At 67.1% G+C, this 57,671-nt stretch carries 53 protein-coding genes and 2 pseudogenes (1 of these 55 running past the window's edge); 22 read left to right on the top strand and 33 right to left on the bottom strand.

Annotated features, from left to right (window positions below; translation table 11 throughout):
- The 9 genes and pseudogenes from QZ588_RS06440 to QZ588_RS06400 form a co-directional block, all read left to right on the top strand.
- Nucleotides 1-958 carry the 3' portion of a hypothetical protein gene (locus QZ588_RS06440; protein WP_295541009.1) on the top strand. The gene continues 29 nt to the left of window position 1, outside the view, so 958 of the gene's 987 nt are visible here — the last part of the coding sequence; the start codon falls outside the window, past its left edge; the stop codon is at nt 956-958.
- Between the two features lie 23 nt (nt 959-981).
- Nucleotides 982-2,256, top strand: a complete 1,275-nt coding sequence (locus tag QZ588_RS06435; RefSeq protein ID WP_295541007.1) for a glycosyltransferase family 4 protein — start codon at nt 982-984, stop codon at nt 2,254-2,256.
- 96 nt (nt 2,257-2,352) lie between these two features.
- Nucleotides 2,353-4,281, top strand: coding sequence for an asparagine synthase (glutamine-hydrolyzing) (gene asnB / locus QZ588_RS06430; RefSeq protein ID WP_295541006.1), 1,929 nt, complete (start codon nt 2,353-2,355; stop codon nt 4,279-4,281).
- 161 nt (nt 4,282-4,442) lie between these two features.
- Nucleotides 4,443-4,715 (top strand): BrnT family toxin, encoded by a 273-nt coding sequence (locus tag QZ588_RS06425; RefSeq protein WP_295541004.1) that lies wholly within the window; start codon nt 4,443-4,445, stop codon nt 4,713-4,715.
- Nucleotides 4,702-4,929: a hypothetical protein gene (locus tag QZ588_RS06420; RefSeq protein WP_295541002.1), complete on the top strand. Its 228-nt coding sequence runs from the start codon at nt 4,702-4,704 to the stop codon at nt 4,927-4,929. Before QZ588_RS06425 ends, QZ588_RS06420 begins: the two co-directional genes overlap by 14 nt.
- A gap of 75 nt (nt 4,930-5,004) precedes the next feature.
- Nucleotides 5,005-5,163 (top strand): annotated as a pseudogene (locus QZ588_RS06415) (transposase); the annotation flags it as partial.
- Between the two features lie 193 nt (nt 5,164-5,356).
- Nucleotides 5,357-5,485: pseudogene (locus QZ588_RS06410) on the top strand (type II toxin-antitoxin system HicA family toxin); the annotation flags it as partial.
- 12 nt (nt 5,486-5,497) lie between these two features.
- Complete coding sequence (locus QZ588_RS06405; protein WP_295541000.1) at nt 5,498-5,638, top strand: type II toxin-antitoxin system HicB family antitoxin; 141 nt, start codon at nt 5,498-5,500, stop codon at nt 5,636-5,638.
- Nucleotides 5,628-5,957 (top strand): hypothetical protein, encoded by a 330-nt coding sequence (locus QZ588_RS06400; RefSeq protein ID WP_295540998.1) that lies wholly within the window; start codon nt 5,628-5,630, stop codon nt 5,955-5,957. Before QZ588_RS06405 ends, QZ588_RS06400 begins: the two co-directional genes overlap by 11 nt.
- Nucleotides 5,958-6,041: 84 nt before the next feature.
- Here QZ588_RS06400 and QZ588_RS06395 read toward each other — a convergent pair whose 3' ends face one another.
- The 5 genes from QZ588_RS06395 to QZ588_RS06375 form a co-directional block, all read right to left on the bottom strand.
- Nucleotides 6,042-7,076 (bottom strand): glycosyltransferase family 4 protein, encoded by a 1,035-nt coding sequence (locus QZ588_RS06395; RefSeq protein ID WP_295540997.1) that lies wholly within the window; start codon nt 7,074-7,076, stop codon nt 6,042-6,044.
- A complete protein-coding gene (locus tag QZ588_RS06390) occupies nt 7,076-8,080 on the bottom strand; it encodes a hypothetical protein (protein ID WP_295540995.1) in 1,005 nt (334 codons plus the stop codon). Before QZ588_RS06390 ends, QZ588_RS06395 begins: the two co-directional genes overlap by 1 nt.
- A 162-nt stretch (nt 8,081-8,242) precedes the next feature.
- Nucleotides 8,243-9,493 (bottom strand): glycosyltransferase family 4 protein, encoded by a 1,251-nt coding sequence (locus QZ588_RS06385; protein ID WP_295540993.1) that lies wholly within the window; start codon nt 9,491-9,493, stop codon nt 8,243-8,245.
- Nucleotides 9,494-9,545: 52 nt separating this feature from the next.
- Entirely contained in the window at nt 9,546-10,262 is a 717-nt protein-coding gene (locus QZ588_RS06380; protein ID WP_295540991.1) for a CpsD/CapB family tyrosine-protein kinase, read from the bottom strand.
- Between the two features lie 422 nt (nt 10,263-10,684).
- The gene (locus QZ588_RS06375; protein WP_295540989.1) at nt 10,685-12,025 is read right to left on the bottom strand and encodes a right-handed parallel beta-helix repeat-containing protein; all 1,341 of its coding nucleotides are present in this window, start codon (nt 12,023-12,025) and stop codon (nt 10,685-10,687) included.
- A gap of 381 nt (nt 12,026-12,406) precedes the next feature.
- Here QZ588_RS06375 and QZ588_RS06370 point away from each other — a divergent pair, with 381 nt between their 5' ends.
- Both QZ588_RS06370 and QZ588_RS06365 read left to right on the top strand, forming a co-directional pair.
- Nucleotides 12,407-12,595 carry a hypothetical protein gene (locus QZ588_RS06370; RefSeq protein ID WP_295540987.1) on the top strand — a complete coding sequence of 63 codons (189 nt, stop codon included), beginning with the start codon at nt 12,407-12,409 and terminating at the stop codon, nt 12,593-12,595.
- 408 nt (nt 12,596-13,003) lie between these two features.
- Entirely contained in the window at nt 13,004-14,692 is a 1,689-nt protein-coding gene (locus QZ588_RS06365) for a SulP family inorganic anion transporter (protein WP_295540985.1), read from the top strand.
- A gap of 145 nt (nt 14,693-14,837) precedes the next feature.
- Here the strand turns inward: QZ588_RS06365 and QZ588_RS06360 are convergent, their stop codons facing one another.
- The 13 genes from QZ588_RS06360 to QZ588_RS06300 all read right to left on the bottom strand — a co-directional run bounded on the left by QZ588_RS06360 (nt 14,838) and on the right by QZ588_RS06300 (nt 32,144).
- The gene (locus tag QZ588_RS06360; protein ID WP_295540983.1) at nt 14,838-15,173 is read right to left on the bottom strand and encodes a P-II family nitrogen regulator; all 336 of its coding nucleotides are present in this window, start codon (nt 15,171-15,173) and stop codon (nt 14,838-14,840) included.
- A 73-nt stretch (nt 15,174-15,246) separates the two neighbouring features.
- The gene (locus QZ588_RS06355; protein ID WP_295540981.1) at nt 15,247-18,006 is read right to left on the bottom strand and encodes a DUF2309 domain-containing protein; all 2,760 of its coding nucleotides are present in this window, start codon (nt 18,004-18,006) and stop codon (nt 15,247-15,249) included.
- A 37-nt stretch (nt 18,007-18,043) separates the two neighbouring features.
- Nucleotides 18,044-18,598, bottom strand: a complete 555-nt coding sequence (locus QZ588_RS06350) for a putative inorganic carbon transporter subunit DabA (RefSeq protein ID WP_295540979.1) — start codon at nt 18,596-18,598, stop codon at nt 18,044-18,046.
- Complete coding sequence (locus tag QZ588_RS06345; protein ID WP_295540977.1) at nt 18,595-19,419, bottom strand: hypothetical protein; 825 nt, start codon at nt 19,417-19,419, stop codon at nt 18,595-18,597. The genes QZ588_RS06350 and QZ588_RS06345 overlap by 4 nt, the downstream gene beginning before the upstream one ends.
- Before the next feature lie 3 nt (nt 19,420-19,422).
- Nucleotides 19,423-21,102, bottom strand: coding sequence for a proton-conducting transporter membrane subunit (locus QZ588_RS06340; RefSeq protein WP_295540975.1), 1,680 nt, complete (start codon nt 21,100-21,102; stop codon nt 19,423-19,425).
- 259 nt (nt 21,103-21,361) lie between these two features.
- Nucleotides 21,362-24,571 (bottom strand): efflux RND transporter permease subunit, encoded by a 3,210-nt coding sequence (locus QZ588_RS06335; protein WP_295540973.1) that lies wholly within the window; start codon nt 24,569-24,571, stop codon nt 21,362-21,364.
- Entirely contained in the window at nt 24,568-25,893 is a 1,326-nt protein-coding gene (locus QZ588_RS06330; RefSeq protein WP_295540971.1) for a biotin/lipoyl-binding protein, read from the bottom strand. Before QZ588_RS06330 ends, QZ588_RS06335 begins: the two co-directional genes overlap by 4 nt.
- Nucleotides 25,894-26,053: 160 nt before the next feature.
- Nucleotides 26,054-26,404 carry a Na+/H+ antiporter subunit G gene (locus QZ588_RS06325; RefSeq protein ID WP_295540969.1) on the bottom strand — a complete coding sequence of 117 codons (351 nt, stop codon included), beginning with the start codon at nt 26,402-26,404 and terminating at the stop codon, nt 26,054-26,056.
- Between the two features lie 7 nt (nt 26,405-26,411).
- Complete coding sequence (locus QZ588_RS06320) at nt 26,412-26,681, bottom strand: K+/H+ antiporter subunit F (protein ID WP_295540967.1); 270 nt, start codon at nt 26,679-26,681, stop codon at nt 26,412-26,414.
- Between the two features lie 29 nt (nt 26,682-26,710).
- Nucleotides 26,711-27,208: a Na+/H+ antiporter subunit E gene (locus QZ588_RS06315; protein ID WP_295540965.1), complete on the bottom strand. Its 498-nt coding sequence runs from the start codon at nt 27,206-27,208 to the stop codon at nt 26,711-26,713.
- A 2-nt stretch (nt 27,209-27,210) separates the two neighbouring features.
- Nucleotides 27,211-28,830, bottom strand: coding sequence for a monovalent cation/H+ antiporter subunit D (locus tag QZ588_RS06310; protein WP_295540963.1), 1,620 nt, complete (start codon nt 28,828-28,830; stop codon nt 27,211-27,213).
- Nucleotides 28,827-29,210 (bottom strand): Na+/H+ antiporter subunit C, encoded by a 384-nt coding sequence (locus tag QZ588_RS06305; protein WP_295540962.1) that lies wholly within the window; start codon nt 29,208-29,210, stop codon nt 28,827-28,829. The genes QZ588_RS06310 and QZ588_RS06305 overlap by 4 nt, the downstream gene beginning before the upstream one ends.
- Before the next feature lie 15 nt (nt 29,211-29,225).
- Nucleotides 29,226-32,144 (bottom strand): monovalent cation/H+ antiporter subunit A, encoded by a 2,919-nt coding sequence (locus QZ588_RS06300; protein ID WP_295540960.1) that lies wholly within the window; start codon nt 32,142-32,144, stop codon nt 29,226-29,228.
- Between the two features lie 365 nt (nt 32,145-32,509).
- Here QZ588_RS06300 and QZ588_RS06295 point away from each other — a divergent pair, with 365 nt between their 5' ends.
- From QZ588_RS06295 to QZ588_RS06285, 3 genes are all read left to right on the top strand, one after another.
- Nucleotides 32,510-32,812: a DUF5132 domain-containing protein gene (locus QZ588_RS06295; RefSeq protein ID WP_295540959.1), complete on the top strand. Its 303-nt coding sequence runs from the start codon at nt 32,510-32,512 to the stop codon at nt 32,810-32,812.
- 10 nt (nt 32,813-32,822) lie between these two features.
- Nucleotides 32,823-33,314, top strand: coding sequence for a hypothetical protein (locus tag QZ588_RS06290; RefSeq protein ID WP_295540957.1), 492 nt, complete (start codon nt 32,823-32,825; stop codon nt 33,312-33,314).
- An 84-nt stretch (nt 33,315-33,398) separates the two neighbouring features.
- Nucleotides 33,399-33,617 carry a hypothetical protein gene (locus QZ588_RS06285; protein WP_295540955.1) on the top strand — a complete coding sequence of 73 codons (219 nt, stop codon included), beginning with the start codon at nt 33,399-33,401 and terminating at the stop codon, nt 33,615-33,617.
- 72 nt (nt 33,618-33,689) lie between these two features.
- Here the strand turns inward: QZ588_RS06285 and QZ588_RS06280 are convergent, their stop codons facing one another.
- From QZ588_RS06280 to rimP, 9 genes are all read right to left on the bottom strand, one after another.
- On the bottom strand, nt 33,690-34,241 hold the full coding sequence (locus tag QZ588_RS06280) for a 2OG-Fe(II) oxygenase (RefSeq protein ID WP_295540953.1): 552 nt from the start codon (nt 34,239-34,241) through the stop codon (nt 33,690-33,692).
- Nucleotides 34,242-34,469: 228 nt separating this feature from the next.
- The gene (locus QZ588_RS06275; protein WP_295541034.1) at nt 34,470-35,330 is read right to left on the bottom strand and encodes a DMT family transporter; all 861 of its coding nucleotides are present in this window, start codon (nt 35,328-35,330) and stop codon (nt 34,470-34,472) included.
- 86 nt (nt 35,331-35,416) lie between these two features.
- A complete protein-coding gene (gene pnp, locus QZ588_RS06270; RefSeq protein ID WP_295540951.1) occupies nt 35,417-37,522 on the bottom strand; it encodes a polyribonucleotide nucleotidyltransferase in 2,106 nt (701 codons plus the stop codon).
- Between the two features lie 169 nt (nt 37,523-37,691).
- Complete coding sequence (gene rpsO, locus QZ588_RS06265; RefSeq protein WP_295540949.1) at nt 37,692-37,961, bottom strand: 30S ribosomal protein S15; 270 nt, start codon at nt 37,959-37,961, stop codon at nt 37,692-37,694.
- Between the two features lie 239 nt (nt 37,962-38,200).
- Nucleotides 38,201-39,115 carry a tRNA pseudouridine(55) synthase TruB gene (gene truB / locus QZ588_RS06260; protein WP_295540948.1) on the bottom strand — a complete coding sequence of 305 codons (915 nt, stop codon included), beginning with the start codon at nt 39,113-39,115 and terminating at the stop codon, nt 38,201-38,203.
- A 79-nt stretch (nt 39,116-39,194) separates the two neighbouring features.
- Entirely contained in the window at nt 39,195-39,569 is a 375-nt protein-coding gene (rbfA, locus tag QZ588_RS06255; protein ID WP_295540946.1) for a 30S ribosome-binding factor RbfA, read from the bottom strand.
- Nucleotides 39,566-42,367 carry a translation initiation factor IF-2 gene (gene infB, locus QZ588_RS06250; RefSeq protein ID WP_295540944.1) on the bottom strand — a complete coding sequence of 934 codons (2,802 nt, stop codon included), beginning with the start codon at nt 42,365-42,367 and terminating at the stop codon, nt 39,566-39,568. The genes rbfA and infB overlap by 4 nt, the downstream gene beginning before the upstream one ends.
- Before the next feature lie 15 nt (nt 42,368-42,382).
- Complete coding sequence (nusA, locus tag QZ588_RS06245; RefSeq protein WP_295540942.1) at nt 42,383-43,885, bottom strand: transcription termination factor NusA; 1,503 nt, start codon at nt 43,883-43,885, stop codon at nt 42,383-42,385.
- Nucleotides 43,886-43,900: 15 nt separating this feature from the next.
- Nucleotides 43,901-44,350: a ribosome maturation factor RimP gene (gene rimP, locus QZ588_RS06240; protein ID WP_295540940.1), complete on the bottom strand. Its 450-nt coding sequence runs from the start codon at nt 44,348-44,350 to the stop codon at nt 43,901-43,903.
- Nucleotides 44,351-44,862: 512 nt separating this feature from the next.
- Here rimP and QZ588_RS06235 point away from each other — a divergent pair.
- The 8 genes from QZ588_RS06235 to QZ588_RS06200 all read left to right on the top strand — a co-directional run bounded on the left by QZ588_RS06235 (nt 44,863) and on the right by QZ588_RS06200 (nt 53,128).
- A complete protein-coding gene (locus QZ588_RS06235) occupies nt 44,863-45,453 on the top strand; it encodes a SprT-like domain-containing protein (protein WP_295540938.1) in 591 nt (196 codons plus the stop codon).
- 89 nt (nt 45,454-45,542) lie between these two features.
- Nucleotides 45,543-46,016, top strand: a complete 474-nt coding sequence (locus tag QZ588_RS06230) for a TerB family tellurite resistance protein (protein ID WP_295540936.1) — start codon at nt 45,543-45,545, stop codon at nt 46,014-46,016.
- 76 nt (nt 46,017-46,092) lie between these two features.
- Nucleotides 46,093-46,698, top strand: a complete 606-nt coding sequence (locus tag QZ588_RS06225) for an HdeD family acid-resistance protein (RefSeq protein ID WP_295540934.1) — start codon at nt 46,093-46,095, stop codon at nt 46,696-46,698.
- Between the two features lie 58 nt (nt 46,699-46,756).
- Nucleotides 46,757-47,863 (top strand): agmatine/peptidylarginine deiminase, encoded by a 1,107-nt coding sequence (locus QZ588_RS06220; RefSeq protein ID WP_295540932.1) that lies wholly within the window; start codon nt 46,757-46,759, stop codon nt 47,861-47,863.
- A 456-nt stretch (nt 47,864-48,319) separates the two neighbouring features.
- Nucleotides 48,320-49,813 carry a BCCT family transporter gene (locus tag QZ588_RS06215; RefSeq protein WP_295540930.1) on the top strand — a complete coding sequence of 498 codons (1,494 nt, stop codon included), beginning with the start codon at nt 48,320-48,322 and terminating at the stop codon, nt 49,811-49,813.
- 200 nt (nt 49,814-50,013) lie between these two features.
- Complete coding sequence (locus QZ588_RS06210; RefSeq protein ID WP_295540928.1) at nt 50,014-51,162, top strand: methyltransferase domain-containing protein; 1,149 nt, start codon at nt 50,014-50,016, stop codon at nt 51,160-51,162.
- Between the two features lie 204 nt (nt 51,163-51,366).
- Nucleotides 51,367-52,824 carry an FAD-dependent oxidoreductase gene (locus tag QZ588_RS06205; protein WP_295540926.1) on the top strand — a complete coding sequence of 486 codons (1,458 nt, stop codon included), beginning with the start codon at nt 51,367-51,369 and terminating at the stop codon, nt 52,822-52,824.
- 124 nt (nt 52,825-52,948) lie between these two features.
- Nucleotides 52,949-53,128 (top strand): hypothetical protein, encoded by a 180-nt coding sequence (locus tag QZ588_RS06200; protein ID WP_295540924.1) that lies wholly within the window; start codon nt 52,949-52,951, stop codon nt 53,126-53,128.
- Between the two features lie 40 nt (nt 53,129-53,168).
- Here the strand turns inward: QZ588_RS06200 and QZ588_RS06195 are convergent, their stop codons facing one another.
- The 6 genes from QZ588_RS06195 to QZ588_RS06170 all read right to left on the bottom strand — a co-directional run.
- On the bottom strand, nt 53,169-54,341 hold the full coding sequence (locus tag QZ588_RS06195; protein WP_295540922.1) for an AI-2E family transporter: 1,173 nt from the start codon (nt 54,339-54,341) through the stop codon (nt 53,169-53,171).
- Nucleotides 54,342-54,395: 54 nt separating this feature from the next.
- Nucleotides 54,396-54,737, bottom strand: a complete 342-nt coding sequence (yidD, locus tag QZ588_RS06190) for a membrane protein insertion efficiency factor YidD (protein WP_295540920.1) — start codon at nt 54,735-54,737, stop codon at nt 54,396-54,398.
- A 7-nt stretch (nt 54,738-54,744) separates the two neighbouring features.
- Nucleotides 54,745-55,368 (bottom strand): urease accessory protein UreG, encoded by a 624-nt coding sequence (gene ureG, locus QZ588_RS06185; protein ID WP_295540919.1) that lies wholly within the window; start codon nt 55,366-55,368, stop codon nt 54,745-54,747.
- A gap of 44 nt (nt 55,369-55,412) precedes the next feature.
- Entirely contained in the window at nt 55,413-56,102 is a 690-nt protein-coding gene (locus tag QZ588_RS06180; protein ID WP_295540918.1) for an urease accessory UreF family protein, read from the bottom strand.
- A gap of 7 nt (nt 56,103-56,109) precedes the next feature.
- On the bottom strand, nt 56,110-56,559 hold the full coding sequence (gene ureE, locus QZ588_RS06175; RefSeq protein WP_295541032.1) for an urease accessory protein UreE: 450 nt from the start codon (nt 56,557-56,559) through the stop codon (nt 56,110-56,112).
- Between the two features lie 47 nt (nt 56,560-56,606).
- On the bottom strand, nt 56,607-57,671 hold a 1,065-nt coding region (locus QZ588_RS06170), incomplete at its 5' end, for an urease subunit alpha (protein ID WP_295540917.1).

The raw sequence follows: 57,671 nt of genomic DNA, 5'->3' as shown, positions 1-57,671 counted from the left end.
GGGCTACCTGGTGTTCTCGCTGGACACCGAGCTGGCCTGGGGCTACTACGACCTCGATGCCATGCGCGCGCGGCTGTTCTCGGCCGACGGCAGTCGGGAACGGCGTGCCATCACCTGGCTGCTCGACTTGTGCGACGGCCACGGCATCCGTGCCACCTGGGCCCTGGTGGGGCATCTGTTGTTCGACCGCTGCGAGGACTGCCAGCCCTGCCCGGTGGCGGCTTGGCAACGCAGTCATCGCGGCTTCAGCGAGGTGTACGCGCCGGCCCGACCGGCACCGGCGCTCTGGTACGCACCAGATGTGCGTGACCGCTTGCTCGGCGCCGGCGATCACCATGAAATCGCCTTCCACGGCTTCACGCATCGGCCCTTCCCGCACATGGACGGCGACGCTGCCCGGCGCGAGATCGATGCCTGGCTGGCGCTCGGCGCACGCTTTGGCATCCGCCCACGGAGCATCGTCTTCCCGCGCAACCGGGCAGCGCATCTGGACGCCTTCGCCGCCGCCGGATTTCGCTGCTTTCGCAGCCCGGATCGCAGCCCGCGCTGGCATCTGCGTCGCTTCGGCCCGGCCTTGAAGTGTACCGACGACGTGCTGGCCCTGAGCCGGCTCGAGGTGTTCACACTGGACGCTCTGCGCCCCGAGCACGGCCTGCTGCGGATACCGGCCAGCGCCCACCTGTTCGACTTTCCGCGCACGCTGGAGCAGGCGCTCGACGTACGAGGCCTGTCCCAGCTGCGGTTCCGCCGCATCGGACAAGCCATTGAGCACGCCGCCGCTCATGGTGGTGTGGTGCATCTGTGGGCGCACCCCTGGGAGCTGCGCACCGAGGCCGATCGGGACAAGCTGCAACAACTCTTCGGCATCGCCGCCCACCACATGCAGCGAGGCCAGTTGCGCAGCATCACCATGGACGAGCTCACGACCCTGGCGCTGCAGAGGCACAACCCGGCATGAACAAGACTCGACCCGATCCTGCTATGGGCCCAACCATCCACACGCACCCTACCCGAGCCGCCGGTCGGCTCGTCTGGATCTACAGCGGGGATCTGCGCAGCGATCTGGATGCGGCCACCTGGCTGCAGGCGACCCACTGCTTGCGCCGGCTCGGCTGGGCGGTGACGCTCGTCACCGCCACGCCGGACCCGGCACTGGCCGGTCCCGACCAGATCGATGATGTGGCGATCGACGCCATTGCGGCACCGCGGTTGTGGTTTCTGGGGCAGACCCTGTTTCACCTGCGGGCGCTTGCCCTGATCCTGGCCAGGCGCAAGGCCCTCGATGCGGTGCTCTTTCACGAGATGTCGGCACTCTGGCTGCTGCCACTGCGGCTGCTCGGACGACGGCGGCCGCGGCTGGTGATGGACACCCGCACCCTGTTCATGGCGCCGGCGCGTGGCCTCTCGCTCAAGGCCCGCCTGCGCGCGGGTTACCTCCATGTGATGCGGCGACTGGGCAACAGGCTGGCGGACGGGCGCCTTTGCATCACACCCGCCATGGCGGAGGCATGCCAGGTGCCAGCCCACAAGCTGTGGGGCATCTGGCCGTCGGCGGTGTCGGCGGCGGATTTCGCCGTGGCAGCGCACGCCCGCCGGTGGCCGCAGGGGGAGGCGCCGGTGATGCTCTGTTATGTGGGAGTGCTGCATACGGAGCGCTGTCTGCAAAGTCTGTGCGCCGCGGTGCTGCGTGCGAATGCGGCGGGGGTGCGCTTTCATCTGACGCTGGTCGGTGACGGCTCGGCACGCGATGAGCTGGCACGGATCGCGGCCCATTCCGATGGCACCATTCGGGTCCTGCCGCCGGTGGCGCACGCACGCGTGCCGCAACTACTGCAGCAGGCGCACCTGGGTGCGCTGCCGTTTCCGGACGAACAAAAGTTCCGGGTCAGCAGCCCGATCAAGTTATTCGAATACGCCGCCGCCGGGCTGCCGATCCTGGCCACACGCATCCGTTGTCACACCGACGTGCTCGGCGCGCGCCCCTTCGTCTACTGGGCCGAGAGCAACAGCGTCGCGGATCTGACCCGTGCCCTGGAGCGGATCTGGCAGACCCGCAGCGGCTTGCGGCGGCTCGGCGCCCAAGCCGCCGGGGACGCCAACGCATGGACCTGGGCGGCCTCCGCCAAACGCCTGAGCGACGCCTTGCGCAGCCATCTCGGCACGCCTCTCGGCGCCGGCGATCCGAGCCTGAGCCAGACCGGCGCCGCCCGAGCGTCACAGACCACCCCACAACCCGCCGCGACACCGCCGGACTAAGGCGCGGATCGCGCCGGCGCGCGCGGACCCGATCACGACAGTTTTGCAGCGACCCCAGTTTGCAGCGACCCCAGCAGCGCAGGAGACGTTCATCCCATGTGTGGCATTTGTGGCAGCGTTCATTATGCAACCCCCACCGCCGCTGATCCCGGCATCCTCGATGCCATGCTGCAGGCCATCGGCCACCGCGGCCCCGATGATGATGGTCGCTACCTGCAGGGACCGGTGGCGCTCGGCATGCGCCGGCTCAGCATCATCGACCTGGCCACCGGGCAGCAGCCGATCAGCAATGAAGACCGGTCGCTGATCCTGGTCTTCAACGGCGAGATCTACAACTACCGGGAACTGCGCCGACGCCTGCGCGCCGCCGGCCATCGCTTTCGCAGCGAGGGCGACGGCGAGGTCATCGTCCACCTCTACGAAGAACATGGCGAGGACTGCGTGCAGCACCTGCGTGGCATGTTCGGTTTCGCCCTCTGGGATCAGCGCCGCCAGCGCCTGTTGCTGGCCCGCGACCGCATGGGCATCAAGCCGCTGTACTACGCCGACACCGGCGATCGGCTGCTGTTCGGCTCCGAGATCAAGTCGCTGCTGCAAGACCCCAAGGTGCCGCGCCAGCCCGACTATCGGGCGATGAGCGAGTACTTGTCGTTACGGTATGTCCCGGCGCCGCTGACGCTGTTCGAGGGTATCCGTGCCCTCCCGCCCGGCTTCACGGCGACGGTCGATGCCAAGGGCTTGCACCTGCGTCGCTACTGGGATCTGTCCTATCGTGCGCACCCCGAGCTGACCACCGAGGCGGCGGCGCTGGAGGCCTTGGAGCCCCTGTTTCGCGAGTCGGTGCGCCTGCGTCTGATGAGCGACGTCCCCTTCGGTGCTTTCCTCAGCGGCGGCGTCGACTCGAGCGCCGTGGTTGCGGTGATGACCGAGTACCTGGATGCACCGGTGAAGACCTTCGCCGTCGGTTATGCCGATCAGGGCGCCGAGCGCTTCAGCGAGCTACCCTATGCCCGCCAGGTGGCGCGCCAGTTCGGTACCGACCACCAGGAGGTGATGCTGCGCGCCGACGACTTCGTCGACCTCAGCGAGCGGGTCATCTGGCATCTGGACCAGCCCATCGCCGACGCCGCCCTGGTGGCCTATCACCGCGTCTGCGAGGCCGCCGGCCGGGAGGTGAAGATGGTGCTCACCGGCGAGGGCGGCGACGAGCTGTTCGCCGGCTACGGCCGCTACGCCGGCGAGCGGTTGGCGCCGCTGTGCAACGCCCTGCCGCCGGCCCTGACCCGGCTGAGCGCATCCGCCAGCCGCCTGCTGCCGGGGCTGCGGCGCCCGAAGCTGATGCTGCAGGCGCTCAGCTACCGCGATGAGGCGCAACGGCTGCGGAACTGGTTTCCGCTGTTCGATGACCGTCGCAAGCCGGGCCTGTTGAGCGCCGACTTCCTGGATCTGGTGGCCGGTGAGCTCACCGGCCCGGCGTTCCACGAGCACCTGGCGCGCACCGACGCCGACGGCGCCCTGCACCGCATGCTCTATGTCGACAACAAGGTGTATTTGCCCGACTGCCTGCTCGCACGGGGCGACAAACTGAGCATGGCCAGTTCGCTGGAGGCGCGGGTGCCCTTCCTGGATCACCAGTTGGTGGAGTTGGCCGCCTCCCTGCCGGCGCACTTCAAGCTCAAGGGATGGACACGCAAGCACCTGCTCAAGCAGCTGTGCGCGAAATGGCTGCCGGACAGCATCCTGCACCGCAAGAAGGAAGGCTTTCCGGTCCCGGTCGGCGTCTGGCTGCGTGGCCCGGCACGTGACTTCGCCCACGATCTCCTCGGCCCCGAGACCATCGCCCGCCGCGGGCTCTTCGATGCCGGCTTCGTCGCCCGACTGCTCGACGAGCACGCGCGCGGCAGCGAGGACCACACCTCCATGATCGTCGGCCTGATCAATCTGGAGCTCTGGCACCGCCTGTACATCGACGCCGCACCCACCGTCGCCGCCAACGCGCCGCTGGGGCAGTCGCGGGCTGCCTGAGGGCGGCTCGCCGGCCACGGGTGGGGCCCGCGCCGGCCGCCACCCAGCCCGCTCAAGCTTGCGCCGGCAATTTGCACTGCTTCAGCTCCGGGATCAGCGCCTCGGGCAACGGCACGAACCGATCCTGTTGGGCGAGGATAGCCGCCCTCTGATCAAGTCACGTGAAACTCGACTGGGATTCAAGCAAAGCCGCTGCTAATCTTCGGAAGCACGGCGTGTCGTTCCACGAGGCTGGCACGGTCTTCGGAGATCCGATGGCTTTGACCTTCGATGATCCCGACCACTCCTCCGGGGAGGCGCGCTTCTTAACCTTCGGCGTATCGCGAGCGCACCGATTTCTGATCGTCTCCTACACCGAGCGGGGCGATTTGACCAGAATCATTAGCGCGCGAAAGATGAGCCGCCAAGAGCGTGACATATATGAAAACGGATAACGCCCACGACGACGACGAAATGCGCCCTGAGTATCGACGCGAGGATCTCGGTACCGGTGTTCGAGGCAAGCACTACGAAGCATATATGGAGTCAAACAACCTCGTGCTTCTAAGGCCCGAAGTTGCTGAGGTATTCCCGACGGAGGAGGCCGTCAACGAGGCGTTGTTGTCGCTCATACGCATCGCCAAAGCATCAACACGCCCAATCGGGTAAAGGCCATCTCGTCGCACACAACTCCGGATTCCTCCGGTAACATGCTGGAAAGCATGCTGATCAGTGAGGGTAAACATGGGTTGGGCAGCCGAGGAATGTCGGAATCTGGATCTGGGCGACAAGCGCCGGAAGGCACGCAGCGTGCTGCTGGCGTAACGCTTGGCCGATCGTCCCACGGCGAGCCTGCCGGGTGCCTGTGCGGGCTGGGCGGAGACGCAAGGGGCCTATCGGTTGTTTCGCCAAGAGACCTTCGACTGGACGGATCTGTTGGAGCCGCACCACGCGTGCACGACGCAACGCATGGCGCCTCACCCGGTGGTGCTGTGCCTGCAGGACACCACCGAGCTGGACGTCAATGGTCAGCAAATCAAGGGCTTGGGGCCGCTGAGCGATGAAGCACAGCGTGGCCTGTACCTGCCAAGCAACTCGCGGGAGCCACAGACAGTTTCACCATCCCACCAAGTCTGGCACGGTAACCGTAGCCGGAAAACTCAGCGTAAACATTCCACCAGGAACGCTGAAGAATGTTCTCAAACAAGCCGGCATGACAGATTGAGGTATCTCTTAAGTGCAATACACCGTCATCTTTGAGCACGGCGCGACGAGTGTCGGGGCCTATGTGCCGGACATCCCGGGATGCATTGCCGCTGCGGAAACCAAAGCTGAAGCATTTCAGCTCATCGCAGAAGCTATTCCCCATGACCATTGATGAACTCCTGCCTTCCGTCGGCGCGCTCTCGCATGCCGACAAGCTCCGCTTAGCGCAGATCGTCCTGCAGCAACTCGCCCAGGAAGCGCCGGCATCGGCACCGCAGCAGCCCGCGGCCGAGCCCTTCGACCCTCAGCGCTTCTATGGCGCGGCGCACCATTCGCGGCAGGAGATCGACCAGTACCTCGCCTCGGCGCGCGAAGGCTGGCCGATGGCGGTGCGCGAGGCCCTGGTCAACGACCTGACCGTCATCACCCATAACACCAGCGACTTCATGCGCCTGGGTCTTGACACACGCACCGTCACCATGAAGCCTTGACCGATGCCACAAAAACAACTCAGCCAACTCGGCAAAACCCTCTGGGCCATCGCCGACGACCTGCGCGGCGTCTTGAAGTCACCGCTATCGCCCTTTCCCAAGCCAGTCCGGGCACTCCGGGTGGCTTGGATTACCGATCCATCGTCCCGCTGGCGCCAGGCGCCGATAGAGCGCATGCACCTGCCGGGCCGCCGCGGCGGCATCCAGCCTGCGTGCGTGCACGACCGCCGGCAGCCGTTGATCGCGCGCCAGCACCAGGCGGATCTGGCGTGCCAGATCGGCTGGATCCTGACGCGCCAGGGCACAGCCGTCGACGCCGTGCAACAGCTCGGCGACGTCACCGACATCCACCGAGACCACGGGCAGGCCGCAGACCAGGGCCTCGCGCACCGCCATCGGTGAGCCTTCGCGGTCGGAGGTGAGCACCATCAGGTCGGCGGCATTCATGAAGTCGCGCATGCGCTCGCGCGACTGGCCGTGCACCGTCAGGATCTCCACCGGTTCACCCTGCGCGGCGAGCCGCTCGACCGTCGCCGTCAACACATCGAAGCGTTTCACCGGACGCTGCGGATCGTAGGGAAACAGCACATAACGCTGATCCTGCGCCAACCCCAGCCGTGATCGCGCCGCCGCTTTGGCGACCGGATAGAAGCTGCCGGTGTCGACGCCGAAGGGAATCACCTCGGCATCGCTGCGACCGGACACCCGCTTCATCTGCTCGCTCATGACGATCACGCCCGCGACCCGCCGCGCCAGCCAGCGTCCCAGGGCACCCTCGCGCGGGCTCAGCAGATCGCAGCCATGGAAGGTGACCACCAGGGGCACGCGCCGCTGCAACCAGGCGACGAAGCCGGAGTGGCCATAATGGGCATGCACCAGGTCATAGCGTCGCTGGCCCAGGTTCATGCGCAACAGCCTGAGTGCGGCCCACAGGTAATTCGATTTGCGCCGGCGGTCGATGTGGAGGACATCGACCTGCACGCCACAGGCTGCGCGCAGCGCATCCACCTGATCGCGCACGCAGGGCGTCGCCCCCGGCTCATCGGCGGTGGGAAAGGTATTGGTCACCAGCAGCACCGACAGCGGCACCGGGTGACCATCACTGATCAGTTCGTCCATCACGGCTCACCCCCCTGAGATGCCGCCTGCCGAGCGCCGGTACTGAGCGCGGCGAGCTCCGACATGGTCACCGAGCGCATCCGACCGGCCATGCGCTGCTCGGCGAAGGCCGCGAGCACATGCGCCAATTTGTCGAAGTCGGCCTCGGTGCGAAACTCCCAGGGGTGCGCCCAAAGGTGGATCACCCGCCCGGTGGCGGCCGCCTGCCGGATGCCGGCGACGATGCCGCGCAACCGCAGGCGCTGCAGTCCAAGCCCGTCGAGCAGGCATTCCACCGAACGGCGGATGTCGAACAGGTACGCCGAGGGCGGTAACTCCACGAGGCCGTCGCGCAACCCGATGGCCGCCACGGCGCAGGTCTCGGGGGGCGGCCAGCCCGCCATCTGTGACAACAACTTCAGCGGCGCACCGAGGGTGGAGCGCCAGCCCCGTGGGCGCACGGCGTCGGCGCTGCGAAAGCTGCGAAACCCGAACTGACGCAGCACCGCCAGATGCGCCACCGCATTGCGCGGAAACACCACCGCGCCGGGCTCGATGCCATGGCGCGCCGCCACCGCCTGCCAAAGCCGCGCCTCCTGCGCCGCTTCGGCAGCGCTCAGGGCCGTGAACGGACGATGCGTATAGCCGTGAAAACCGATCTCCAGGCGATCGCGGTGCGCCAGCAGCCATTGCAGCACATCGGCGCCATACCACAGCGGATGATCGCGCTCGTAGATCTGCGCATAGCTGCTGTAACGACCCTGCCAGGCCTCAATGGGACATTCCGGGCAATGCTCGCAGCCGGCATGGAACAGGTGCCCCACCACGGCCCAGGTGGCGCGCACTCCGAACGCCTCACACAGTTCCAGCAGCCGTTGGATGGCTGCGCGCTCGCGGCTGCCGTCAGGGCTGAACAGCCGCGGCCACTGCGCATCACGGTCGAAATGTCCAAAGGCCAGCTCAGTGTCGAGCGAGAGCACGAAATAACCCGGTTGAGTGTCCGATCCACTCACGCGCATGTCCATGGCTGTCCCCTGCAGTCGCGTCCGCAATCCAACCACGATGGCGGTTGCATCCGCTTCGCCCCCGGACGATCGTCCCGCCAGTCATGCCAGGGTGTGCCAGACGGTCGCCGGTACGTGCCGTCGTCGTGCAAACGCCGACGCCAGTAGGGCCACCGCCGCTGCTCAGCCCGGACGCGAGGGTGCCGATACGCTCGTTGCGGCGTCATGCTGCGCCCCCAGCATTCGCTCCACCAGCGTCGTGTAGCGCTCGGCCATGACCTCGCCGCTGAGCTGTTGCTGTGCGGCATAGGCGGCGCGGCTCTGGTGGGCCTGGCGCGCCGGGTCGGCGGCCAGCTGCAACACGCCCCGCGCCAGCGCCTCGCTGTCGTTCGGTGCCACATAGGTGATGCTATCCTCCGGAAAGATCGAGGTCATCGCTTGCAACCGGGTCGCCACCACTGGCAGGCCGGCCGCTGCATACTCGAAAGTCTTCGTCGATACGGCGAGATCCATGAATGCATCATGCAGATAGGGCACCACCGCCAGATCCGCCTCCCGAAAGCAATCCATCAGGGCCGCCGCCGGCCGCCAGCCGGCGAATTCCACATGCTGACTCAATCCAAACTCACGCACGATCTGCGTAAGTCTGCGCTGATAGCTCGGATCGATCTTGCCGTACAGTCGTAAGCTAACGTCGCGGTGTCTGGAGCGGATCAGCGGCAAGGCCTCCAATAACAGATGCAGGCCGAAGCGCTCGGCGATGGTGCCATGATAGAGCAACCGCAGCCGATGGCCGATGGGGCGAAATTGTCGGCTGTCATCGAGCCAAAACAACGATGGGTCTGCGGAATTGAACACCAGCGTGATCTTCGCCTCCGGGTTGCCACGCTGAAGCAGTCGCGCCTTGAATCCCCAGGAGGTTGTGATCAGATGATCAGCAAACCGGCAGGCGAGGCGTTCCTGCAGCGCCACCAATGCAAGCAGGTGTCGCCTGGCGCCTTGCAGCTTGGCAGCGAACAATTCCACCGAGAGGTCATGCAGGTCCAGAATGATCGGCTTGCCTTGCCATTTGGCCGCAAGACAGGCAAAGATCAGGAAATCCGGCATGGTATGGACCTGGTACAGCGCATAGCTCCGGGCACCCGCCTGGTTACCCACCCGCACCAATGCCCGCCAGGTGAAGCGGAGCGTATGCCACAGGTAGCGTGTCAGAGCTTCCTTGCTCCGCGGTGTGTCCATGATCCGATAGACAGTGACGCCATCACACACCTCTTCGCTCAATTCGTGCGGCTGCCGCAGGCAATAGACATCGACATCCAAACCTTTTCTGACCAGGGCTGCGGCTTCGCGCCGCACCCTGGGGTCATTCGGATAGTTGCTGAAGACGAGCATGCAGACGCGCGTCTTGCCTGGCAAAGCCTCTGCGTTGATCATCGCGTCCTCCTGTGCGTGTGCCTCACGAAACTATCGCTGCGCGCGACAGACCTTACAGATAACGCTCGAGCCACTCGGGCGTATGCGCGCGCCGCCGGTTCAGGATCGATCCGAGCAACTGCCCACCCCCGCGCAGAATGGCCTGCTGGGCGCCCGCGACTGCTTCGGCCCGTGTCTTTTCCGCGTGCACCGTCAGAATCACACCGTCGGCGAGGCGACCCACCGCGCCGGCATCGGGGTACAGCCCAACGGGCGGCATATCCAGCAGCACCCACCGGTAGCTTCTGCGCAATTTCTGCACCAGTCGGCGCAGCACGCCCGAGGCCAATAGCGCCGACGCCTTCGGCGTGCCGCCGCCGGCCCCGAGCAGATGCAGCTGCGTCACCATGTCCACCTGCACGGCGTTTTCCAGCGGCACGCCGTTGACCAGCACCTCGGTCAAGCCGGGGTGCCGGCGGCCACCCTGCCCCGATCTGGCATCGCGCCATCTGCCCTCGCGGATGTTGGTATCGATGATGATGGTATCGCCCAAATGACCGCAGAGCCCTTGTCCCAGTCGTCGCGCCAGCGTCGTGACCCCCTCGCCATGCTCGGCGGCGGTGATCGCCAGCACATGCCCTGTCATGACGGGCTCGTCGACGGCTTGCGCTTCCGAGGTCGACACCCGCTCCAATTGGGTCGAAATTGAATCCGCCTCGTATTTCATGCTCCACCTGATTTGCTGCTCACAGCGGGTTAGCCGGTTGGATGGCGACGGATAAGCGCGCACTGGCCGATAACTGACCATTCCCGGCGGAATCCGGATGACGGCTTTAGGACCTTGGCCGGTCTGGTGTGCGCGTCAGCCGGTCTTACCACACGTTGATGTGCCTGCTGTCATGAATCGACGTTCTTGCAACCAGGCTTCAGGCACAAGGTTTCGCGCGGTGCATGATGCAGCATCATAGTCAGCGCACAGGGGCGAACAACCGGCCCTAGGGCATGATCAGCATTTGCCTGAGGTTCGCGTCGGGGGTGACGATGGGGCGGGCCCACCAGGCCGATGACATGACCACGGCCCGGCGGCAGAACCGGGAAGGCGGGTTAGCGGTTTTGGGCATCCCTGCCCGGCATGGCGCTGGTCATTTCCTTGACCTGTTTGCGGGTACAGGCCCGCAAATGCGCTCGGCGCAGCCCCGCGTCAGACAGGGGCTAGAACTCGATCCGCAGGCCCTCAGGTGTGGCTGGTGGAGTGCTCCCACCAGCATCGTCGGCAAGCTCGAACGCGCCCCGATCCGGCGCCGCTCCCTGTGGCACGGCGACGCCCGCCAAGTCCCGGCTGTAGCCCAGGGACGTGCCGGAGTCAACCGCCGGAGAGCCGGATGAGAGCTGGAAATCCGACGCTGCTCGATCGGCGAAGGCCGGATCGGCGCTGAGACCATTGGCTTCATTGCCGGTACCCTCCCGGTAGCTGGCAAGGCCTTGGTATTCGCGACCGGCCCACACGAACGCCAAGGTGCTCGTACGCGTCGAGAAGAACAGATTGAAGTCGACGCGCTGGCCGCTGATCGCTTCGACATTCTCGAAGGCGGGACCGCGGGCGGCGTCGTGCACACAGATATTGTTGACGAACGTGCTGAAGGTTGGCGTCCCCAGGGAGGACGAGTTCGAGAAACAGGTGGCCCAGCCGCCACCCGAAGTGACGATGGTGTTGTTCGCATAGACGCCATTGATTGCGCCCCGACTGCAGCCGCTGTCCGCACCATCACAGCCATTGTAGATCGCAGGCATGGCACCATGGAAAAGATTGTGATGCGCGAGCAGACCATCCGCGCCGATATTATTCAGGCCGCCGGCGCCGCAGTTCTCGAGTCGGTTGTAACGCAGGACCAAATTCCTCAGGCGGTTTTGGCCATTGGAGTTGAACTGCACGCACATATCGGGGTTGCCATAGATATGGTTGTCCTCGATCAAGGCGTTATCCGCCCCCAGCGAGCCGTCCAGATAAATGCCGTGCTGCAGCTCGGCGTTGCGCAGCGTATTGCCCCGGATCACCAGTCCGTCGATGCCGGACATATAGATGTTCCAGGTCTGGGCATTCTCGATCAGTGAATTCTCCACGGTAATGTCGCGTGACGTGCCAGCATTGCTGTAGACATTGATACCCCCGCGATTGCCACCGCTCGGCTGACCACAGTCCCTGAGGTGGAGATTACGAAACACCAGGTGACTGCGGGCGCTGGTCCAGCCGATGCAATCGTTGTTGGATGCACCGGTGATCACGGGCGCTGCGCCACTGCCGTAGTCGGCATAGGTAATGGGATTGCCCTGCGCACCCGATGCGCCGGGGCGAAGGGTCTCAGCCCAGGCATCACCACGGCGAAACAGCACACGGTCACCGGGTGCGAGCGAGGTGGCATTGACCTTGGCGATGGTACGCCAGGGCGCGGACGCCGTCCCCGGATTGCCGTCAGCGCCCGCCGCAGACACATAATAATCGGTGGCGAGCGCCGACGAAGCGGCAAACACGCCAGCCAGGCCAATGGCGAACATGCGCAATACACGCACAGCCCGTGCCGGGCGCACTAATATTAAATTAAGTGTATATGACAGAATCGGATTGTTCATAGTGACGATGCTCGCAGGCAAAGGACGACCCATGGCAAGCGCAATGGCGCGAGCCGAGTGGAAATGGGAGATAATCGAGGGCAGTCGGCCCACCGGGCTTCGCAACGGACGGCGAGCCCGGTTGGGTACTAGGGATACGCGCCTGTGAACTCGCAGGCACGTCGGGCGATTGGGGGCGGTAGGGCTAGGGCTGATGGCCGGCCACATGGCCATTGAATGCCGGGCGACGTGCGCACGCATTGCCGGCCGTCGGGCCTGGTCCGAGCAGACACCTGATTGCCAAGACCGCCCTCGGATTGCCGTGTGATGATCAAGACCGTCGGTTTGGCCGTGTGCCCAATCGATCGGCGCGGCGTCAACCGAGACCAGCCGCCGAGCAAGGCCGCCCGCCGACGATCGCCGAGACGCGAGCGCTCGCAGCGAGAGCTGCAATTCGGCATATCGATGGCTAGCGCAGTGCAACGGCTCATGAAGGATTTTGGCCTCGGCGAGTGACGACACGCACGCTTAAGTATCGACATCTGAGCCCAATGTCGCCATTGGCATCCGCCGAACGGTTGCGAATCTCGCCTAACCCGCGTCGGCCGTGCTTGGACATCGCAATCGAACGGCTCAGTTGTGGACGAAGATGCTGGCGATTTCGCATCACCGGACACGTATGCAGGGTGGCCGGCATCGGTTGGCAACGGCTGGCCGACCTCAGCAGTCCCCGCAAACGCCATTTATGCAGACATTTCTCGTCGTTACTGGTGACGCTGTCACACCTGCGTAGAATGTGGCTGCAGGTATAAACCAACCTCTATTTTCTCGATTCGATTTATCGATTTCCCTTAGGGTGCGGACATCGCGACACTGCGTGGCCGATTTGCGCACGGCACCCGCGCCCCGGCGGAGGACTACGGCATGCGGATCTTCAACGACATCAGACTCGACAACGCCAAGGGCGATCTCTTCGGCGGCGTCACGGCGGCGGTCATCGCGCTGCCCATGGCGCTGGCCTTCGGGGTGGCCTCCGGTGCCGGTGCGGAGGCGGGACTCTACGGCGCCGTGCTCGTGGGGCTGTTCGCGGCGCTCTTCGGCGGCACGCCAACGCTGATCTCCGAGCCGACGGGGCCCATGACCGTCATCTTCACGGCGGTCATCACCACCATGGTGGCCACGAACCCCGAGAACGGCCTGGCCATGGCCTTCACCACGGTGATGATGACGGGGCTGTTCCAGATGCTGTTCAGCGTGCTCAAGCTGGGCCGCTACGTGACCATGATGCCTTACACGGTCATCTCCGGCTTCATGTCCGGCATCGGCTTCATCCTGATCATCATCCAGCTACCACCGCTGCTCGGCTTCGCGTCCCCCGCCGGCGGCGTGCTAGGGTCGCTCACGGCGCTGCCGGAGCTGGTCGCCAATGTGAACCCGGGCGAGGCGGCCCTCGGCGGCTTGGCGCTGGCCATTTTGTTTCTCATGCCGCGGGGCTGGCGGCGGTTCATGCCACCGCAGCTCCTCGCCCTGGTGGTCGGCACACTGCTGGCCGTCTTCTTGCTGGGCAGCGGGTCCTATCGGGCCATCGGCGCGGTGCCCGGCGGCCTGCCGAGCATCCAGATGCCCGTATTCAGCACCGCCGAGTGGCAGACCATGGTCATCGATGCCGTGGTGCTGGCGCTGCTCGGCTCCATCGACGCCCTCTTGACGTCGGTGATCGCCGACAGCCTGACCCGCACCCAGCACGACTCCGACAAGGAGCTCATGGGCCAGGGCCTCGGTAATCTCGTCTCGGGCTTGTGTGGTGGCCTGCCCGGGGCCGGCGCCACCATGGGCACGGTGGTGAATATCCAGACCGGTGCGCGTACGGCGCTATCGGGCCTGACACGCGCCGTCATCCTGGCTGTGGTGGTGTTCGGCGCCAGTTCCCTCGTGGAGCCCATTCCCAAAGCGGTGCTCGCCGGCATCGCCATCAAAGTGGGCATCGACATCATCGACTGGGGCTTTCTGAGGCGTGCACAGCGGGTCTCCAAGCGCGGTGCGCTCATCATGTACGGCGTCATCCTGATGACGGTCTTCGTGGATCTCATCACCGCCGTCGGCATTGGGCTGTTCGTCGCCAATGTGCTCACTATCCGCCGACTCGCCGACCTGCAATCGGAGGGCGTCAAGCTGCTCGGCCTGCCAGGTCAGGAACCGGGCGTTCGCTGTGCCGAGGGCGTGGAGGCGACCGAAGAGGAAAAGAAAATTCTCGATGACCCGAGCAACGGTATTGCCCTGCTCTGCCTCAGCGGGCCACTGATCTTCGGCGCCGCCAAGGCCATCACCCGCCAGCAGCACGAGATGGCCGAGGCCAAAAGCCTTGTGGTCGACCTCACCGACGTGCCCCACCTGGGCGTGACCACGGCGCTCGCCATCGAAGGCGCGGTCCGCGATGCCGTGCATCACGGCTGCCGCGTCTACTTCGCGGGCCTCAATCCCCAGCCCCGCAAGCGCCTGCTCAGCCTGCGTCTGGAACGCGTGGTGCGCATGGAGAACTGGATCGACAAGCGCGCCGATGCGCTGAAGCGCGCGGTGGCGGAGCGCGCCGGGCAGGTGGTGACGTCGGGCTAGGCGGGTGTGGTCAGCGCCGCGGGGCACGAGGATCGCATGACGCGGCGTACACTCGGCATGCCATCCTCGGCGTCGGTCACAGACGGCTTACGCGTGCGGCATTTGCCCGGCGACACCCGATCCAATCCACGCCTCGCAAAGGCGGTCATCCCCCCACCGGCTGAAACTTTGCGAGTCGACTCACCTGAATATCGGTGCTGAAAACGACGCCCATGTGGCGGTTGAAGAAGGGCGTGAGGCCTTCGAGGATCGCATCGGCGATGTCCGCCGGCACGGCGGTGATGATCATCACCAGCACGTCGTCCTCGTTGAACATGAGATGGGCATCGTGGGCGCCGTGGCTGCCCTTGCCGGAGAGATGATGGAACACGGTCCAGCCGCTGACGCCGGCACGCTCCAGCAGATCGAGCACGAACTCCTGCTGCTCCCCCTGAACGATGATCTCCAGCTTTTTCAACTGACTGTGCTTGAGCGCGTGCATGAGGGGTCTCCGGGTTATGGCGTTAGAAGGTCCGACTGACACCGCCTCACCGCAACCCCGGTTGCGGCAAAGTCTATGACGGCGCCTGCATGTTATGGCGCTCTGCCCACGCCGGGAGCCGGATGGGCTGCGGCCGCCAGGCACCGCCCTCGCGGTGCTCCGGATCGTACACCTGCGCTCGGCCGGTCTCGGGGTCCAGCACCACCAGGCGGATCCAGCCGTTGTGAACCAGCTCCCGCGGTTTATAGAGCTTGGCCAGTAACGCCTCCACCAACGCGAGCGGCGCCTCGATGACGGTGATGAGCCGCATGGGCTGGTGATAGGGCGCGTGGCCGCGGAGCATGGTCTGGGCCGGCAGTCCGGTGCGCAGATCGCTCAGGTTCCCGGTGACCACGCCGAAGCGACCGACAACGTTGTGATAGACCTTGCTGCCGCTGCCGAACGCCTCGTTATCCACCACCGAGAAGAAATGCTCCAGGTTGATCCACTGGGCAACGATGAGCGGCCCCGTCAGGATGGTCTCGAGCAGACGCCCCTTGGGATCGACGCGGTAGTCGTAGCTGTGCAGAAAGGCGCGGCCGTCCAGATTCACCCGCTGGGTCAGTTCGCGGCGGCCGATCACGAAGGACGCGTTCTTCGACAGGCCCCACTCCGGGCGCACCTGGGTCCAGTCCAGTGCATGGCGCTTGACCCGGCGGGCGGCGGCGTCCGGGCCGCTGATGCCGGTTTCGCCGAGCGCCTGGCAGCGCTCTGCGGCGGTGAGGCGGCCTGCGGCGGTGAGGTCTTCGCAAATCCGGTCGATGCGTCTGAGCAGCGCCGGCGGCAGCTCGTCGAGGTCCGCCAGGCGGATCTCGTCGGTGGTGGTGTCGTGCAGGGCCGGAATGAACCGGGTCGCGGCGGGGATGTCCACGCCCTGCTCTTTCAGCAGTTTGCGTACCTCCGGGCGGTTGGCCATGGCTGCGAAGATGCGGGCATTCACCAGCCCGTGATCGCCACCGCAGGCGCCGCAGTCGAGGGCCGATTCGTAGGGGTTGTTCTCCGACGTGCTGCCATGGCCCACCACCAGCACCGTCCGCCCGAATCCGCCCGTCAGCCCGATGCCGCGCAAGGCCGCGCCGACGAGCTGGGCCTGGCGCTGTGGGCGGAAGCCGATCTTGGCGAGGTGCTCCAGCTGGATACGCGCCTGATCCGGATTGACCCGGTATTCAACCTGGAGCGAGCGGATGAACACCGCCTCACCGGCGGCATCCAGCCCGAAGCGGCGGGCGAGCTCGGTCTGGCCCTTGCGGTTTTCCAGTGCCGTCTCCCGCAGCTCGCGGATCATGGGGCTGGTGAGTTGCTCGCGCTTGACCGCGAAGTGCCGCTCCACGGCGCGCAGCACCATCTCGTCTTGCAGATTGGCCACCAACTCCAAGGCGTCGGCCTCGGACAGCTTGTCGAACAGCAGGCGCGCCGGCGGTTTCCGCGTCTCCAGACGCTGCCGCCAGGTGTTGTAGGCACGCGGGGCAAAGGTCTTGCCCACCATGTCGAAGCCGAACAACAGCCCCACCGCCTCCACGGTGACATAGGGCGCGAGCACCGTGTTCTTGAGGTCATGCACCACCTCGTGCGCCAGCTCGAAGAGCGATTCGGCGTGCTTGGCATGGCTGTGGGGCATCTCCACGGCGACGTGCTTCGGCGTCACCACCGCAGGACACAGGGCGGTCTCGTGCCCCTTGCCGAACTCGACGAAAGCGATGGGTATGCCAAAGAAGCCGGCGATGCCGAAGGTCTCGTAGTCGCCCACCGCCTCCAGATGCCGGCGCAGGCGCTCGGAACGAACATCAATACAAAACAACGCCTGTACCGCATCGCCCGGGCCCTGCGGCATGCCGCCGGCCATGGGGCCAGCCGGCGCCGCGCCGGGCGCATCCGCCGCCGCGGCCGCATCGATCTGCGCCAGCAGCCAGCGAAGATGCGCCCGCTCCAGCGACCGGGTCCAGAGCATGCCCTCATGGGCCTTGGCGGCGTAGACACCGTCGATGACCTGGTGCAGCGTCTCATCGTCGCGACCGAGCAAGGCGTCCCGGCCCATCCCCGCGGCGGCGGCCATGGTCTCCACCCGCCGTGCTCGGGTGCGGGCCTCGCGGGTGATCTTCTCGCGCTCGTAGTCCAGGTACAGGGCGTCGAGGCCCGCCGGCTCGCCCGCATCCAGCGCCACTTCGATGCGGTGCGCAAAGTCCGGCAGGACGGTGCCGGCGTTGAGCTCCCGACGCAGCAGGCACTCGCGCGGATGGGCAGCCGCAAAATCGAGCAGCGCCGGCCAGCGCAGGTCGCGCCTGAGGCGCCGGCCGGCGTCCTCCAGCAGCGCCAGCGCCAGCACCAGGCGCACCGCCAGGTAATCCGTCAGGTCCGCAGGATTGCGCTGCTGCCAGTAATAGTGGACCGCCTGCGCCCGCCAGCGCACGAAGCCGGCCCAGCCGTGCAGGCGGGAGAGCTCCACGGTGACATAGCGCATCCAGTGCTGTTCCGGCACGCCGAGACGCGTCATCACCAGGTCGATCATGGCCTCGGGCTCGTCCGCCCGATCGAGGATGGCGGCGACATCCAGGCCGCGCATGCGCAGGCGACGGTTGCGTCGGGCGATGTTGGCCCAGGCGCGAAACAGGCCCTGTTGGCGCCCGGGCATGCGCCAGACGGACTGGCCCTCGTCGAAGAAGTCCATCAGGCCCTTGATGAGCAGCTCGTTCAGCGTCTCGCCGATGCGGGTGCCGAACAGCTGATCGGCGGCATCGTAGAGCGTGAGGTCGCGCCCGAGCTGCTCGGCGAGTGGCTTGGCGGAGGCGGTGGTCATGATGGACAGCGTACGCAGAACGACTCGCCGCTGCGGCTCAGCCGCGCCCGCCGCGGCGCAGACAGGCGAGGACGTCCTCGGCGCAGGGCTCGCGGTCGCCGGGACCCGGCTGGCTGGTGGCGGTCATCATGGCGAGCAGTATCTCCCGGAGCATTGCGGCGACCTCGCCGTCCGTCGCGGCGGCGTCGCCCTGGCTCCGGTCGCCGAGCCAGGCGGTCACGAAGGCGTCAACCTCCGCGCTGATATCATCTCGGTTCAATGCGCCCTCGGCGAGCATACGCTGATACGCCGAGCGCGGCAGCCAACCCCGGGCATGGAAGAGTCGCGCGGCCTCGGTGACGGCGTCCTCGAACGGCAGATGCTCCAACCCGTGCAGTGGATTGTGGTGGATGAACTGACGCATGGGCCAGAAGAACGGCAGTACCTCCCCGGCCACGGTCACCATGCTGCGGATCTTGAGCTGCTTGCCGAGCGCCAGACGATGCTTACCGCCATCCCCCGGGCGCTGCCCCGAAGCCGCTTCGTCGGCGGGGGCTTGTCCATGGACGTCTGTGGTCATCCCTGCTGCCTCGTCGTACACCGCTTTGGTCATAGCATGCGCTCCACCAGCACCAGGCCGAATAGCGCCAGACACATCATGCCGCCCGCATGCCCCAACACGGCGCGGCCGTCCAAGTCCGCATAGTCCAGGTCGACCCGCGGCTCACCGAAGACGATACCGGCGAGGAGATTGATGCCGGCCCAGGTCCACAGCAGCCAGGCCAGGCTCAGCGGCAGCAGGGTCAGCAGCGCATTGGCGCCGACGCCGCCGAAGGCGAGGTCGGCGATGGCGAAGAAGCCCGGCGAGAAAGGCACGGCCACGGCCACCAGCACGGCGACGATGAACAGCGCCGCAAATCGCGGCATGCGCAGCGCGAGCCCTGGATAGAGCCCGGTGCGGGCGATGCCGAAGCGCCGCGTCAGGCCGTCCAGCAGGAACCATAGCGGCAGCAGCGACAGCGCCAGTCCCAGCGCCGGCAGCAATGGCGGCACGTCGTGGGCGACACCCACCCATACCAGCGCCAGGGCGGAGGTGTAGAGCTGACCGATCCAGATCTGCCCATCCCGCGCGCTGAGCAGCCGAAAGGCGTACAGCAGCGAGGTCAGCCCGCCCCAGAGCGCGAAGCCGCGCACCAGCCAACCGCCATCATCGGCCGCGAGCCAGCGCCCGGCCGCCAGCAGCGTAACGCCCACCAGCGGCAGGGTCACCAGCACCAAGGCCTTGGTGCCCGGCTGCGCCAGCCGATCGCCGGCGCGCGTTGGCTGGCGCTGCAACAAGCGATTGACGCCAACGCTCAGCGGAAACAGCGGCAGACAGAGTCCCGCCAGTACAAAGCAGGGCAGCGCCAGCATCGAGCCCAATAACCCGCCCATCGGTCAGACCCACCGCAGCCAGGCGTTCAACCGTCGGGACGCCGCAAGCATTTGCTCGGCCAGGCGACTGTAGAAGTCCGCCACATAGAACTCCCGCGACAGCAGCGCATACAGGCGCAGATGCAGCTCCCGGAAGCGCCGGGTCAACGGCTGCTGCGCCGCCTCGGAGCGGAACACCACCAGCCAGCCGGCGGAAATCAGCACCATCAGCAGCACCAGCACCAGCGCGAAGGTGGTGGCATTCACCGAAGCCGCCCGATACAGCGCCTCGCGCAAGGCCGGATCGGGATAGAGCAGCGCATCGAAGGCGTGACCGACCAGGACATAGGTCAGAATCACGGCGGCGAAGGAGAGTGCCACATAGAGCAGCACCGAGAACGGCCGCTCGCCGCCGATCTTGTAGACGAAAAACAGCGTCTGCGCCCCGGTGATCCAGCCGAACAGAAGCAAGATCAAGGCGCCCTGGTGGTGCAGGAAGCCCTCATCCACCAACTGGTGCGCCGCGAGCACGATCAGCAGCGGGACGGTGATGGTAATACCCGCGAACACCACCCAGGACAGGGGCGGATGCGGCACCTTGCGCTCCACCATGAACTTGTAGATTTCTCCTTCGGGGATATTCGGATCCTTGCGGGCATTGGCGATGATGGCGCCGGAGCCGAGGAACAGCGTCGCCTTGAAGACGCCATGGGCGATGAGGTGGTAGATGGCGAGGGAAAAGGCCCCGACCCCACACTCCATCACCATATAGCCCATCTGGCCCATGGTGGAGTAGCCCAGCGCCTTCTTGATATCGCTCTGCATCAGCATCATCAGCGCGCCCATGATGGTCGTGATGAGCCCCACCGCAAAGGCCAGCAGCAACACCGACTGGGTTTCGGCGAACACCGGCGCGAAGCGATTGATGAGAAAGCCCCCCGCATTGACGATGCCCGCGTGCATCAGCGCCGACACCGGCGTCGGACCATCCATGGTGTAGGGCAGCCAGGTGTGCAGCGGGAACTGGGCGGATTTGGCGAAGGCCGCCAGCAGCACCAGCAGGCCCAGGGTCTCCGCCAGCGGTAGCCCCAGCAGCGTCGCCTTGTCGGGCTCGGCGGCGACGGCCTCGAACACCGCCGGCAGACTCAGCGTGCCATAGGCATGGTAAATCAGCGCGATGGCCGCCAGCAGCGGCAGATCCCCCACCCGATGCGTGAACAGTGTCCAGAAGGCGAAGCGATTCGCCGCCGGACGGCGCGTGTCGTGGTTGAGCAAGAAATACAGGCAGACACCCAACAGGTGCCAGCCGAGCAGCAGCGTCAGCAGGTCTCCCGCCAGCACCATCAGCAGGATCACCCCAATGATGACATCCAGGAGCACGAAGAACCGGGTGTAAGCCGGATCATCCTGCATGTAGCGCACGCTGAACACATGCACCACCAGCCCCACCGCGCTCACCAGCACGGCCATCAGGGTGCTGAGGGCGTCCACATAGAGCGAGAACAGCCCGAGCCCGATGCTGAGCAGCGGGGTGTCGCCGGTGCCGAGCCGCCAGCTGAACAACACCACGGCGAGCGCAAAGGTGATGGCGCTGGCAGCGACGCTGATGCGCGCAATGCCCTCGCCGAGCCGCGGTGCGCTCAGCTGCACCGCCAGCGCGGAGCACAGCATCAGCAACACCAGTGCATAGGTGAGCAGGGCCATGGGGCGAAATCAGACCTCGATGATGATGGCTGCCGCGCGCCGCGCGCGACGCCGGCCTTGCTGCGACATGCACCGCAGAGACACCGACCACGGGCCGCAGTCTAGCAGTAAGTCCGCGGCCATTGACGCGTCGTTAGCCTCCGACGCCGGCCCGGGCGCCCGCCGTCGTCCGCGCTCGCCGCGAATCCCCGCCCGCGGTTGCGATGGCCACCGGCTGCTATCGCCACATGGACCAATGCACTCCGTCGCCGGTGCGCTCTCAGGTGCTGGGTGCCGGCTCGGGCTTGCCGCCGAGGCGCTGAAGCAGCCCGTGGACGCTCTCGTGCATGGACAACAGCGATGGGATCACCAGCAGCACCAGCACCGTCGCAAAAGCGAGACCGAAGGCGATGGAGGTGGCCATGGGGATCAGGAACTGGGCCTGGTAGGACTGCTCGAAGAGCAATGGCATCAGTCCTGCGATGGTGGTGAGCGAGGTCAGCAGCACGGCGCGCAGGCGCTGGCAGGCGGCCTCCACCAGGGCCTCGTGGATGGACATGCCGCTGGCGCGCAGGTGCTTGTAGAAGGTCACCAGAATGATGCTGTCGTTGACCACGATGCCGGAGAGACCGAACATGCCGAACAGCGACAAAATGGTGAGGTCGATGCCCATGGCCCAGTGCCCGATGAGGGCGCCGGTGAGACCAAAGGGAATCACGGCCATGACCACCAGCGGCCAGCCGTAGGACGAGAACACCCAGGCCAGGATCAGGTAGATCAGGATCAGGCCCAGCACCAGGCCCTTGCGCATATCGGAGAGCGTATCGCGCTGATCCGCCGAGCGTCCCTCGAAGGAGTAATCGATGCCGTACTCGCGCGCCAGCGTCGGCAGCGGCCCCTGCTCCAGCGCCTCGATGATGCGGTTGGCATTGTTGACCTGGGCATTGACATCGGCCGTCACCTCCACCGCCAGCTGCCCATCGGCGTGGCGCAGCACCTCGAAGCCGCGGCGTGAGTCAAACGTAGCAACCGCCGTCAGTGGCACCGACTCGCCGGCGGGTGTGCGGATATTGAGCCGATAGAGGCTCGCCAGGCTCGCGCGCTCGGCGTCCGGCAGGCGCACGCGCACTTCGACCTCGTCCGGGCCGTCCTGGAAAATCTGCACCAGCTGGCCGTCGAAGGCGTTGCGCAGCTGCCGCCCGAGATCCGCCACCGTGAGCCCCAGGGCCTCGCCGGCGGGCGTCAGGGAATAGATGAGCTGCTCGCGACCGTAGGGCATGTCATCTTCCACCTCACGCGCACCTTCGATGCCGGCGATGGTCTCGGAGAGATCCACCGCCGCCGCCTTGAGCCGCTCCGCATCGCGGCCGGTGAGACGGATGGTGAGGTCCCGCCCCGGCGGGCCGACGCGGCGCGAGCCGATGTTCAGATTCTCGAGCCCCGCCGGCAGCGCGATACGCTCGCGCCAGGCGCGGATGAGCTCGGTGTTGCGCACGGTACGGAGATCGCCGTCGATAAGCTCCACCGTCAGGCCGCCGAGCTGGTCGGCGTTGCCGCCATCGCCGGTCTTGGTGCCATGGTAGGCGACGACGGCGTTGATGAGCTGACCGTCGGTGGGCTGGTGATCCAACGCCGCCTCGGTGGCGTAGAGGGTCTCCTCCAGATGGCGCAGAAAGCGGTCGACCGTGGACTGCGGCGTGCCGGCGACGAAGGTGACGTTGGCGTTGATGATCTGGGACTCGGGCGTCGGGAAGAAGGTAAAGCCGATGCGTCCTCCGGCCATGAGCCCGAGGGCGAACAGCAGCAAGCTGACCGCCGCCGCCGTCGTTGTGAAGCGATTGGCGATGGCGGCACTGGCAAAGGGTCGGAACACCCGGTCGCGGAAGGCCTCGAAGCCCCGGTCCAGGCGGGCGCGCATGGAGTTGGGCTTGAGCTTGTGCGTGTGCACGAAGGCATTGCGCAGATGCCCCGGCAGCACCAGGAAGCTCTCCACCAGGGAGGCGAGGATGACGCAGATGATCACCAGCGGGATGGCGCCGAGGATGTTGCCGATGCGCCCGCCCACCAGCATCAGCGGCAGAAAGGCGGCGATGGTGGTGAGGGAGGAGGCGATGACGGGCGCCAGCATCCGCCGGGCACCGCCTTCCGCCGCCAACAGCGGGGCCTCGCCCATCTGGTAGTGGGCCATGGCGTCCTCGCCGACGACGATGGCGTCGTCGACGATGATGCCCAGGGCCATGATCAACGCAAACAGCGTGATCATGTTGATGCTGCCGCCGGTGAGGTAGAGGATGAACAGGGTCGCGGCGAAGGACACGGGAATGCCCCAGGCCACCCAAAAGGCCACCCGCCCGGTGAGGAAGAGGTACAGGATCAGCACCACCAGCACCAGGCCGCCCAAGCCGTTTCGCACCAGCAGCATGATGCGCTCGCGCACCAGTTCCCAGGAGGCATCGTAGACGGTGATCTCCACGCCGGGCGGCAGCGTGGGCCGGGTTTCGGCGAGCCAGTCCGCCAGCACAAGGGCGGATTCCAGGGTGTCGCCGCTCTCTGCACGCTGAACGACCATTTCCACCGCCGGTTTGCCGTCGACGGTCACGTCCACCGTGTTGTCACTGGGGCCGCGGTCGATGTCGGCGACATCACCCAGGTCGATGCGCAGTGCGTCGCCGGTCTTCACCGGCAGATCGCCGAAGGCCAGCGGGTCGCGGCGCTTGTCCAGGCTGCGCAGCTCGCGGGCGCCCTCGCCCCGACCCACGGCGCCCGCGGGCAGGTCGCGGCTGAAGGCACCGACGCGATCGCCGAGCGTCTGCAAGCCGAGCTCCAGCTGCTCGAGGTGCTCGGTGGGCACCTCGATCGCGATCTCTTCGTCCGGCAGACCGTTGATGTTGACTTTGTCGAGGCCGCGGTCGAGAAGCTCGGACTCGAAGCGGCGCGCAAGCTTGCGCATCTCATCCGGGTCCTCGAGACCGGTCACCAACAGGCGCGCCACCTGCTCGTAACGCGTGAGCAGGGACACTTCGGGCTTCTCGGCGTCCTGCGGCAGGTTACGGAACTCATCGACGAAACGACGCACCTGATCCAGCGCCAGCAGCGGATCTATCCCCTCGTCGAACTCCAGCGTGATGGCCGCAATGCCCTGACTGGAGGTGCTGGTCATCTTGTCCAGGTTATCGACGCTGCGCAGCCGCTGTTCCAGCGGCTCGGTGATGCCGTCCTCAATGTCCTCTGCGCTGGCGCCGGTCCAGACCACCCGCACCTGCACGATGTCGAGCTCGAACGTGGGGAAGAACTGCACGTTGAGCCGGTCCAGCGCGAACACACCGGTGAGGATCATGATGATCATCAGCAGATTGGCGGCGACCTTGTGATGGGCAAAGAGCCCGATCAGGTCACCGCGGTGGTGCATTTGCGGCTGCTGTCGTGCCGGGGTGCGCGAGTCGCCGCTGCGCTCTGCGCCACCCGTCGACGCGGAGGTGGGCTCGCTCATTGGACCGCCTGCGGTTGAACAGAGCCATCCGCGCCGGATGCGCCCACCTGCCGGGCACGGCCCGGGGGCGCCTTCGCCACCCGACCTTCGGCGAGGGTTTCGACCCGCAGACCGTCGACTGCGTTGGGCATGTGCGTGGTGACGATGAGATCGCCGGCCTGGATCTGCGGTGAGCGCACCAGCAGACGCTCATCGTCGTCCCCACCGCCGCTGCGCTCGCCGAGCGTCTCCACGTCCACGCCTACCATGCGGCCGCCTTCGAGCTTATAGATGCGCCCGCCACCGTAGACCGCCCGGAAGGGCACGGCGATGACGTTGTCGCGGGCCGGACGCGCCAGGCGCAGCGTCAGCATCTGACCGAGCCGCAGCGCCGCCGGATCGCTGTCCACATGAAACAGTCCATCGACGCCACTCGGCCCCGCCTCACCGGCGATGCGCTCCAGCGTCAGTGCCAGGCGGACATCGCCGATCTCGGCCTCCGCCGGCAGGACGCCGGCCTCGCTGAGGGCCGTCAGCAGCTCCGCCTGGTAGGGGGCCGGGATGCGCGCGCGAACCTGCAGGCTGGCAAGCGCGAACATACGCGCCAGCACCTGCCCTTTCGTCACCTGATCGCCCTCGGTCGCGTCCACGGCGGTGACGATGCCGTCGTAGGGGGCGCGCAGCGTGGCACGCTCGTACTCCAGCTGCAGCTCTTGCAGGCGCGCCTGGCTGCTCGCGAGACGCGCCTGCAGCGCGCGCACGCGGATGGGATGATCCGCCAGGCTCATCTCACGGTTGGAGACCGCCAGCGCCTGTTGTACCGCGGCCTGCTCCGCCTCATCCAGGGCCTGCTCAGCGCCCACCCGCTGGGTCTTGAGGCGTTCCTGACGGGCAACGGCGTCACGGGCGAGCTGCAGCAGACGCTGCTCCTTCTCGAGCGCCAGCCGGTCGGTCTCGTAGCGGTTACGCTCGCTCTCGATCTCCGCTTCAAGCTCGGCGACCTGCGCCTCGGCCTGCGCGATGCGCGGCAGGAAATCCCGCTCGTCGAGGCGCACCAGCACGTCGCCCGCCGCCACACGCTGGCCGTCTTCCACCGCCACCTCGGTGACCCAGGCCGCTGCGGAGGCCGTTGCACGCAGCAAGTCGGGCGTCTCCACCCGGCCATACAGCGTCAGCTCGGGTGCCAGGCGCTGGGGCACGGCGCGCTCCACTGCCACGCGCCAGACCCGTTCTTGCACCTGCGGCGGTGTCTGCGCGGGCTTGGTGGACTTGAGCACCTGGAAGGCGCCGACGCCGATGGTCAGCACCAGGATGGGCAACAGGAATTTGACGGCGGTACGCACGGACTGGCTGCAATCGTTGGCTGGTCTGTATTCGAGGCGCGCGCTGCTCGGGCGGCTCATGGGCACAGCGCGCGCCTGCATTCTCGTGGTCAGGGAAAGTCGGGGTGAGGCCGCGCAAGAACAACGCGGCGGCTCGACATCCGACGGATCGGCCCCGGTGTCAGTCGTCGCGCTGCGCTTTCGCCGCGGCGGCCGCCTCGGCCCGGGGTGGCGTCGGCGCCAGCGAGCCAACGCGCAGATGGAGCGCGGTCTTGGCCAGCAAATGGGCACTGACGGGTGCGGTGATGAACAGGAAGATCGTCACCAGCACTTCGTGCAGGCTCACACCCTGACCGGTGGTGCTGAAGTGAATCACCGACGCGATCAGCAGGGCGCCAACGCCGAGCGTGGTGGCCTTGGTGGGCCCGTGCAGGCGGGTGTAGAAATCCCCGAGCCGCGCGAGCCCCAGTGAGCCGATGAAGGTGAAGGCGGCGCCGATGATGATCAGTACCGAGATGGCAATCTCGAGCATGCTGCACCTATTCGATAATGTCGCCGCGCAGCAGGTACTTGCACAGCGCGACGGTTCCCACGAAGCCCATCATCGCAATCAGCAGCGCCGCCTCGAAATAGAGGGCGCTGCCGAGCAGGATACCGAGCAGCACCAGCAACGCGATGGTGTTCACGTACAGGGTGTCCAGCGCCAGGATGCGGTCCGGGTGATCCGGCCCCACCAGCAGGCGCCACAGGCTCAGAATCAGCGCGGCGCAGACGAGCGTGAAGGCGATGATCAGGGCGATGCTCAACATGGGGCTCAACAAGTGGCTCAATCGGGGACTCAGCAGGGCGGCTCGAAGATGTCGACCAGCGGTCGCTCGTAGCGGGTCTTGATCTCCTGCACCAGGGCGTCGGGATCATTCACCCGCAGGCCATGCACCATCAAGAGCTTGCGGTCCGGGCTCAGCCACGCCGAGACGGTTCCGGGCGTCAGCGAGATGGTGTTCGCCAGGATGCCGATGGCAAGCTCCGTGCGCAGTTCCAACGGCACGGCCACGAACGCCGGCCGCGCGAAGCGCTGCCCGCCCACGATCAGCACCGCGACGGCCACATTGGCGACGAGGATGTCCCACAGGACCTTGATCAGGAAGAACACCAGCCACCAGGGCCGGGCGATACGCACCCGCTCCGGCCAAAACCGCCGGGTGAACACCGGAATGGCCCAGCCCAGGATGAGCCCGATCAGCGCCTGACCGGGCGTGAGACTGTTCACCAGCAAGAGCCATGTCAGCGCCAGCGTAACGGTCAGCAGCGGATGTGGCAGCAGACGGTGCAGCATGCTCAGGGCTCTCCGGCGGCGCCGCCGAGCACGGCCTCGATGTAGCGCTCGGGCGTCAGCAGCGCTTCCGCCGTGGCGGCGCTGAAAGCCGTCACCGGGGCGGCGGCGGCCACCAGCCCCAGGCAGAGCCCCGCCAGGACCATGACGGGGATCAGCCGCTTCCAGTCCGGCCCGGCAGCAACCGCCGGCGCCTCGATGTCACAGCGCCGACCGTCACCGTGCCCACCGCCAGCATCGTGCTCGACGGCGGCGGCGAGTCCTGAGGCCCAGGCCACGGCGCTGGCGTCTCCGCCGCCCTGCGCGCCCCGGTAGAACAGCAAGCTGCCGCTGCGGGCCAGTGCCACGATGGTCAGCAGGCCGGCGGTCAGCACCACCGCGAAGATCCAGGCCATCGCCGGCTGCGCCAGGGCCGCCTGCAGCAGCATCCATTTACCAAGGAAACCGGACAGCGGCGGCAGCCCGGCGATGAGCACCGCCAGCAGGAAGAACACGCCGCCCACCAGCGGCGCCGCCGGCACGGCCGGGCCCGGCTCCAGGCGCTCGCCCATGGCGCCGCGGCCGCGGGCGACGATGCCCGCCAACAGGAACAGGGCCGCGGCGGCAAAGGTGCTGTGCGGCAGATAGTAGAGACCGGCGGCGATACCCGCTCGGGTGCCGAGCGCAAAGGCGGTGAGCAGGGTGCCGATGGACAGCACCACCAGGTAGGCCGCCTGCCGGCGCAGGCCCTGGGCCGCCAGCACGCCCAGCACGGCGACGGCCATGGTGATCAGGGCGAGGGGCAGCAGCACGGGCTCGATGAGATGGGCCAAGGGCCCCGCCGCATCGCCGAAGATGAGCGTCTCCACCCGCAGGATGGCGTAGGCACCCACTTTGGTCATGATCGCGAACAGGGCGGCCACCGGCGCCGACGTGCTGGCATAGGCGCCCGGCAGCCACAGGTAGAGCGGCACCAGGGCCGCCTTCAGTGCGAAGACGGTGAACAACAGCAGGCCGGCGGCGCGCACGATGCCCACATCCGCGGGCGCCGTATCCGCCACCCGAACGGCCAGATCCGCCATATTGAGGGTACCGAGGATGCCGTAGAGGGTACCCACCGCAAACAGAAACAGGGTGGAGCCCGCCAGATTCAACACCACGAAGTGCAGGCCGGCGCGCACCCGGGCGCGGCCGCCGCCGTGCAGCAGCAGTCCGTAGGAAGCCAGCAACAGCACCTCGAAGAAGACGAACAGATTGAACAGATCGCCGGTAAGAAAGGCGCCGTTCAGCCCGAAGATCTGCAGCTGGAACAGCGGATGAAAATGGCGGCTGCCGCTGTCGGTGCCCTGCACGGCGTAGTACAGCGCGCAGCAGGCCAGCAGGGCGGTGATCAGCAGCATCCAGACGCTGAGCCGATCGGCCACCAGGGAAATGCCATAGGGCGCGGGCCAGTCGCCGACCTGATAGACGAGGATGCCCTCGGCCGTCACCAGCACCAGCAGCCACAGTACCGCGAGCAATTCCAGCACGGTGGCGCCCAGGTTGATGCCCCGGCGCATGCGCAGCGACACCCGCCGCCGCGTCAGCAGCAGCACGATGGCCGCAATCAGCGGCAGCAGCAGCGGCAAAATGACGGCTTGACTCAAGCGCCCTCCTCGGGCGCATCGCCCCGGTGGGATACCGCACCGCCTTCACCGCCATCGACGGGGCGGCCGTCCACGTGGTCGTTGCCCAGCACCGCCCGCGCCTTGAGCGCGAGCACGATCACGAAGGCGGTCATGGCGAAGGCGATGACGATGGCGGTGAGCACCAGCGCCTGCGGCAGCGGATCGGCATAACCGGCGGCCTCGGCGCCGATCACCGCCGGCTGGCCGACGGTGAGCCGACCGGTGGCGAACAGGAACAGATTCACGGCGTAGGACAACAGCGTCAGCCCCAGGACCACAGGGAAGGTGTAAGCGCGTAATAAAAGATACACGCCAAAACCGGTCAGACTGGCGATGATGCCGGCGAGCAGGGCTTCCATAACGATGCAGGGGCGTCAGTCAGCGGTCGTGAGGGAGGGGTCGGGCGCGCGGCCGGACACGGCCGCCCCACCCGTCGCCGCATCCGCAACCGCATCCGGGCGCGGGCGCGGGTGCACGGCGGGCTCGACGATTGCCCCGGCATCAGCGACATCCACCGCATGGCTCGCACCGTGCATCAGGCCCATGTGCACCAGGATCAGCAGCGTGGCCCCCACCACCACCAGATAGACACCAAGATCGAAGGCGATGGCCGAAGCCAATTCGAAGTCGGCGAAGGGCCAGTGCACATGAGTGAAGGCCGAGGTCAGGAACGGATAGCCCAACAGCATGCTGAAGACGCCCGTGGCCACGGCGATGAGGAGCCCGAGACCGATGGCCGGATGCAGATTACCGGGCATGCGCTCATGGGTCCAAGTGACGCCGTTGGCGAGGTACTGCATGATCAAGGCCACCGCCGTCACCAGCCCGGCGATGAAGCCGCCGCCGGGCAGGTTGTGGCCGCGCAGGAAGATGAACACCGCCACCAACAGCGCCAGCGGCAGCAGCAGCCGCACCAGCGCCGCCATGATGGGCGGGTGCAGATCCCAGTTCCAGGGCCGGCCGAGGATGTCGTAGGCCGGAGCGGCCAGGCGCAGGTCCTTGAGCAGCGCATAGATGCCGAGCCCGGCCAGCGCCAGCACGGTGATCTCGCCCAGGGTGTCGAAGCCCCGGAAGTCCACCAGGATGACATTCACCACATTGGTGCCGCCGCCGCCGGAGACGCTGTTGTCGAGGAAGAAGTCGGAAATCGGCGTGTGTGGGCGGGTCAGCACCGCCCAGGACAAAATACCCGCGCCGCTGCCTGACGCCAGCGCGATCAGGAAATGCCGCAGCCGGCGGCCGGTGTCGGCTTCCACCGGCGTACGCCGAGGCAGAAAGTACATGGCCAGCAGCAACAGCACGATGGTGACCACTTCCACCGACAACTGCGTCAGGGCCAGGTCCGGCGCCGAGAACTTCACGAAGATCAGAGACACCAGCAGGCCGACGGCGCCGAGCACGATGAGCGCCGTGAGCCGGCGCTGGTGGATGAGCGCAGACGCCAGCGCCACCGCCACCAGGGCCGCCGCCACCAGCACACTGGCGACATCCGGCACGCTCACGGGCACCGGGCCGGTAATGGGCACATGGGGCGGGATGATGCCCATGGCCCCCGCTGCGATGGCGGTGACGATGAGCACCGCCAGCATGCGCTGCAACGAGCCCGTATCCAGCAGCCGGGTGACGCTGCGCGCCAGCGCCAGTACCGCCTCCAGGATCCACAGATACACCGCCGGGGCGTCCAGCACCCCATGCCAGCGCTGCGCAAGCCTGAACAAGGGCCGCCGTCCCAGATAGACCAGCACCCCTCCCACCAGGGCCACGACGCTCATCACCAGCGCGGCGTTGAAGCCGTGCCAGATGGCCAGGCTGTAGTACGGCGGCGGCGCCTGCAGCACGCCGACCACGGCGACTTTCAGCAACGGCCCGACGGTGTAAGCCGGCAGGATGCCCACCAGCAGGCAAAGCGCCACCAGTATCTCCACCGGCACCTTCATCCAGCGCGGCGGCTCATGCGGCTCGCGCGGCAGATTCACCGGCTCGCCGTTGAAGAAGACATCGTGGATGAAGCGCAGCGAATAGGCCACCGCGAAGACGCCGGCGGCCGCGGCGGATACCGTGAGCAGCCAGTCCCAGGGGGTATACCGGGCGAAGTTCACCGCCTCGTGAAAGAACATCTCCTTGGATAGGAAACCATTGAACAGCGGCACACCGGCCATGGAAGCCGCCGCCACCATGGCCAGGGTGGCGGTGTAGGGCATGTAGCGCCACAGGCCGTTGATGAGGCGCATGTCCCGGGTGCCACACTCATGGTCGATGATGCCCGCAGCCATGAACAGCGACGCCTTGAAGGTGGCGTGGTTGATGATATGGAAAACGCCCGCCACCGCCGCCAGCGGCGTGCCGATGCCGAACAGCAGGGTGATCAGCCCGAGATGGCTGATGGTGGAGTAGGCGAGCAGCCCCTTCAGGTCGTGCTTGAACAGCGCGAAGTAGGCGCCGATTACCAGGGTGATCAACCCCGCCCCCATCACCAGGCTGGACCAGGCATCGGTGCCCGAGAGCACCGGAAACAGGCGTGCCAGCAAAAAAACCCCCGCCTTCACCATGGTGGCGGAGTGCAGATAGGCCGACACCGGTGTCGGCGCCGCCATGGCCTGGGGCAGCCAGAAGTGGAACGGAAACTGCGCCGACTTGGTGAAGGCCCCAAGCAGAATCAGCACCAGCGTAGGCGTGTACAGCGCATGCGCGCGGATGGCATCGCCCTGAGTCAGGATATCCGAGAGCGCATAGCTGCCGGCCATATGCCCCAGCAGCAGAAAACCGCCCAGCATGGCGAGCCCGCCGAGCCCGGTGACGGCCAGCGCCATGCGGGCGCCGTTGCGGGCATCGCTGCGGTGCTGCCAGTAGCTGATGAGCAGGAAGGACGACAGGCTGGTCATCTCCCAGAACATCAGCAGCAACAGGATGTTCTCGGCCAGCACGATGCCCAGCATCGAGCCCTTGAACAACAGGAAATACGCGAAGAAGCGCCCGGTGCTGTCGCGCTCGCTCAGGTAGTACCGGGCATAGAGGATCACCAGCAGGCCGATGACCAGGACCAGAATCGCGAACAGCATCGCCAGCCCGTCCAGCCGAAAGGCCAGGTTCAGCCCCAGCGCCGGCAGCCATGGGATCGTCGCCACCAGGGTCTCGCCGGCAAACACCGCCGGCATGGACGGCACCAACACCGCAAGCGCCAGCGCGGCCAGCAGACCCGCCGCCCAAGCGGCTCGGTAGCGACCGAAGTGCGCGACCCAGGCGACCAGAGGCGCACCGAGCAGCGGAATCAGAACAGCAACGAGAAGGTTCATGGGCATGCGGGTAGCGGCGAACACCCACAGTCTACCTAGGAGGGCTGCCGCCGTGAAGCCTGCAGAGCGAGGGCCACGACGTCCCCCGCAGCGGACCGAAACCCTGCGCACCACTTTGCGTTAGACTACGATGTGAAAAACCGGCCAGCGGCTTTCCGGGACCCGAGCGCGAGCGTCAGACGCGTCGCACCCGGTGTGCTCGGTTGTTGCGGACCGGGTGGCGGCGGGCGGGGGTCTCGACCGCAGGGATGCGGTCGTGAAGCCTACAGGGACGTAATCTACGGCGTCCCCCGCCCGCCGCCACCCGGTCCGCTGGCGTCTGCGCCGGACATTGACGTCCGCCGGGTATCAGTGGAGGCGCAAACATGCCCCAACCCAATCACAAGGGCCGCAACAAAATGGTGCGCAACACGGCTGTCGGCATCGGGGTGGCCGTGCTGGTGCCGGTGGCGGTGACCCTGCTCGCGCCCTACGTGCGACCGGCGGCGCGGTCAGCGTTGAAGGCCGGCCTCATCGCCTACGAAAAAAGCAAAGAGGCCGCCGCCGAGCTCGGCGAGCTGATGGAAGACCTGGTGGCGGAAGTCCGTGATGAGCTCCGCGAAGAGCGCGAGGCCAGCCTGTCGAGCGTGCAAGACACCCGTGACCAGGGCACCGATCAGGACGCCTGACGCAAGCACCGTGACCGCCGAAACCGCCCGCATCAGCCACCGCAGCACCGGGCGCATGCGCCTGCGCCTGCCGCAGCGCCGTCACGATCTGCCCTTTTTCCTGTCGTTGTACGAATCGCTGCGCACACAGCCGATCATCGATGAGGTCACCATCAATCCCGCCACCGCCAGCGTACTGATCTGGTTCGACCCCGTACACGACGCAGCCCTTCCGGCCGCGCTGAGTCGCAGCGGTCTGGCACCGCTGGACGACCACCAACGCCACCCGAAGCACGCAGAGCGCCATCTTTTTCATGTCACGATCAACGACATGCGCATCGTCGTCTTCCTGATCATGGCGACGCTGTCCATCCACCAACTGCTCAGGGGCCAGCTGCTGGCGCCGGCGCTGACCATGCTGCTCTACATCGTCGACCTCGCCGTCGGCATGCGCATGGAGCGGGACGCGGCGGCCGGGCACGCCCATCACCCCTCCGCCACCGGCGCCACGAGTCATCCTTAGATTGCGCGCAGGCGCCGGGCGGCGCGCTTCAGTCCCTGTGCTATCTTTTCGAGCATCACCCCGCAACCAGGAGTCGATTGCCCCGTGGGTAACCTGATCGTCACCGGCATCACCTTCGGCGTGTTCATGACCGAGGCCCTGATTCACTACAACATGGGTCAGGCCAAGGCCAAAGGCGAATTCAAGCTCACCATGCCACCGGCACAGGAACTGGCCAAGATCGCCGCTGTCACCGCCACCTTCTCCGTCGTCACGGGTCTGCTCGTGAAGGCGCTGCCGAAGGACGTGCAGTCCAAGCTCTGAGCCGAGCGCCCGTGGATCGCGGGTGTCGTCGTCGGCATCACGGGCCACAGTCACCTGCCGCCGGGCCGCGTCTCAGCGGGTACGGAACCAGCCCGTGATGCTGAAACGCTCGCGCCGCGCCGGCAGCACTTCATGCAGGAAGCGCGCAGACAAGAACGTCACCAGGCGCCCGTGAAGGGGCAGGACCTCGACGAACGCGGCGGTGTCCGCGGCGTCCGTGTAGATGCGAAGCGCACCACCATCCGCCGGCTGCCAGCCGTGATTCAGGTAAAGCACGCAGCTCAGCCGGCGCCGGCCCATGCCGCGGAATTGATCCAGATGCTTGCGATAGTAAGCACCCGCCGGATAGACCGCGAAGTGGGCCTCCAGCTCATACAACCCCAGGAACAGGCGCCGGTTGACCGCAAGGCGCACCCCCTCCAGGCGCTCCCAAAGGGCCCGCTGGGCACCTGAGAGCGCCCCGACCTCCAGCCAGAGGATGCGATCGGTACGGACCTCGGATCGTAATTCACGATCTGCGCCGCGGCCAACGCCGGCGCGGCGAAACTCGCCCGCTTCCCAACCCTGCCGCGCTTCGTGTCGGAGCTGGCTGACGAGCAGTGGCGGCACGAAGGCATCGCTCACGCACCAGCCCTGCTCGGCCAGGGTGGCGGCGATCTGTTCAGGTGAGCCAGGGGGCTCGGGTGGGCCGGGCGGGGGCTCTTGCGGTGGTTGGGCGGGCGGGAGGGAACCGGCTGTGGCGGTAGTCAAGCGCGTCGGCTCGCAGATCTAATCCATCAGTGTGCGCCCAATCCGGCAATCCGTCCAGCGGCATGGGTGTCCTTGCGCGTTCTCGTCGGTGCTGCGCCGTGCTCATGTCCAGCGACCGCTCGCGCTGATGCTCAGCGCGGTGACCGTGAGCAGGATCAATCCCATCCCCAGCATCTGTAGACCGGCCAGACTCTCGTGCAAGACCACGACGCCGAACAGGGAGGCGGTGACCGGCTCGACCATTGCGATGATGGAGGCTGCGGCCGGGGCAGTATGGGCCAGGCCGACGATGTAGAGCATGAAGGACAGGCCTGCGCCGAGCACACCCAGCACGGCGAACAACGGCCAGCTCGGCGTGCTCAGCACCGCAACGGCCTGCTGGGTATCACCCGGCCAGATGAGGATGGCCATGAGCACCGCGAAGGCGATGGCGAGAATCGCCTGGGGGCTGCCATGGGATGTCGCATACTTGAAGCCGAAAATGAAGACCGCGTACGACAGGCCCGACAGCAGCCCGGCGCCGACACCCATCGGCGTGACACCGCCAGCACCCGTCTCATAAATGCGCGTGAGCAGCACCACACCGACCATGACCACGGCGATTGCGGCCCATTTGAGTGCGGTGGGTCGCTCGAGCTTGAGGGCGAAGGACACCAGGTAGACGAACACCGGCGCGCAGTACATCAGCGTCGCCGCAACCGCCACGCTACCCTCTGCGATGCTCAGGAAATAGAAGGCGAAATTGCCGGCGACGCCAACACCGGCCAGTGCCGACCAGAGCCATAATCGGCGGCTTGCGAGTCCGCTGCCGCGGGGCATGAGCGCCAGCCAGACGAGCACGAACAACAGCCCGATGGCGCCGCGGTAGAAAGAGACCACGTACGGATCCCAGCCGTCGGCCATGAGCATCCCGCCGATGCCGCCGGACAGGCCCCAACAGAGCGCCGCCAGGACAACGAACATCGTGCTCATGCCGACGTGCGGACCCGGTGGCGAGATCGCGTGGGAGGCTCTGCGCGTCCTTGCGCGGTTTGGGGGCGTCGGACGCCCTACTCCGGGGCCTGGACCTCGTCCTCGGCGACGGCCTTCATGCTGAGGCGAATGCGGCCCTGCTTGTCCACTTCCAGCACTTTGACGCGGACCACATCACCTTCCTTCAGCTTGTCGGAGACCTTCTGCACCCGCTCCTCGCTGATCTGGCTGATGTGCACCAAGCCGTCGCGCCCGGGCAGAATGGTGACGAAGGCACCAAAGTCCATCAGGCGCACCACCTTGCCCTCATAGATCTTGCCCACCTCCACATCCGCGGTGATGAGCCGGATACGCTTCTTGGCCTCCTCGCCGGCGCTGCGCTGCACGGAGAAGATCTTCACCACGCCGTCGTCGTTGATGTCCACCGTGGCGCCGGTCTCCTCGGTGATGGCGCGAATGGTGGCGCCGCCCTTGCCGATGACGTCGCGGATTTTCTCCGGGTGGATCTTGAACTCGATGATGCGCGGCGCGTAGTCGGACATCTCGGCGCGGTGCTCGGCGATGACCTTGTTCATCTCACCGAGGATGTGCAGCCGCCCGGCCTTCGCCTGCTCCAGCGCGGTCTCCATGATCTCCCTGGTGATACCCTCGATCTTGATGTCCATCTGCAGGGCATTGATGCCGTCGGCGGGGCCGGCGACCTTGAAGTCCATGTCGCCGAGGTGATCCTCATCGCCCATGATGTCCGTCAGCACGGCGAATGCATCGCCCTCTTTGATGAGACCCATGGCGACACCCGCCACCGGCGCCTTGACGGGCACGCCGGCGTCCATCAGCGACAGGCTGGTGCCGCACACGGAGGCCATGGAGCTGGAGCCGTTGGACTCGGTGATCTCCGAGACCACACGCACCGAATAGGGAAAGGCGTCCGGCGCCGGCATGGCGGCGAGGATGCCGCGCTTGGCGAGCCGCCCATGGCCGATCTCGCGCCGCTTGGGGCTGCCCACCCGGCCGAGCTCGCCGACGCAGAAGGGCGGGAAGTTGTAGTGCAGCATGAAGGGCTCGCGGCGCTCGCCCTCGAGGGCATCGATGATCTGGCTATCGCGCTCGGTGCCGAGGGTGGTGACCACCAGGGCCTGGGTCTCGCCGCGGGTGAACAGCGCCGAGCCGTGGGTGCGCGGCAGCACACCGGTGCGAATGTGGATGGGCCGCACGGTCCTGGTGTCGCGGCCGTCGATGCGCGGCTTGCCCTGGAGGATGGCGCCGCGGACGATCTGCTTTTCCAGCTTTTCGATGGCGCCGTACACCTTGGGCTGGGGCCACTGGCCCTCGCCATCGCCTGCGAGCTGCTCGAAGGCCTCGCCGCGCACGGCATCCAGCGCGGCATAGCGCGCCATCTTGTCCTTGATGGTGTAGGCCTCGGCGAGGCGGTCCGTGTAGGCGCTGACGGCATCTTCCAGCGCCGGATCCGCCGCCGGCGGCTCGAACGGCAGCGGCGGCTTGTTGACCTCGGCGGCGAGCTCGTTGATGGCCTGGATGGCCACCTGCATCTGCTCATGACCGAAGAGCACGGCGCCGAGCATGACGTCTTCGGACAGGCCGCGGGCCTCGGACTCCACCATGAGCACGGCGTTGTCGGTGCCGGCCACCACCAGATCCAGATCGCTGTCGGGACCGAGGCCCGTCACCGCCGGGTTCAGGATGTACTGGCCGTTTTTGTAACCGACGCGGGCGGCGGCGATGGGTCCGTTGAAGGGCGCCCCGGAGATGGCCAGCGCCGCCGAGACGCCGATCATCGCCGGGACCTCGGGGTTCACCGCCGGATTCAGGGACTTCACCGTGGCGATGACCTGGATCTCGCGGCCGAAGCCAGCGGCGAACAGCGGCCGGATCGGCCGGTCGATGAGGCGCGAGGTGAGAATCTCGGCCTCGCTGGGCCGGCCCTCACGACGAAAAAAGCCGCCGGGGATACGACCGGCGGCATAGGTTTTCTCTTGATAGTCGACGGTGAGCGGCAGGAAGTCCTTCAGCTCCGTGGCGCGTTTATCTACCACCACGGTACAGAGCACCACTGTGTCGTCGACGTTGATCAGCACGGCGCCGTCCGCCTGGCGGGCGATTTCGCCGGTCTCGAGTGTGACCGTCTGGTCGCCGTACTGGAAGGTCTTGCGGATGGGGGTCACTGGGTTGGGTCCTCTGGATGGGTCCTCAGGATGTCCTGACGGGGTGCGGTCGGCGTCTGCTGGCGGCGAGGCTGCTGTGCTGCGGCGGACCGATTCGTCGGTCGCAGCCGGTGGCGCCGGCCGCCGCATCCGCGGCGCCCGATGGACGCCGCCGGATAAGGATGCGCGGTTACCGGCGTAGTCCGAGCTTCTGAATCAGCGCCCGGTAGCGATCGAGATCCTTGCGCTTGAGATAGTCAAGCAGCTTGCGCCGGGAGTTGACCATCCGCACCAGGCCGCGGCGGGAATGATGGTCTTTCTTATGCTGACTGAAGTGCTCGGTGAGATCCTTGATGCGCGCGGTGAGCAGTGCGACCTGCACCTCGGTGCTGCCGGTGTCGCTGGGGCCGCTGCCGTGCTCCTCGACGATGCGGCGCTTGTCCTCTGTGGTCACTGTCATTGCTGAGCTCCTGGTGAGCGGCGCCGGCTGCGGCACCTGGTTGACGGCGCAGCGCGTGTGTCCCCCGGCAATGACTCCAGGGCGCACCATCGCGGCGCCGGGATTCCCGGCCGGCATTCGCCGTCCGGGAACTTGTAAAGCGAGCGTATGTTAACGGCCTTTCCGATCCAGTTGAACCGATTGTGACAGTCGCGTGGCAGGCCACCGGCGAGCGTCGACCACGGCAGCGGGATCGCCGGTCAGATCAATCGCTTCGGCTGGACGCGGCCGTCGTCGAGGATGACGCCCACCCCGATGAATGCATCACCGCCGGCGTACAGGCGCACCATCCCCTCGGTGGGCGCCTGCGGCACCAGCACCGGCTGTCCCTGGCGCAGGTAGAACGCGGCGTCCGCCGACAGCCGCACCGCCGGACAATGGCCGAGGACGCTGTCGAGGGGCAGCAGCAACGCATCCATCGCCGCCAGCCCTTGCTCGGCGGCGGCCTCCACATCGGCCATGGTCACGAACCGGGTCTCGCCCTCCACATAGGGTCCAACGCCGGTGCGCCGCAGCGCCGACACATGGGCCCCACAACCCAGCGCCTCGCCGATCTCCTCTGCAAGGGTGCGCACATAGGTGCCCTTGGAGCAATGCACGAGCAGCTCGAGCGTCGGCGGCGTGAACGCCGTCAGCGCCAGCGTGAAGATTTGCACCGTGCGCGGCTGACGCTCCACTTCCTTGCCCTCGCGGGCGAGCTTGTAGAGCCGCTGCCCCTGGTGCTTGACCGCGGAGTACATGGGCGGCAACTGCTCGATGCTCCCGGTGAAGCGCGGCAGCACGGCCCGCACGGCATCGGCGTCGACGCCATCGACGGGCCGGGTCCGCAGCACTTCGCCGTCGGCATCGGCGCTGTCGGTGGTGATCCCCAGGGTGACGCCCACCCGATAGCGCTTATCCGCATCCAGCAAAAAGGACGAGAACTTGGTGGTCTGCCCCAGGCACAGGGGTAACAGGCCCGTCGCCAGGGGATCCAGACTGCCCGTGTGGCCGGCCTTGGCCGCCTTGTACAGACGCTTGACCTGTTGCAGCGCCTGGTTCGACGACAGGCCGCTCGGCTTGTCCAGCAGCAGGATGCCGTCGACGGGGCGGCCTTGTTTGCGTCTTCTCGCCATAATGGACATCCGCCCGACGCGCGCAGGGCGGGTCGGCACTGTGTTCGTGAGCCTGTGGAATGCCTTGGGTCGTCGGGCTTCAGGAATCGCCGTTGCCCGACGCCGGCGGCGGCACAACGCTGTCGATGAGCGTACTCAGGCGCTCACCATCGCGTACGGAGGTGTCGTGAATGAAGCGCAGCTCGGGCACGGCGCGCAGGCGTACCCGCCGCGCCAACGCGCGGCGCAGGAAGCCCGCCAGCGTGCCGTTGAGGACCTGCGTCTGTGTCTCGTCGCATTCATCCAGTGGGAAACAAGTGAAGTAGATCTTGGCGTGGGCCAGATCCCGGCTCACCCGTACTTCCTGCAGGGTGACCGGGCCGATGCGCGGGTCCCGCACCTCGGTACGCAGCAGGGTCGAGAGCTCGCGCAGCAGCTCGGCCCCGACCCGCTCGGCCCGCGCGCCCTCGCTCACAGTTCGCGGGCCCGCTCGGTGCGCTCGAACACCTCGATCTGGTCACCGGGCTGCACGTCGTTGTAGTTCTTCACACCGATACCGCACTCGGTGCCGGCCTTCACCTCGGCGACATCGTCCTTGTATCGGCGCAGCGACTCCAGCGCACCCTCGTAGACGACGACATTGTTGCGCAGCACGCGGATCGGATTGTTCCGCTTGATGACGCCGTCCACCACCATGCAGCCGGCGATGGCGCCGAACTTGGAGGAGCGGAAGACGTCCCGAACCTCGGCGAGACCAATGATCTCTTCCGTGACGATGGGGCTCAGCATGCCGACGATGGCCTGCTTCACATCGTCGATCAGCTCGTAGATGATCGAGTAGTAGCGCAGGTCGAGGCCGTGGCTTTCCACCACCCGACGCGCGGCCGCATCGGCGCGGACATTGAAGCCCAGCAGAATGGCGTTGGAGGTCACCGCCAGGTTGGCGTCGGACTCGGTGATACCGCCGACACCTGAGGCGACCACCGACACCTTCACCTCGTCGTTGGAGAGCTTCACCAGCGCCTCACGCAAGGCCTCCACGCTCCCCTGCACATCCGCCTTGAGGATGATGTTGACCGACTTGACCGCGCTCTCCTTGAGCTGCGAGAAGAGCTGATCGAGGTTGGCTGCGCCCTGCTGATCGATGCGCGACTGGCGGTCGCGCTCGGCGCGCAGCTCTGCCACCTCGCGGGCCTTGCGCTCGTCCGCCACGGCGATGACATCATCACCGGCATTGGGTGCCGCCGACAGCCCCAGCACCTGCACCGGTATCGAAGGCCCCGCCTGCTGCACCGGATCACCGTTCTCGTTGAACATGGCGCGCACGCGGCCATACTCGGAGCCGCTGACGATGGTATCGCCCTGATGCAGCGTGCCGGACTGCACCAGCACCGTGGCCACCGGACCGCGGCCTTTCTCCACACTGGACTCGACGATGGTGCCGTGTGCCGGGCTGTCCTTGGGGGCTTTGAGCTCCAACACCTCCGCCTGCAGCAGCACGGCGTCGAGCAGGTCATCGATGCCGTCGCCGGTCTTGGCGGACACCTTGACGGTGATGGTATCGCCCCCCCAATCCTCGGCGACCACCTCGTGCTGGGTCAGCTCCTGCAGCACGCGATCTGGATTGGCCTCAGGCTTGTCCATCTTGTTGATGGCGACCACCATGGGCACCCCCGACACTTTGGCGTGCTGGATCGCCTCGATCGTCTGCGGCATCACGCCGTCGTCGGCGGCGACCACCAGGATGACGATGTCGGTCACCTTGGCGCCCCGGGCGCGCATGGCCGAGAAGGCTGCGTGGCCGGGCGTGTCGAGGAACGAGATGATCCCCTTGTCCGTCTCCACATGGTAGGCGCCGATGTGCTGGGTGATGCCACCCGCCTCGCCGGCGGTGACCCGGGTGCGGCGGATATAATCCAGCAGCGAGGTCTTGCCGTGGTCCACGTGACCCATGATGGTCACCACCGGCGGCCGCGGCAGGCTCTCGGCCTGCTCGGTTTCCTCGCCGAGCAGTTCCATCAGGCTGTCCTCGGCGCTCTTGTCCTGCGCCTCCACGGCCCGGTGGCCCATCTCCTCCACCAGCAGCATCGCCGTGTCGCGGTCGAGCATCTGGTTGATGGTGACCATCATCCCCTGCTTGAACAGCATCTTCACCAGATCCGCGGCCTTCACGGACATGCGCTGGGCGAGATCGGCGACGGAGATGGACTCCGGCACTTCCACCTCGCGCACCACCGGCGCCGTGGGCTTCTTGAACTGGTGCCTCTCGGCCAGCTGGGGCTTGCCGGACTTCTTGCGCCGGCGCACGGAGGGCCGGGTGATGACACCGAGCGCCGCGGCATCGTCGTCGTCGTCCACCCGGCCGCCGGTGCTGCGACGGACCTTGCCGGCATCCTTCTTGCCGACCTTTTTCGCCGGCTTTTCCTTATCGCGCTCCGGGCGCTCTTCGTGCTTTTTGACGTGCTTGCGATGGCGCTCGTGCGTCTCCGCTTCCGCGCCCGCCGGTGCTTGTCCGACACCCTCGGCAGGCGCAGGCGCTGTCTCTGCGGCTGGGGCACCGGGCGCTTCACCGGGTGCTTCACTCGGCGGCGCAGCCGCAGCGATGGTTGCCTGCTGCGGCTCTTGCCTCTGCGCCCGCACCTCCGCCTCACGGCGCTTGCGCGCCTCTTCCTCGGCGCGGCGGCGTGTCTCTTCTTCGGCGCGCAGGCGTTCCTGTTCCTCCTGCTCGGCCAGGCGGCGGGCGTCTTCTTCGGCCCGGCGGGCTTCCAGCTGGGTGCGGCGTCGCTGCTCGTCGGAGACACCGCGCTGCGGCTTGCGCTGGGGTGGTGGCGGTGGTTGTGGCACCGGCGCCGGCTTCGGCGCCGCCTCGGCGGGCGCCGGCGCCGTCTGGGGCTCGGGTGCCTTGGGCTCGTCGCGTCGCAGCTGCGTGCGCTTGCGCCGGACCTCCACCGAGACCGTCTTTTGCGTGCGCTGGGCGCCACCGCCGCGGCTGCTCAGCGTCGGTCGCGATGGGCGCGTCTGCGCACCGCGAGCGCGCGCATCCGGAGACTCGCGTCGGTGCACCGTCGCCTGACGCTTCGCCGGCTCTTCGGGCGCTTCTTTTTTCGCGTGACTGCGGCGCAGATAGTTCAGGAGCTGGAGCTTCTCCTGCTCCGTGATGGTGGCCTCGGCGGCGTCGGCCTGAATCCCGGCCTCATTCAGCTGGGCGAGCAGGCGCTCCACCGGGATGTTCACCGTGGTGGCAAGTTGTTTGACCGTTACATCGCTGCTCATAGACACCTCCGCAAGCTAGGCCTGTTCCGACTCGGCGAACCAGGGCTCGCGCGCGGTCATGATGAGTTGGGCGGCCCGTTCTTCGTCCATGCCTTCGATCTCCATCAGCTCGTCCACAGACTGTTCGGCAAGCTCCTCCATCGAGGCGATGCCGCGCCGCGCCAGGGCGTAGGCCAGTTCGTCATCCATACCCGTCATGCTGAGCAAATCCGTCGCCGGCTGGCCTTCGTCGTCGTCGGTGCCGGTGATGGCGCGCGTGAGCAGCACGTCCTTGGCACGCTGGCGCAGGATGGCGATGATCTCGTCATCGAACTCGGCGATTGACTGCAGTTCCGCCGTGGGCACATACGCCACTTCTTCGATGCTCGTGAAGCCCTCCTCGACGAGCACGAAGGCGACGTTCTCGTCGACTTGCAGCTGGTCCATGAACAGCGAGGCGATGCGCCGGGCCTCCTCCTCGCCCTTGGCGGCGGCGTCCTCCTCGCTCATGACGTTGAGCTCCCAGCCCGTGAGCTGGCTCGCCAGGCGCACGTTTTGGCCGCCGCGCCCGATGGCCTGGGAGAGATTGTCCTCCTTCACCGCCACATCCATGCTGCGGGCATCTTCGTCGATCACGATGGAGACCACATCCGCCGGCGACATGGCGTTGATGACGAATTGCGCCGGATTCTCATCCCACTGGATGATGTCCACGCGCTCGCCGTTGAGCTCGTTGGAGACCGCCTGCACGCGCGAGCCCCGCATACCGACGCAGGCGCCGACGGGATCGATGCGCGCATCCTTGGTGCGCACGGCGATCTTGGCGCGCAACCCGGGATCGCGTGCTGCGGCGAGGATCTCGATGGTGCCCTCGCCCACCTCCGGCACCTCCAGCTTGAACAGTTCGATCAGCAGCTGCGGCGCCGTTCGGCTGACGAAAAGCTGGGGGCCCTTCAGCTCGGAGCGTACCTCGTAGAGCAGACCGCGCAGCCGATCGTTGGGCCGCACGTTCTCGCGCGGGATCATTTGGTCCCGTGGTACCAGCGCCTCGGCGTTGCCACCCAGATCCAGGACGATGGTGCCGCGCTCGGCCTTCTTGACGATGCCCGTCACCAGCTCGCCCTGGCGGTGCTGGAACATCTCCACCACCTTGGCGCGCTCGGCCTCGCGCACCTTCTGCACGATGACCTGCTTGGCGGTTTGCGCAGCGATGCGCCCGAACAGGACGGATTCCACGGGCTCTTCGATGTAATCACCGAGGTCCAGCGCGGGCTCGAGCTCCTTCGCGGCGGACAGTGTGATCTGGCGCTCAGGCGCCTCGAGCGGCTCGCCGTCGGTGTCGGGGACGATTTCCCAGCGCCGGAAGGTTTCGTAGTCGCCGCTCTCGCGGTCGATGGCGACGCGCGCTTCGATGTCGCCGCCGTGCTTCTTGCGGGTGGCTGAGGCCAAAGCGGCCTCCATGGCTTCGAAGATGATCTCCTTGGGCACGTCCTTTTCGTTGGAGACTGCCTCCACCACCAGCAAAATGTCTTTACTCATAGTGTAAACCGGTAATCAGAATTCGGGCACGAGCCGCGCCGACTCAATCTGCGCGAAGGGCAGCGCAAGGCGCCCGCCCTCCGCGTCGAGCCACACCGTTTCGCCGTCGACGCCGGCGATGCGCCCATCGAATCGACGGCGTCCATCGAGCTTCTCGGCCAGCCGCACGCGGACCCGCGCGCCGGTGAAGCGCTGGAAGTGCTCGAGCGCGAACAGCGGTCGGTCGAGACCCGGCGAGGACACTTCCAGATCGTAGTGACCGGCGATGGGATCAGCGACGTCGAGGGCGCCGCTCAGCTGGTGGCTCACCGACTCGCAATCATCGAGCCCGATGCCGTCGGCATGGTCGATATAGACCCGAAGCACTGCGGCGGCGGCCTCGTGCTCGACGCCGACGCATTCGTAGCCCATGGGCTCCACCACGGAGCAGACGAGATCGCGGAGCTGAGATTGAACGCCTTTCATGCTGTGCCCGACGCCGTCGGGAAATACCTCTTAGCCTGCCGTGCAGGTGTCCGTGTGAGCGGCTGCCGGGCCCCATGGATCGATGGCATGCGCCGCCGCGACGTGCCGGTCGCCGCTGGCGTGACCGCCGGCCATTGACCACGCACGGCGTTTTGCGTTTCACCAGAAACAAAAAATGGGCCGGCGGCCCAATCGTTTGTGCCCGAACCTGTCGAGCAGGCGGTGTCAGCCTCCGCGAGCGGCGCAGACCAGCATCACCGCACCTTTGGCCGACCGTCGGCAATGCCTGTGGCGCTGCTCGGACGCGACCTGGGGGTCTGGTGCCCAAGCCGCGGAATAGTACCCCGACTCCGCACTTTCCGCAAGGTGCACGCCAACTTCAGCACATCCGCCGCTCGACCCGCCAGGCATGCGGGCCGGCTCGATCGACGCGACCACGCCGGCATCCTGAGCGCGCCGTCTGGACAGAGCGCATGGATTCCCGTGTAATCCGTGCCATGACGATCTCGTGCGTGCCAACCCCCGATGCCAGCCCCGACGCCGGGCGGGCAACACCCGCTGCGGTCGGCACGCAGGCCGACGCTGGCGAAGCCGCGCGGGAGCGCGCCCTGGCGCAGACCACGGCGCTGCTGGCCGCCGGCAGCACGCTCATCGCGCGACCCGTCCCGCGCCCACGGATCACTTTTGATCTGCGCGGCCGCTCGGCGGGCCAATTCCGGGTGGACGGCGGCGAGGCCAGTATTCGCTACAACTGCGCGTTGCTGGCACGCGAAGAGGCGCAGTTCCTGGCCCAGACGGTGCCGCACGAAGTTGCCCATTACCTGGCTTATCTGCGCTTCGGCTGCCACATCCGCCCGCACGGCCCGCAGTGGCAGCAGCTCATGCGCGCACTCGGCGCCGATCCCCGACGCTGCCACGATTTCGATGTCGCCGGGCTGACGACGAGACGCCTGCGGCGTCATCCGTATCACTGCCAGTGCGGCGAGCATGCACTCACGAGCATTCGCCACAACCGCATCCTGCGCGGTGCCCGCTATCGTTGCCGCGCCTGCGGTCAGGCGTTGCGCCCCGGGCGTGCACCCGCGGCGGCTACGGAAAGCTGACGCCGCCGCCCCCATCTAAGTCGACTCCGGGCCCGCCGAGGCCCCTCGCAACGCCGAGATACCGAGGCGCGAACAGGACACAAATCACCATGCTCAACAGCATTCGTACTTTTTTCAATACCCACCTGTCTCGTCCCAGCGAGCGCGCCCCCGAGGCCGCAGAGCAGGCCGTGCGCCGTGCGGCCGCAGCGCTGCTGCTCGAGATGACGCATATGTCGGAGGAGCCCCAGGCCATCGAGCGTGAAACGGTCATGTCCCTGGTGCGCGAGTGCTTCGGCATGACCTACTCCCAAGCCGAAGCCTTGCTGGGCTGCGCCGAGGCCGAGCGCAGCGCATCGACTGACTATTTCCAGTTCACCTCGCTGATCAACGAGCATTACGGGCCCGAGGACAAGGCGCGCCTGGTGTCTGCCTTATGGCAGGTCGCCTATGCCGACGAGCGTCTGGGCTGCTACGAAGAGTATTTAGTCCGCAAGCTCTCCGAGCTACTCTATGTGCCGCACAATGTTTTCATCCACGCCAAGCTCCAGGCCGAGCAAGCCGTGGCCGCCGGCGGGGGCTGAGCACGGCGCTCCGCCCTGACCCGGCGACCGGCAACCGGCGTCCCACCCCCGCATGCCCACTGACCAGGAGAGCAACATGAGCACCGACTCCAGCACGCTGCTACCACCACCACCGCCCGTCTTCGGCGAGCTCGAAAGGAACTGGGGCTGGCTGTTGCTGTTCGGTCTGGTCTCCATCGTGCTGGGCACACTCGGGCTTGGCATGACCTTTTTGCTGACCGAGTTCTCGGTGGTGTTCTTCGGTGTGCTCCTGGTGGTCGGCGGCGTGTTCCAGCTGCTGGATGCGATCAAGTGCCGCGGCTGGAAGAGCATCGCCTGGCATGTCCTCATCGCCCTGCTCTACGTGGGTACCGGCCTGCTGATGCTGCTGCAAACCGAGCTCGCCGCATTGTCGCTCACGCTGATCATCGCCTACGCCCTCATCGCCGTCGGCATCCTGCGGGCCGTCATGGCCTTTCAGGTGCGCCCGTCGAAGGGCTGGTGGTGGCCGCTGCTATCCGGCGTCGTCTCGGTGCTTTTGGGTGTGATGATCCTGCTTGAATGGCCACAGTCCGGACTCTGGGTCATCGGCCTCTTCATCGCCATCGAGCTGATCTTCAACGGCTGGGCCTATGTGTTCGTCGCGCTGGCGGCGCGCACGGCGGCCAAGGAGCGCAAGGCCCGGGGCTCGGTAACCGCCTGACCCGCGCCTGACCCGCGCCATCGCGTCGTGCCGTCTGTCTGAGTCCCACCCCTGCACCATGGCACGCCTGCCGGCGGAGTGGGAGCCGCAGTACGCGGTGTTGCTGACCTGGCCGCATCCGGCCACGGACTGGGCGGCGCAGATCGACGCGGTCGAGGCGGTTTACCTGCAGATCGCCGCCGCCATCACGGCCCGCCAGCGCCTGCTGGTCGTCTGCCACGACACCGATCACCGCCGGCACGTGCGCGCGCGCCTCGTCGCACACGGCATCGCCCCCGATGCGGCGGCGCTCGCCATCGCACCCAGCAACGACACCTGGACACGGGATCACGGCCCACTCACGGTCCTGGACAGCGCCGGCGGGGCGCGGCCGGTGGATTTCCGTTTCAACGGCTGGGGCGCCAAGTTCGCGGCCGACCTCGATGACCGCATCACAGGGCACCTGCACGCCGGCGGCTGGCTCGGGACGGCGCCGCTGATCACGAGCCGGCTCGTGCTGGAGGGCGGTGCCGTGGATACCAACGGCGCGGGCACGCTCCTGGCGGTCCGCCGTACGCTGCTGGACCCCGCACGCAATCCGGGCTGGCAGCAGGCGACGGTCGAGGCGGAGCTCGCGAGGACGCTCGGCATCCGCCGCTGTCTGTGGCTGGAACAGGGGCAGCTCGACGGCGACGACACCGACGGTCACATCGATACCCTGGCACGCTTTTGTGCGCCCGCCGTCATTTGCCATGTCACCGCCCACCCGAGCGCCTCTGCGACGGAGCGGGCCGCCCTCGCCGGGCTCCGCTCGGAACTGGCCGCGCTGCGCGGTGACGACGGCCGTCCCTACCAACTGGTGCCGCTACCGGCACCGGCGCCGCTCACGGATGCGCACGCGCGTGTGCTGGCCGCCAGCTACGCCAATTTCCTGATCATCAATGGCGCGGTGCTACTGCCGGGCTACGGCGATGCCGCCGATGCCGTCGCCGCCGAGCGGCTCGCCACCTGCTTTCCCGGGCGTCGCGTGGAGATCATCGATTGCCGGGCGCTCATCCGCCAAGGCGGCAGCCTGCACTGCATCACCATGCAACTGCCCCGGGCCGCCGGGCAATGGCGCATGGCGTCACCCGCCGTCGCCACCACCGGTGCCTTGGTCCAGGCGGAACAAGCCGCCACCTGGTAACCGGGCGGGGTCCGGAGCGGCGGTGGCGTCGGGGGTCTGGGCCACCAAGGGCACCGATGACTGCGCGACGGCGACCGTTGCGCCACCTTCGGCCGCCACCTGGCTGGCCGCGGCGAGCACCAACGTCAAACCACTGGCGACCAGCGAAGGAAACATGACCACCTCCTGCGACGACAGCAACCGTTCGCCCCGGCCCATCGGCCGGCGGCATCTCAATCGGTACATTAGCATAAGCTTATATTATTGCCTTGACCCAGATCCTGTCCCGCCGATCGCTGTGCGGCGAGCCGCGCTGTCTCGGCTGATAACGCGTACCGGCGCCGGTCCTACCCGGGGCGCCCGGTTCGGGCATCTGCCCCCGCCACTCGCCACCGCCTGCCCCTGATGCACACACCGCCCCCGAGCCAGCCACAGCTTGTCGCTGACCGACGTCGCGGGACCCGAGCGGCGCTGGCGGTGGTCGCCCTGCTCACCTTGTGGATCCTGGGCTGGCCGGCGGCCGCCACCAGCGCCATCGGCGCCATCACCGGCGCGATCGTGGATACCGCCGGCTGGCTGGTGCTGCTGTTCGCCACCGCCCTGCTCGTGCTCGGCTCGCTGATCGTCGTGAGCCCGGCGGGGCGACTTCGCCTGGGCCCACCGGAGGCGACACCAGAGTTTAGTCTGCTGTCCTGGCTCGCCATGCTCTTCGCGGCGGGCATGGGCTCGGGCCTGGTCTTCTGGGGCGTCGCCGAGCCCCTGACGCACAGCCAAACCCTGGCCGCCGGCGCCGTGAGCACGACGGGTGCCGAGGCGACGGCCATGGCCATCACCTGGTTCCACTGGGGCCTGCATGCCTGGGCCATCTACGCGCTGGCGGCGTTGGCCATCGCCTGGTTTCATACCCGTCGCGGCCTCCCGGAGACGCCATCCGCCAGCATCGCCGCCGGCTGGCGCGGCTGGCTCCCCGGGCCGCTGTGTCACGCCCTCGGGCGCGCGGCGGATCTGGTGGGCGTCGCCGCCGTGATCTTCGGCGTCGCCGGGGCGCTGGCCAACAGCATCATCCTGCTGCAGGCGGGCATCGACTCTGCCATCGGCTGGACGGCGTCCAGCATGGGCCTGCAGCTGGCCTTGCTGGCGCTCCTGGCGGCGGCCTTCACGGGCTCGGCGGCCACGGGTATCGGCGGCGGCATCCGCTGGCTCAGTAATCTGAATCTGGCCACCGCGCTGGCGCTGATGCTGGCATTGCTGGTACTCGGCAACCCCGCTGCGGTGGCTGCGCTCGGCGTCGAGGCGTTGGGCACCTGGCTCGCCGCCATGCCGGACTGGTCGCTGGCGCCCATCCGTATGCACGCCGCCGATGCGCCCGCCACGGACGACTGGGCCGGCGACTGGACCATCACCTACCTGGTCTGGTGGATCGCCTGGACACCCTTCGTTGGGCTCTTCATCGCCCGTATCAGCCGGGGGCGAACGCTGCGTACTTTCCTGCTGGGCGCGATCCTGGTGCCGACGCTGGTCTCCATGCTGTGGTTCGCCGTGCTCGGCGGCGGTGCCCTGGCCTACGATGCGGCGGAGGGCGAGCTGCTGCACGCATCCCTGGCCGAGCATTACACACGCCCCCTATTCCTGTGGCTGGATGCCCTGCCATCGGGCAACTTGCTGGCATGGCTGGTGTGCGCACTCCTGTTCATATTCATGGTCACCAGCGCGGACTCGGCCTGTTTTGTGCTCGGTATGCTGTCGAGCGGCCGCACCCAGCCGGACCTGACCAGCAAGCTCGGCTGGGGCCTGTTACTGACGGCGCTCACCGCCGGACTCCTGCTGCGCAACGATGTCGATGTGAACAAGGCCGTGGCCATCATCGGCGCCCTGCCGTTCACGCTGTTCCTGCTGCTGCAGGTGGTGGCATTGGTGCGTGCATTGCTGGGCCGGCAACACGGTGAGCGTGCACCGGCAGCCAGCACCTGAGCCGCGTCGACCGAGCCGGGCACCGCCACCACTGGCATACCGATGAAGCTGCGACGGCCACTGTCATGACGAGCCAGTCCCCGGCGAGCAGCGGGGCGCCCGCGGCCGACACAGGTCGCCGAGCCCCGCGCGCAAGCGTTCCCGACATCGCGACCCCACCGCTCGATTTACGCCTGGATCTGCATTGGCGCAGCGATGGCGTGCAGCACTGCGACAGCCTCGTCCTGCCCCGGGCGCAACTGGCGCAGGCCGTACTGCCGGAGCCACTGGCGCAAGCGGTGACGGACACGCCCGCAGGCGCTGTCACGACCCACCGCTTCGCGCCCGGCGAGCTACTGGCGGACTGGGATCCCCAAGGCCTCGTGACCGTACAACCGAGCACATTCGATGGGCGCGATCTCGGCGGGGGGCCGATACAGCCGCGGCGGGGACGCTTCTACCCCGGAAGCCTCCTGGTGACCGCCCGGGACCAGCCCGGCGGCGGCGCACCCCTGCGCGTCGTCGATGTCGACACCCACAGCCTCAGGATCGACTTCAACCACCCGCTGGCCGGCAAGCCCCTGGAGGTTTGTACCGGCAGCATCTCCGCGCCGACGACGGGCCCGGTCGTCGCCGGGGAGGACTCGCCCAAGGACCTTCGCGCGCTGCTCACCGCCAACGGACCCGGCATGCAGGGCCGCTGGCGGGACCAGCCGACGGATTTCTTCGCCGATGAGCCATTCCTGCGCGCGGATGACGACGACCCGGGGTTTTACGCCCGCCCACGGCTGGTGGACCACCTGGACAGCGCCGCCATCGCCGAGATCCGGGCACTGTACGGCCGCCTCATCCCCCGCCGCAGCCGCATCCTGGATCTGATGGCCAGCTGGCATTCCCACCTGCCCGCCGCGCTGGCGCCGGCACAGGTCGCCGGCGTCGGCATGAACGCGGAGGAGCTGGCACGGAATCCGGCGCTCACGCAGCGGATGCTCCACGACCTCAACACCGAGCCACGCCTACCTTGCGCGGACGCAACCTTCGACGCCGTCGTTTGCACCGTGTCGGTGGAATACCTCACCAACCCCTTCGCGGTGTTCCGTGAGCTGGGCCGGGTGCTCCGCCCGGGCGGCATCGCGGTGATGACCTTCTCCAATCGCTGGTTCCCCACCAAGGCCATCCGCCTCTGGCAGGAACTGCACGCATTCGAGCGTCCCGGGCTGGTGCTGGAGTATTTCCGCGCCACGGACTGCTTTCGGGCCCTCAACACCTGGAGCCTGCGCGGTTTGCCGAGGCCCGCGGACGACCGCTACGCGCGCAGGCTCACCCTATCCGATCCGCTGCATGCGGTCTGGGCGCGGCGCAGCGGGTAGTGGCGATCGTGGCCGCAGTTGGCCGGGGACGTCTCGGCGCCCGGTCAGTCCCGCGGCGAGGCCGCCGCACGGCTGACAGGGTCACGGCCGCGAAAGCCTGAATCCAGCCAATCGTTCAAGCTCCATCGCCATTGATCTGTGTCTTTGTCCGGCGCACGCCAAGGGGAGTAGCGTAGGCGGGCGATCATCAGAGGAGGTCACCCCATGGCACGTATTCTGATTTTGGGTGCCGGCATTTCCGGACACACAACCGCCCGCTATCTCGGCAAGTGGATCGGTAACGAGCACGAGGTCAGCGTGGTGTCGCCGAACGCCAAGTGGAACTGGATCCCATCGAACATCTGGGTGGGTGTCGGCGAGATGACCGAAAAGCAGGTCACCTTCGCGCTCGCACCGATCTACCGTAAGATCAACGTCAAGTTCCACCAGGCCCGGGCGTTATCCATACACCCCGATGGCGGCGGCGCCATACGGGAGCCGCACGTCACCATCGAGTATACGGACCCGGACCGCGCCGGTGAGACCACGACGCTGTCTTACGACTATCTCGTCAACGCCACGGGGCCCAAGCTCAACTTCGGCGCCACCCCGGGCCTGGGGCCGGACGGCGGCTATACCACCTCCGTATGCACACCGCAGCATGCGCTGCACGCCAACGAGCAGCTGCAGGCGGCCATCGCAGCCATGCGACAGGGCCAGCAGAAGACCTTCGTGGTCGGCACGGGGCACGGCATGTGCACCTGTCAGGGCGCCGCCTTCGAGTACATCTACAACGTCGACCACATGCTGCGCCAGGCCGGTGTGCGCGACAAGGGCCGGCTGGTGTGGATCAGCAACGAGTACGAGCTCGGCGACTTCGGCATGGGTGGCGTGCATATCAAGCGCGGTGGCTACATCACCAACGGCAAGGTGTTCGCCGAGTCGCTCATGGTGGAGCGTGGCATCGAGTGGATCGTGCGTGCCGCCGTCAAACAGGTGCAGCCCGGCGAGCTCACGTACGAGCTGCTCGACGGCAGTGAGCACACGCTGGCGTTCGACTTCGCAATGCTGATTCCGCCCTTCGCCGGCCAACCGCTCAAGGCCTTCGACGCCGGCGGAACCGACATCACCGCCGAGCTCTTCGCCCCCAACGGCTTCATGAAGGTGGACGGCGACTACACGCCGAAGCCCTACGAGGAGTGGAGCAAGGCCGATTGGCCGCGCACCTACCAGACGCCCAAGTACAAGAACATCTTCGCCATCGGTATCGCCTTCGCACCGCCCCACCCCATCAGCAAGCCCATGAAGAGCCCCAGCGGCACGCCCATCAGTCCGACGCCGCCGCGCACGGGCATGCCCTCGGCGGCCATCGGCAAGGCCGTGGCGGAAAACATCCGCGATTTGCTGCAGGGCGCCACCGAGCTGAGCCACTCGGCCTCCATGGCGGAGATGGGCGCCGCCTGTGTCGCCTCCACGGGCTTCCATGTGCTCAAGGGCACGGCGGCCACCATGACGGTGTTCCCCGTGGTGCCGGACTATGAGACCTACCCGGAGTACGGCCGTGACATGCACCTGACCTTCGGCGAGATCGGTCTCGCCGGCCACTGGATGAAGTACATCCTGCACCACGTCTTCATGTATCAGGCCAAGCTGCGCCCGGGCTGGTCTGTGCTCCCGGACTGAGCGGACTGGGACGCGCCTTACACCCGGGCGAGCACCCGTGGCCCCGGCGGCACCGCACAGCGGTCGGCCCGGCTGCGGGCGCATCGGATCCACCTAATCCTGTCATGCATGCAGAGGTTGCGCCATGTCCACCGACACCCTGACACCAAGGCCCAAAAACAAAGAGCCCTATCAGCAGGCCTACTATCCGCCGGTGCCCACCAAGCTCGTCCGTTGGCTGCGCACCAGCATTGTCTGGCAGTTCTTTCGGTTCTGGATCATCAACTTCAAGATTCTGCGGCTCTTGCTGAAATCGCATCATTGACGCCACCAGCCAAGCCAACAGGCACGGCCCGGAAGGCGGCTCAGTCGCCGATGGCCGCGTCGCCGGTCATCGGCTTCTGCGCGGATGCCACAGCCGCGCCGCCCGGTTCGACGCCGGGCGGCGCCACCGCCGCCAGCCAGGCCAGGAACAGCTCATAGCCCAGGGCCAGGATCACGGCACCCACGAACAGGCCGATGATGCCGGCGGCGATGAAACCGCCGATGGCGCCGATGAAGATCACCGGCATGGGCACCGCGGCGCCACGGCCCAACAGCACGGGCTTGAGCACATTGTCGATGGAGCCGACGAACAGCGACCACAGGGCGAACAGCACCGCCGTACTGAGGTCAGCGGTATAGAACAGATAGATGATGACCGGCAGCAACACCGGAAAGGCGCCAATCTGCACCACCGCCAACAGCAGCGCCACCAGCGCCCAGAGCCCCGCCATGGGCACGCCCGCGGCCAGCATGCCGAGCCCCGCCAGCACCGCCTGGATCAACGCCACACCGAGAATGCCGCGGGAGACACTGCGCACCACGTCCTCCGCCAGGCGCACGAAGCGCAGACCGCGTCTGCCCGCCAGGCGCCAGCCGATGGCATCGGCCGCGCGACGGCCGGTATCGCTCTTCGCGAGCAGGACGCCGGCGATGAAAATCGCCAGCACGAAGTGCAACAGGCCCATGCCGGCACTGGTGGCAAGATGTAGCAGCCAGCCGCCCATCGCCTTCAGCTGCGGCTCGAGCGAGCGCAGGGTGCCCTCGATGTTGGTCGAGGCGTCGCGCCAGAGGGACTCGAGATCCGGGCCGATGAGGGGCACGCCGCTGAGATCGGGCGGCGCCGGCAGCTGCAGATCACCACTCTGGAATCCCTGCGCGAGCCACTCCGCCCCATGGGCCACGGTGCCGCTCAGCATCGCCACCGGTACCAGCAGCACCAACAGCGCGATGAGCACGAACGCCACCGACGCGAGCGCAGGCCGTCCACCCAGCAGGTCCAGTAAGCGCCGGTAGCCCGGCCAGGTCGCCACCGCCAGGATAATGCCCCAGGCGATGGGCACCAGGAAGGGCTCCATAATGCGATAACACAGCAGCAACAGGGCACCGAGGAGCCCGATACGGATGGCGGCTTCCATGGCCGGGTCGTGTTGTGCACGCGGCAGGACCGGCGACCGGGCCGGTGCTTGGGCCTCGGTGGTGTGGGTCTCGCTCATGGCGTCGTCACCCGTTGTCAGTGGTCGTGGGCGGTGGGCCTTGGTGGTCCGGGATTACCGTCGAGGCGGGCCAGGACGCGTGGCGTCGCCGGGTGCTTCGGTATCCTCGGCGGGCTGCCCGCACCGCGCTTCGCCACACACAGGCGGTACCGGATCGAAGCCCGAGTCGCCCCAGGGATGGCAACGGCAGAGACGCCGCAGCGTGAGCCAGCCACCGCGCACGGCACCGTGCCGGGCCAGCGCCTCCAACGCATAATCGGAGCAGGTGGGCAGGAAACGACAGCGCGGGCCGATCAGCGGCGAGATGATGTACTGGTAGGCCTTGATCGGCACCACGAGTGGCGCGAGCGCAAGCCGCCGCGCCCAGGTCTGGCGGTACGTGCTGACCTTGGTCATGATCGGCTCAGCCAGCCGCCGCCGACAGCAGTCCCTCGCGGCGGACCATGTCCACCACCGCATCCAGGCCCTCGCCGGTGCGCAGGTTGGTGAGCACGAACGGACGCTCGCCGCGCATGCGCGCGGCATCCCGCGCCATGACGTCCAGCGACGCACCCACGTAGGGCGCCAGATCGATCTTGTTGATGACCAGCAGATTCGAGCGGGTAATGCCAGGCCCGCCCTTGCGCGGGATCTTCTCTCCCTCAGACACGTCGATGACGTAGATAGTGAGATCGGCGAGCTCCGGGCTGAAGGTGGCCGCCAGGTTATCGCCACCGCTCTCGATGAAGATGATGTCGAGCGCCGGAAAGCGTGCCTGCAGGTCCTCGACGGCGGCGAGATTCATGGAGGCATCCTCGCGGATCGCCGTGTGCGGACAGCCGCCGGTCTCCACCCCAACGATGCGCGCGGCGTCCAGCGCCTTGGAGTGGATCAGGAACTCCGCGTCCTCGCGGGTATAGATGTCGTTGGTGACCACGGCGATCTCGTACTCGCCGCGCAGGCGTTTGCACAGGGCATCCAGCAGTGCCGTCTTGCCGGAGCCGACGGGGCCGCCGACGCCGACGCGCAGGGGATTATTGACAGTCATGATAGGCGTGCTCGACGGTAGACCAGTCGTATCCGGAAGTTGCATCAAGAGCGAAACAGCCGCGTGTACTGGCGCTCGTGGCGGGCACTGGCGATGGCCAGCGCCGGGCTGGCGGCGCCGATGTCGTCATCGGCCAAGGCCAGCGCCAGTGCAACGGCACCCGGCACCTGCGCGGCGATCCGCGCCAGTGCCCGCTGCCCATCGCTCTGCCCCAACGGCACCGCCTTGACGGCGGCGAGCACCAGGTTTTCGGCCCAGGCGAAGGCGAGCCCGCCCAAAGCGTCCGCCACCGGGATATGCCAGCGCTCGGCCGCGAAGGCGAAGCCCGCCGTCTGGCTCTGGGCCAACAGCAACCGCCACTCGGTGTTGCCCGGCAGGTCCCAGACACGCAGCAGATCAGCCATGGCCCGCCCGCGCTGGCGCTCTTCGGCGCGCAGTTCGGCGCTCTCGCGGCCGGCGAGCAGCAGATCGACCCAGTGCGCCAGGGCGTCGCGGTCGCCGGCCGCCACCGACGCCATCATGCGTGCGGCTACGGGCAGGTCCAGATGGGCCAGTGTCGCCCAGAGCTCATCGCTGAGCCAGCGCTCGGTGTCGTCGGCATCGCCGATCCATCCCGCCTCCACCGCCCATTCCAGCCCTTGGGAGTAGGTGAAGGCGCCCACCGGCAGCGATGGGCTCACCAGTTGCATCAGCCGCAGCAGTGCGGGCGGCACCCGTGACGCCGTATCCGTCATGACCCGATCAGTCGTGCCCGTGTCCGTGCCCGTGCCCATGGCCGCCGCCATAGGCGCCGGGCTCGGGCGCGAAGGCGGCCTGCATCCGGCTGACCCGTAAGCCAAGACCACGCACCAGGTCGTCCAGCACATGATCATGGAGCCAGCACAGCCGCCCCGGCGCGATCTGCAGCGACACATGACGATTGCCAAGATGGTAGCAGGCCCGCGCCAGCAGCAGCGGATCATCGCTCTCGGCACAGGACAGTGGCTCGGCTGCGGCGACGATACGCACGGCCCGCCCATCCTCGGCGCCCAGCACATCGCCGTCGCGCAGCACCTCCCCCCGGGGCAACAGGACGCCCGCCTCACGGCCGTCGTCCAGTCGGATACGCTGGCGCGAGCGCCCGCGTTGCTCCAGGGTCAGGTGCGCCGTGGTGCTCACCTCGGTGCCGGCGGGCAGGCGCCGCGTCAGCATCGGCAGGCCAAGCTCAGACATGGTGGTACCCGGTGTGGATCAATTCCTCAAAACAAAAAATACCGCTGCGCCATGGGCAGCACATCCGCCGGCTCGCAGGTGAGGAGCTGCCCGTCGGCACGGACCTGGTAGGTCTGCGGGTCCACCTCCAGGTGGGGCAGCCAGGCATTGTGGACCATGTCCGCCTTGGTGACCTGACGCACGTCGCGGGCGACGCCGATGAGCCGCTTCAGGTTCAGCTTCTGCGCCACCGCATCCTGCATGGCCCAACCGGAGACGAAGGTCATGCTGGTCCCGCCCACCGCACGCCCCACCGACGCGAACATGGGCCGGTAGTGCACCGGCTGCGGCGTCGGGATGGAGGCGTTCGGATCGCCCATGGCGGCGGTGGCGATGAGCCCGCCCTTGATGACGAGACTCGGCTTGGTGCCGAAAAAGGCCGGGCGCCACAGCACCAGATCCGCGAGCTTGCCCACCGCGACGCTGCCCACCTCATGGGCGATGCCATGGGTGATGGCGGGATTGATGGTGTACTTGGCCACAAAGCGCTTGGCGCGGGCGTTGTCGTGCTCGGCGGGGTCGCTGAGCCCATCCGGCGATGACAGGCTGCCGAACTGGACCTTCATCTTGTGCGCCGTCTGCCAGGTGCGGGTGATGACCTCGCCCACCCGGCCCATGGCCTGGCTGTCGGAGGCGATCATGCTGAAGGCGCCGTAGTCGTGCAGGATATCCTCGGCGGCGATGGTCTCCTTGCGGATGCGCGATTCCGCAAAGGCGACGTCCTCCGGGATGGACGGCGACAGGTGATGGCAGACCATGAGCATGTCCAGATGCTCATCGACGGTGTTCACCGTGTAGGGCCGCGTGGGGTTGGTGGACGACGGCAGCACGTTGGCGAGCCCCGCCGCTTTGATGATGTCCGGCGCATGGCCGCCGCCGGCGCCCTCGGTGTGGTAGGTGTGGATACAGCGGTCTTTGAAGGCGGCGATGGTGTCCTCGACGAAGCCGGACTCGTTGAGGGTGTCCGTATGGATCGCCACCTGCACGTCCATCTTCTCGGCCACGCCCAGGCAGCAGTCGATGGCGGCCGGCGTGGTGCCCCAGTCCTCGTG

Source organism: uncultured Thiohalocapsa sp., assembly GCF_913062725.1.
Classification (GTDB): Bacteria; Pseudomonadota; Gammaproteobacteria; order Chromatiales; family Chromatiaceae; genus Thiohalocapsa.
The sequence above is the reverse complement of the archived record's forward strand: the minus strand, read 5'-3'. Positions and strand labels throughout refer to the sequence as shown.

Coding starts and splice junctions, on each gene's coding strand:
- QZ588_RS06435 (WP_295541007.1), top strand. CDS start 982: ATGGGCCCAACCATCCACACGCACCCTACCCGAGCCGCCGGTCGGCTC.
- asnB (WP_295541006.1), top strand. CDS start 2,353: ATGTGTGGCATTTGTGGCAGCGTTCATTATGCAACCCCCACCGCCGCT.
- QZ588_RS06420 (WP_295541002.1), top strand. CDS start 4,702: ATGAAAACGGATAACGCCCACGACGACGACGAAATGCGCCCTGAGTAT.
- QZ588_RS06400 (WP_295540998.1), top strand. CDS start 5,628: ATGACCATTGATGAACTCCTGCCTTCCGTCGGCGCGCTCTCGCATGCC.
- QZ588_RS06395 (WP_295540997.1), bottom strand. CDS start 7,076: ATGGACGAACTGATCAGTGATGGTCACCCGGTGCCGCTGTCGGTGCTG.
- QZ588_RS06390 (WP_295540995.1), bottom strand. CDS start 8,080: ATGGACATGCGCGTGAGTGGATCGGACACTCAACCGGGTTATTTCGTG.
- QZ588_RS06385 (WP_295540993.1), bottom strand. CDS start 9,493: ATGATCAACGCAGAGGCTTTGCCAGGCAAGACGCGCGTCTGCATGCTC.
- QZ588_RS06375 (WP_295540989.1), bottom strand. CDS start 12,025: ATGTTCGCCATTGGCCTGGCTGGCGTGTTTGCCGCTTCGTCGGCGCTC.
- QZ588_RS06370 (WP_295540987.1), top strand. CDS start 12,407: ATGATCAAGACCGTCGGTTTGGCCGTGTGCCCAATCGATCGGCGCGGC.
- QZ588_RS06365 (WP_295540985.1), top strand. CDS start 13,004: ATGCGGATCTTCAACGACATCAGACTCGACAACGCCAAGGGCGATCTC.
- QZ588_RS06360 (WP_295540983.1), bottom strand. CDS start 15,173: ATGCACGCGCTCAAGCACAGTCAGTTGAAAAAGCTGGAGATCATCGTT.
- QZ588_RS06355 (WP_295540981.1), bottom strand. CDS start 18,006: ATGACCACCGCCTCCGCCAAGCCACTCGCCGAGCAGCTCGGGCGCGAC.
- QZ588_RS06350 (WP_295540979.1), bottom strand. CDS start 18,598: ATGACCAAAGCGGTGTACGACGAGGCAGCAGGGATGACCACAGACGTC.
- QZ588_RS06345 (WP_295540977.1), bottom strand. CDS start 19,419: ATGGGCGGGTTATTGGGCTCGATGCTGGCGCTGCCCTGCTTTGTACTG.
- QZ588_RS06340 (WP_295540975.1), bottom strand. CDS start 21,102: ATGGCCCTGCTCACCTATGCACTGGTGTTGCTGATGCTGTGCTCCGCG.
- QZ588_RS06335 (WP_295540973.1), bottom strand. CDS start 24,571: ATGAGCGAGCCCACCTCCGCGTCGACGGGTGGCGCAGAGCGCAGCGGC.
- QZ588_RS06325 (WP_295540969.1), bottom strand. CDS start 26,404: ATGCTCGAGATTGCCATCTCGGTACTGATCATCATCGGCGCCGCCTTC.
- QZ588_RS06320 (WP_295540967.1), bottom strand. CDS start 26,681: ATGTTGAGCATCGCCCTGATCATCGCCTTCACGCTCGTCTGCGCCGCG.
- QZ588_RS06315 (WP_295540965.1), bottom strand. CDS start 27,208: ATGCTGCACCGTCTGCTGCCACATCCGCTGCTGACCGTTACGCTGGCG.
- QZ588_RS06305 (WP_295540962.1), bottom strand. CDS start 29,210: ATGGAAGCCCTGCTCGCCGGCATCATCGCCAGTCTGACCGGTTTTGGC.
- QZ588_RS06300 (WP_295540960.1), bottom strand. CDS start 32,144: ATGAACCTTCTCGTTGCTGTTCTGATTCCGCTGCTCGGTGCGCCTCTG.
- QZ588_RS06295 (WP_295540959.1), top strand. CDS start 32,510: ATGCCCCAACCCAATCACAAGGGCCGCAACAAAATGGTGCGCAACACG.
- QZ588_RS06275 (WP_295541034.1), bottom strand. CDS start 35,330: ATGTTCGTTGTCCTGGCGGCGCTCTGTTGGGGCCTGTCCGGCGGCATC.
- rpsO (WP_295540949.1), bottom strand. CDS start 37,961: ATGACAGTGACCACAGAGGACAAGCGCCGCATCGTCGAGGAGCACGGC.
- truB (WP_295540948.1), bottom strand. CDS start 39,115: ATGGCGAGAAGACGCAAACAAGGCCGCCCCGTCGACGGCATCCTGCTG.
- infB (WP_295540944.1), bottom strand. CDS start 42,367: ATGAGCAGCGATGTAACGGTCAAACAACTTGCCACCACGGTGAACATC.
- nusA (WP_295540942.1), bottom strand. CDS start 43,885: ATGAGTAAAGACATTTTGCTGGTGGTGGAGGCAGTCTCCAACGAAAAG.
- rimP (WP_295540940.1), bottom strand. CDS start 44,350: ATGAAAGGCGTTCAATCTCAGCTCCGCGATCTCGTCTGCTCCGTGGTG.
- QZ588_RS06230 (WP_295540936.1), top strand. CDS start 45,543: ATGCTCAACAGCATTCGTACTTTTTTCAATACCCACCTGTCTCGTCCC.
- QZ588_RS06225 (WP_295540934.1), top strand. CDS start 46,093: ATGAGCACCGACTCCAGCACGCTGCTACCACCACCACCGCCCGTCTTC.
- QZ588_RS06220 (WP_295540932.1), top strand. CDS start 46,757: ATGGCACGCCTGCCGGCGGAGTGGGAGCCGCAGTACGCGGTGTTGCTG.
- QZ588_RS06205 (WP_295540926.1), top strand. CDS start 51,367: ATGGCACGTATTCTGATTTTGGGTGCCGGCATTTCCGGACACACAACC.
- QZ588_RS06200 (WP_295540924.1), top strand. CDS start 52,949: ATGTCCACCGACACCCTGACACCAAGGCCCAAAAACAAAGAGCCCTAT.
- QZ588_RS06195 (WP_295540922.1), bottom strand. CDS start 54,341: ATGAGCGAGACCCACACCACCGAGGCCCAAGCACCGGCCCGGTCGCCG.
- yidD (WP_295540920.1), bottom strand. CDS start 54,737: ATGACCAAGGTCAGCACGTACCGCCAGACCTGGGCGCGGCGGCTTGCG.
- ureG (WP_295540919.1), bottom strand. CDS start 55,368: ATGACTGTCAATAATCCCCTGCGCGTCGGCGTCGGCGGCCCCGTCGGC.
- QZ588_RS06180 (WP_295540918.1), bottom strand. CDS start 56,102: ATGACGGATACGGCGTCACGGGTGCCGCCCGCACTGCTGCGGCTGATG.
- ureE (WP_295541032.1), bottom strand. CDS start 56,559: ATGCTGACGCGGCGCCTGCCCGCCGGCACCGAGGTGAGCACCACGGCG.